The organism is Arenibacter arenosicollis, assembly GCF_014397245.1.
GTDB lineage: Bacteria > Bacteroidota > Bacteroidia > Flavobacteriales > Flavobacteriaceae > Arenibacter > Arenibacter arenosicollis.
This window is the reverse complement of record NZ_JACLHY010000017.1, coordinates 1-57671: the sequence shown is the minus strand read 5'-3', so window position 1 is coordinate 57671 and position 57671 is coordinate 1. Positions and strand designations below refer to the sequence as shown.

The 57671-nt window shown below is 36.1% G+C and carries 38 protein-coding genes; 17 read left to right on the top strand and 21 right to left on the bottom strand.

Translation table 11 applies throughout. The features are described from left to right. Window positions 1-245 precede the first annotated feature (245 nt). The 7 genes from H4O18_RS15400 to H4O18_RS15370 form a co-directional block, all read right to left on the bottom strand. Entirely contained in the window at window positions 246-1133 is an 888-nt protein-coding gene (locus H4O18_RS15400; protein ID WP_187586152.1) for a PorP/SprF family type IX secretion system membrane protein, read from the bottom strand. 33 nt (window positions 1134-1166) lie between these two features. Continuing rightward, a complete protein-coding gene (locus H4O18_RS15395; protein WP_187586150.1) occupies window positions 1167-6419 on the bottom strand; it encodes a T9SS type B sorting domain-containing protein in 5253 nt (1750 codons plus the stop codon). A gap of 20 nt (window positions 6420-6439) precedes the next feature. Continuing rightward, on the bottom strand, window positions 6440-6751 hold the full coding sequence (locus H4O18_RS15390) for a hypothetical protein (RefSeq protein WP_187586148.1): 312 nt from the start codon (window positions 6749-6751) through the stop codon (window positions 6440-6442). 1063 nt (window positions 6752-7814) lie between these two features. Then, complete coding sequence (locus H4O18_RS15385) at window positions 7815-12143, bottom strand: hypothetical protein (RefSeq protein ID WP_187586146.1); 4329 nt, start codon at window positions 12141-12143, stop codon at window positions 7815-7817. A 22-nt stretch (window positions 12144-12165) separates the two neighbouring features. After that, complete coding sequence (locus H4O18_RS15380; RefSeq protein ID WP_187586144.1) at window positions 12166-12636, bottom strand: DUF4402 domain-containing protein; 471 nt, start codon at window positions 12634-12636, stop codon at window positions 12166-12168. 14 nt (window positions 12637-12650) lie between these two features. Continuing rightward, complete coding sequence (locus tag H4O18_RS15375; RefSeq protein WP_187586142.1) at window positions 12651-13508, bottom strand: fimbrial biogenesis chaperone; 858 nt, start codon at window positions 13506-13508, stop codon at window positions 12651-12653. 62 nt (window positions 13509-13570) lie between these two features. Continuing rightward, window positions 13571-14083, bottom strand: coding sequence for a DUF4402 domain-containing protein (locus H4O18_RS15370; RefSeq protein ID WP_187586140.1), 513 nt, complete (start codon window positions 14081-14083; stop codon window positions 13571-13573). A gap of 977 nt (window positions 14084-15060) precedes the next feature. Between H4O18_RS15370 and H4O18_RS15365 the strand changes: the two genes are divergently transcribed. Next, window positions 15061-19236, top strand: coding sequence for a PAS domain S-box protein (locus tag H4O18_RS15365; RefSeq protein WP_187586138.1), 4176 nt, complete (start codon window positions 15061-15063; stop codon window positions 19234-19236). Between the two features lie 264 nt (window positions 19237-19500). Here the strand turns inward: H4O18_RS15365 and H4O18_RS15360 are convergent, their stop codons facing one another. The 13 genes from H4O18_RS15360 to H4O18_RS15300 all read right to left on the bottom strand — a co-directional run bounded on the left by H4O18_RS15360 (window position 19501) and on the right by H4O18_RS15300 (window position 41690). Then, the gene (locus H4O18_RS15360) at window positions 19501-22188 is read right to left on the bottom strand and encodes a PAS domain-containing sensor histidine kinase (protein ID WP_187586136.1); all 2688 of its coding nucleotides are present in this window, start codon (window positions 22186-22188) and stop codon (window positions 19501-19503) included. Window positions 22189-22387: 199 nt separating this feature from the next. Further along, window positions 22388-22783, bottom strand: a complete 396-nt coding sequence (locus H4O18_RS15355; RefSeq protein ID WP_187586134.1) for a response regulator — start codon at window positions 22781-22783, stop codon at window positions 22388-22390. Between the two features lie 42 nt (window positions 22784-22825). Further along, window positions 22826-23581 (bottom strand): LytR/AlgR family response regulator transcription factor, encoded by a 756-nt coding sequence (locus tag H4O18_RS15350; RefSeq protein WP_187586132.1) that lies wholly within the window; start codon window positions 23579-23581, stop codon window positions 22826-22828. A gap of 708 nt (window positions 23582-24289) precedes the next feature. Continuing rightward, complete coding sequence (locus H4O18_RS15345) at window positions 24290-24841, bottom strand: adenylyltransferase/cytidyltransferase family protein (protein ID WP_187586129.1); 552 nt, start codon at window positions 24839-24841, stop codon at window positions 24290-24292. 582 nt (window positions 24842-25423) lie between these two features. Continuing rightward, entirely contained in the window at window positions 25424-25849 is a 426-nt protein-coding gene (locus H4O18_RS15340; protein WP_187586127.1) for a response regulator, read from the bottom strand. Between the two features lie 273 nt (window positions 25850-26122). Next, entirely contained in the window at window positions 26123-31081 is a 4959-nt protein-coding gene (locus tag H4O18_RS15335; protein WP_187586125.1) for a PAS domain S-box protein, read from the bottom strand. A 336-nt stretch (window positions 31082-31417) separates the two neighbouring features. Beyond that, window positions 31418-31831 (bottom strand): response regulator, encoded by a 414-nt coding sequence (locus H4O18_RS15330; protein ID WP_187586123.1) that lies wholly within the window; start codon window positions 31829-31831, stop codon window positions 31418-31420. A 58-nt stretch (window positions 31832-31889) separates the two neighbouring features. Further along, on the bottom strand, window positions 31890-32315 hold the full coding sequence (locus H4O18_RS15325; protein ID WP_187586121.1) for a response regulator: 426 nt from the start codon (window positions 32313-32315) through the stop codon (window positions 31890-31892). Continuing rightward, window positions 32312-33331 carry a response regulator gene (locus tag H4O18_RS15320; protein ID WP_187586120.1) on the bottom strand — a complete coding sequence of 340 codons (1020 nt, stop codon included), beginning with the start codon at window positions 33329-33331 and terminating at the stop codon, window positions 32312-32314. Before H4O18_RS15320 ends, H4O18_RS15325 begins: the two co-directional genes overlap by 4 nt. Window positions 33332-33643: 312 nt before the next feature. Continuing rightward, a complete protein-coding gene (locus H4O18_RS15315) occupies window positions 33644-38764 on the bottom strand; it encodes a PAS domain-containing protein (protein WP_187586118.1) in 5121 nt (1706 codons plus the stop codon). 1068 nt (window positions 38765-39832) lie between these two features. Next, on the bottom strand, window positions 39833-40096 hold the full coding sequence (locus H4O18_RS15310) for a hypothetical protein (RefSeq protein ID WP_187586116.1): 264 nt from the start codon (window positions 40094-40096) through the stop codon (window positions 39833-39835). 2 nt (window positions 40097-40098) lie between these two features. Continuing rightward, a complete protein-coding gene (locus H4O18_RS15305) occupies window positions 40099-40368 on the bottom strand; it encodes a helix-turn-helix domain-containing protein (protein ID WP_187586114.1) in 270 nt (89 codons plus the stop codon). A 128-nt stretch (window positions 40369-40496) separates the two neighbouring features. Further along, the gene (locus H4O18_RS15300; RefSeq protein WP_246474331.1) at window positions 40497-41690 is read right to left on the bottom strand and encodes a tyrosine-type recombinase/integrase; all 1194 of its coding nucleotides are present in this window, start codon (window positions 41688-41690) and stop codon (window positions 40497-40499) included. A gap of 291 nt (window positions 41691-41981) precedes the next feature. Here H4O18_RS15300 and H4O18_RS15295 point away from each other — a divergent pair, with 291 nt between their 5' ends. The 3 genes from H4O18_RS15295 to H4O18_RS15285 all read left to right on the top strand — a co-directional run bounded on the left by H4O18_RS15295 (window position 41982) and on the right by H4O18_RS15285 (window position 44597). Then, window positions 41982-43298 carry a tyrosine-type recombinase/integrase gene (locus tag H4O18_RS15295; protein WP_187586110.1) on the top strand — a complete coding sequence of 439 codons (1317 nt, stop codon included), beginning with the start codon at window positions 41982-41984 and terminating at the stop codon, window positions 43296-43298. A gap of 64 nt (window positions 43299-43362) precedes the next feature. After that, complete coding sequence (locus H4O18_RS15290; protein ID WP_187586108.1) at window positions 43363-44043, top strand: hypothetical protein; 681 nt, start codon at window positions 43363-43365, stop codon at window positions 44041-44043. Between the two features lie 122 nt (window positions 44044-44165). After that, window positions 44166-44597 carry a hypothetical protein gene (locus H4O18_RS15285; RefSeq protein WP_187586106.1) on the top strand — a complete coding sequence of 144 codons (432 nt, stop codon included), beginning with the start codon at window positions 44166-44168 and terminating at the stop codon, window positions 44595-44597. Window positions 44598-44648: 51 nt separating this feature from the next. Here the strand turns inward: H4O18_RS15285 and H4O18_RS15280 are convergent, their stop codons facing one another. After that, window positions 44649-45035: a hypothetical protein gene (locus H4O18_RS15280; protein ID WP_187586104.1), complete on the bottom strand. Its 387-nt coding sequence runs from the start codon at window positions 45033-45035 to the stop codon at window positions 44649-44651. 64 nt (window positions 45036-45099) lie between these two features. Here H4O18_RS15280 and xerA point away from each other — a divergent pair, with 64 nt between their 5' ends. From xerA to H4O18_RS22240, 13 genes are all read left to right on the top strand, one after another. After that, a complete protein-coding gene (gene xerA, locus H4O18_RS15275) occupies window positions 45100-46227 on the top strand; it encodes a site-specific tyrosine recombinase/integron integrase (RefSeq protein ID WP_246474329.1) in 1128 nt (375 codons plus the stop codon). Window positions 46228-46294: 67 nt separating this feature from the next. Further along, window positions 46295-46897, top strand: coding sequence for a hypothetical protein (locus H4O18_RS15270; protein ID WP_187586100.1), 603 nt, complete (start codon window positions 46295-46297; stop codon window positions 46895-46897). A gap of 379 nt (window positions 46898-47276) precedes the next feature. Next, window positions 47277-48173: a hypothetical protein gene (locus H4O18_RS15265; protein ID WP_187586102.1), complete on the top strand. Its 897-nt coding sequence runs from the start codon at window positions 47277-47279 to the stop codon at window positions 48171-48173. 159 nt (window positions 48174-48332) lie between these two features. Next, window positions 48333-48809, top strand: a complete 477-nt coding sequence (locus tag H4O18_RS15260) for a hypothetical protein (RefSeq protein ID WP_246474327.1) — start codon at window positions 48333-48335, stop codon at window positions 48807-48809. Window positions 48810-48959: 150 nt separating this feature from the next. Next, the gene (locus H4O18_RS15255; protein WP_187586100.1) at window positions 48960-49562 is read left to right on the top strand and encodes a hypothetical protein; all 603 of its coding nucleotides are present in this window, start codon (window positions 48960-48962) and stop codon (window positions 49560-49562) included. 179 nt (window positions 49563-49741) lie between these two features. Continuing rightward, the gene (locus H4O18_RS22500; RefSeq protein WP_187586098.1) at window positions 49742-51514 is read left to right on the top strand and encodes a helix-turn-helix domain-containing protein; all 1773 of its coding nucleotides are present in this window, start codon (window positions 49742-49744) and stop codon (window positions 51512-51514) included. 115 nt (window positions 51515-51629) lie between these two features. Further along, entirely contained in the window at window positions 51630-52604 is a 975-nt protein-coding gene (locus tag H4O18_RS15245; protein ID WP_187586222.1) for an NAD(P)-dependent alcohol dehydrogenase, read from the top strand. A gap of 121 nt (window positions 52605-52725) precedes the next feature. Next, entirely contained in the window at window positions 52726-53385 is a 660-nt protein-coding gene (locus tag H4O18_RS15240) for a hypothetical protein (protein ID WP_187586096.1), read from the top strand. 74 nt (window positions 53386-53459) lie between these two features. Further along, on the top strand, window positions 53460-54326 hold the full coding sequence (locus H4O18_RS15235) for an alpha/beta fold hydrolase (protein ID WP_187586094.1): 867 nt from the start codon (window positions 53460-53462) through the stop codon (window positions 54324-54326). A gap of 56 nt (window positions 54327-54382) precedes the next feature. Then, the gene (locus tag H4O18_RS15230) at window positions 54383-54577 is read left to right on the top strand and encodes a glycine zipper domain-containing protein (protein WP_187586230.1); all 195 of its coding nucleotides are present in this window, start codon (window positions 54383-54385) and stop codon (window positions 54575-54577) included. A 192-nt stretch (window positions 54578-54769) separates the two neighbouring features. Further along, complete coding sequence (locus H4O18_RS15225; RefSeq protein ID WP_187586092.1) at window positions 54770-56248, top strand: serine hydrolase; 1479 nt, start codon at window positions 54770-54772, stop codon at window positions 56246-56248. Window positions 56249-56420: 172 nt separating this feature from the next. Continuing rightward, complete coding sequence (locus H4O18_RS22245) at window positions 56421-56744, top strand: hypothetical protein (protein ID WP_246474325.1); 324 nt, start codon at window positions 56421-56423, stop codon at window positions 56742-56744. After that, on the top strand, window positions 56716-56910 hold the full coding sequence (locus H4O18_RS22240; protein ID WP_246474323.1) for a hypothetical protein: 195 nt from the start codon (window positions 56716-56718) through the stop codon (window positions 56908-56910). Before H4O18_RS22245 ends, H4O18_RS22240 begins: the two co-directional genes overlap by 29 nt. Window positions 56911-57671 lie beyond the last annotated feature (761 nt).

The window sequence follows — 57671 nt, the reverse complement described above, 5'->3', positions numbered from 1 at the left end:
TGAAGAACCTCGACTTTCAAAATTTATGGCTTGCCCCTTTTATATCAAATCCACATTCAATAATTTATGAGCTCCTCATTTAATTAGACTCTCTAATACAAGGGTCAATTCACACCAAAATCATAATGTAAATGATGCTATTTGAATCTTTTTATACTGTTATGGAGTAAAACAACAAAAAAAGGCTGGGATTGACATTCATCCCAGCCTTCCAACCACAACTTACTACTAAACCACTGGTTCACTCAAAAAAGGAACCTCAACAAAAACTCATTGGTATTTTTGGCACTGGCCAATTCGCTGCGTGTACTTATCTCATAGGCATATCCGATCAACATTCTTTTTTTGATGTTGAAATTTACTAGTCCGGCAAAGGCCCCGTCGGTCCTGTAACTGCCGCCAAGCTCAAAGTTGTTATCGAAAGAAAGCATAGTATTGAAATCTACGGATACCGGTGCCCCGCTCACATAACGCCCCATGGCCGACGGCCTTAGCATTAGGTTGGATCCAGGGTTCAATAGCAACTCATACCCCGCCGTGGCATAAACATGTGGCTTGGCCATCGCGGCCATTGCCACTCCGTTGCTGTTATCTGCCCGTTCCGTGGACAGTAGTCTCGGCACCGCTATGGAAGCATACCATTGGCCGTTCTTTAACAAGGCCCCCACACCAACATTGGGATTAAAACGAGAGATGGACGAGATACTGGGATCCGTATTTATATTATAGGTCTCCAAGCCTGAGGTGTTTACGCCATAGGAGTTGCCACCGGCCTTTAAACCCAGATATAGATCCGTCCCTTGGGACAATTGCAGCCTATAGGAAAAATCGATGCCCGTAAAGGTCTGGCTCTCCACGAAGGTATTGCTGTTATATACAGATATCCCTATACCCAGGTTTTTGCCCAAAGTAGTCCCAAAGGAGACCGCCTCTGCACTGGGGGCATCCAGGACTCCCGTCCATTGTTGCCTGAAGCTGGCTACCACCATAGTTTCCCCGTCCACACCCACAAAAGCAGGGTTGTATGAATTCATATGGTAAAAATAATTGGTGATTACTCCTTCCTGTTGGGCAAACAAGGTACCGCCCACTAAGAAAAAAGCGCTGAAAATAATTTTATGTAATATTCGCATGTTACTTTTTTTTTGCTTTCATTATTGGTTTGGTTAACGTGAGGTGATAAATAGCCAACCGTCCTGGTCCACTTTCCCATCGCCCTCAAAATCGATTTGGAAATAATATGATCCGGCAGACGGCAGTTTGGCACTCAAATCTTTGTAACGTCCATCCCAATCGTTCTGATAGTTCTTGGCCGAGAACACCTCTTTCCCCCAGGAATTGAATACCCTAACAAGGGAGTTGGGATAATTCTCAATGTTGTATATCATCCAAGAATCATTTATTCCGTCTCCATTGGGGGTAAATGATTGGGAAACGTTCAGTTCCACGGTATCGCACACATCGCCGAACCCATCATTGTCCCGGTCCTCTTGTCCAGGATTAAATGAAGAAGGGCAATTATCCATTGAGTCCTGTACTCCATCTCCGTCTTCATCCTTCTGGGAGGCACTACAACCATTGACATCTACAGCCTCATCCTCAGGGGAATTCGGACATTGGTCTTTTGCATCATCCACCCCATCAAAATCCGTATCCTTTTGGGTAGTAGAACAGCCATTGGCATCACTATCTTCTCCTATCGGGGTGTTTGGACATTCGTCCATTTCGTTGGTTACACCATCCGCATCTGCGTCCTTTTGGGAATCTGAGCAGCCATTTATATCCACAGACTCTCCTGATGGGCTTTCCGGACATGTATCATCCGCATCGTTTATGCCATCATCATCACTGTCTTTTTGGGCAGGGGAACATCCACTGGCATCCACGGTCTGTCCTATAATGGTATTTGGACACGTATCATCTGCATCGTTTACACCATCTGCGTCTCCATCTTTTTGAGAATCCGAACATCCATTGGTATCCACACTCTCACCATTCGGGGTTTGTAGACATTGGTCCAAGGCATCATTTACTCCATCATTGTCATCATCCCTTTGTGTAGCTGAACAGCCATTGGTGTCGGTCGCCTCTCCAACTGGAGTATTTCGACATTTATCCTTATCGTTGGTCACGCCGTCACCATCACAGTCGGCTGTAGAAGTTACCGTAACACTGATGCTTGCCGTTAGATATGAACAATCATCCAGGGGATTTGTTAAATCGGCCATTTCCTGTCCGTTTGTAACGCCATCGCCGTCGCAATCTTCGGTATCCCAGGCCGTACTCGGGGCCACTGAAACACTTTCCAACGCATAACTACAATGGTCCTGGCCATCTGTTCCGTCCGTTGCCTCATCCGCGTTGGTCACCCCGTCACTGTCACAGTCGGCTGTGGATGTCACCGTAACACTAATACTCGCAGTTACATAGGAACAATCATCCTTAGGATCGGTCCCATCCGACATTTCCTGTCCGTTGGTAACACCATCGCCATCACAATCTTCGGTATCCCAGGCCATACTCGGGGCCACTGAAACACTTTCCAACGCATAAGTACAATTGTCCCGGCCATCAGTTCCGTCCGTTGCCTCATCCGCGTTGGTCACCCCGTCACCGTCACAATCGGCTGTGGATGTCACCGTAACACTGATGCTTGCCGTTAGATATGAACAATCATCCTTAGGATCGGTCCCATCCGACATTTCCTGTCCGTTGGTAACACCATCGCCATCACAATCTTCAGTATCCCAGGCCGTACTCGGGGCCACTGTAACACTTTCCAATTCAAAACTACAAGTATCCCAGCCATCTGTTCTGTCCGTTGCCTCATCCGCGTTGGTCACCCCGTCACCGTCACAATCGGCTGTGGACGTCACCGTAACACTGATACTTGCCGTTAGATATGAACAGTCATCTTTAGGATCGGTCCCATCCGACATTTCCTGTTCGTTGGTAACGCCATCGCCATCACAATCCTCTCCGTCCCAAGCTGTGTTCTGGGCCACTGAAACACTTTCCATTACATAACTACAGAGCTCCTGGCCATCTGTTCCGTCCGTTGCCTCGTCAGCGTTGGTAACCCCGTCACCGTCACAGTCGGCTGTGGAAGTCACTGTAACACTGATGCTTGCCGTTAGATATGAACAATCATCCTTAGGATCGGTCCCATCTGACATTTCCTGTCCGTTGGTAACACCATCGCCGTCACAATCTTCGTTTTCCCATGCCGTACTTGGGGCTTCGGAAACACTATCCAACTCAAAACTACATGTGTCTTGGCCATCTGTTCCGTCAGTCGCTTCATCCACGTTCGTCACGCCGTCGCCGTCGCAGTCGGAAGTGGAAGTCACCGTAACACTTATGCTTGATGTTAAATATGAGCAATCATCCTGTGGATTGGTCCCATCGGTCATTTCCTGTCCGTTGGTAACACCATCGCCATCACAGTCTTCAGTGTTCCAGGCTGTGCTTGGGGCCGCTGAAACACTTTCCATTACATAACTACAGGGGTCTTGGCTATCCGAACCGTCCGTTGTCTCGTCCGCATTTGTCACACCGTCACCGTCACAGTCAGCCGTATTCCAACCAGTACTTGGTTCCAAAGTGGCATTCGCAGGAATATAGCTGCAAATATCTAACGGATCTGTTTCATCGGTAACTTCTTGTCCATCAGTCACCCCATCACCGTCAGAATCTACGGATCTGTTTATGAACACTTCTACATTTACAGTGGAAGCTGAACAAGGAGCTGTTCCATTGACAGTGTATGTATAGATTCCTGATATATTAGTAAGTGGATTAAAAGTTCCTTCATAACCACCGGATAATGTACTTGGCCCTGACCAGGATCCTCCAGAATCTGGAGTTCCATCAATTATAGTAAACAAATCCGTAGGCGTATCGTGTACATAAAATGAAACAAAATCATTTAGACCAGCTTGAGATTTGGGCTGTGATGTTACTTGAACAACATCTTCAAATAAACAGCCAACCCCGTTATCTGCAACAATTCTAAACCATGTAGTTTCGTTTATTGGGAAATCTGGTGTTAGATTAGCATTTTCAAAAGGTCCGGACCATGGGCCAGTGGCACTATTTGTACTATATGACCATTCATAGCCTCCCATACTCCCGATGCCTACTCCGTTATTCAATGCTATCGAGCTGTTTGAATTTTGCACAGGAGGATTAAAAGGCACAATAAATTTTGAAGCCGAAGCGGGATTACAAGAATTATCATTAATGGGTGAACTAATAGCACCACTACTATATGTTACTGATCCATCTGCACCATTGTCGAAACTAATAATGGCTCCTGTTAAACTTCCCACATCCGCACCAACACAATCATAAATTTGGACAGCCCAACCACCGTCCCTTGCATTCATTCCGTACAGAGGAGACCAATCTATGGTAATGGTGGTGGTTCCATCAAAGTACTGATTATAAAGCCCGGTTAGTGGTGCTGGTTGACTGCAATAATTGAAGACATCCGCAGCTTGATTTGTAAACCTTAAATTGGTTACATTATCTCCACCATTACATGTATTGCCTTGATTTACTCCCAATTCTATGGTAGTCGAACCGTCAGGAGAGACCATATAAAACCCTAAATCTGAAACATAAGTATGAGTGGCATCAAAAGTTACCGTTATTTGGGTTGATGAGTCAATTATTAGCGGTACAACAACAGGATCATAATAGGTAAATGTAGGGTTGCTAACTGTACCTGAACCATTCAAGGTTACAGTTTGTCCTTCACATATAGTTTGAGGTGTTCCTGCCTCTAGAATTAAATTAGAATTCCAAACCCATGCACGTCCTTCTTCAATCGTACCGCCATCATTTCTAACTACTAAATATCCTCCATCCCCTAATCCTGATTGAGTTGGAGTTGAATTCAATGCATAGGTGTCATATGAGTTTGTCGTGGGATTGTATTTATACCAATCAAATATTGTTCCTGCCGCTCCTAATTCAGCGGATAATTCCCCAGAACCTCCAGAAAAGATAAAAATTGGATCATCGGAATTTGATGAGTATAGCGAATTGGTATATTCAGTCATTACTTGTCCACAAGACGTATTTGAAGATATTGGAACCTCTGAGCTATTAATTTTTATAACAACGACAGTAGCAAAGGCATTACTACATGGTCCATTACCTACTACATCATATCTAAATGTGCTACCACCTAATGGCAATGCAGACACATTAATTGTACTTGGGTTTATTAATGCTCCAGTTTCATCCACATCGACCCACGTTCCTCCAGTGTTTTGAGAACCATCCAAAGTGGTGAACAAATCAAAATTTGGATCACCAGTAAAAACATATTTTGGACTTATTGGTAATCCAGCGTTGGCACCTTCGGTTAAAGTTAAAAATGCTGATGCAGATGCTGATATATTTCCTTCAGTATCGGTATAAGTTATTTGAACTTCTCTTACCTCCTCAGTATTAGGAGATAGCGATGTGTTCTTATAGAATAAATCATTTACAGCACTTACAAAAGGCGCGTTTAGGCTGCCAGATGTATTTGTCATAATTAAACTTGTTGATCCGTTGCCTGACACCGATAGACCAGAAAAACCTCCTGACATTGATAAAGATTCTTGACCAATATCTTGAGGATTAAGAAGAGTAACAGTCATAGAGGCCATACCTCTTCCACCAACATAGTTTGCAGAAATACCTGTATTTACCACTTCCAAAAATTCATATCCTGTAGTACAGGCCGGAACATTAATATTTGTTCTTCCCGCACCAGTTGAATCGGTAGGGTCCAATAATATAAAGGGCAAAGGATCTAGTGTTATAGTGAAAGGCTCATTACCTGCTATGTCAGAAGCATCAGTTGTATAATACTCTACACTTAAATTTGTTACTGGAATTGATGTTGTAGCCAACCAATAGGTTCCAGTTGTTGTGTTGTTTAAACCAATTGAACCTAAATGCACATTTGCAGATTCATTTCCTTGTAAAAAGTGATTGGCCAAAGGGTTTACTAAACTTGCTTTAATGGTAGCTCCGGGAGTAGTCGTATTTAGTTTTATGTTCTCAGTCCTCATTAAGGCACTATGTGCCTGTGAGCTTAATGTAACATAAACTGGCTCACTAAAAGTGTAGGTATAGGTATTACCGGAATAACCTATTGCCGCTCTTTCATTATTAAAATTATAACTATTTCCTACAGAACTAGGGGCTACCGCGTTGACTGCACCACCTGTAGTAGAAGAACCGGATTGGGTAATATTAACAGTTACCAAGGATGCACCGTCAGCGGCTACTGCTGAGTAACTACTTGTTACATAGCCTGCCTCTGGCATATTTCCTGACAAGCTGGACCAGTCAATTTCTTGTGAAAAGAACAGTAAAGTATTGAAAAGGAATAGGATTAAGAGTATATATTTTTTCATTTTGAAATAATTTTAAATTGTTATCTAACCATTGTCTTTAGCCATTCCTCATACAAAATTTCGAAATCTTGAGTAGATAACTTGGCTCTTATTTTTTCGTGCACATTTTTTGCTATTTGGAGATTAGCATTATCCTCTGAAACATTATCTCCGCCGTTATTATAGTAGTAGATAAGCAAAGTTTCTATGTATTGGTATTGATCGTCCGTTACGTTAATTATTCGCTTAATTTCAATGAGGTCTTTTTTTGATTTTTCCATTGCACTTAGTTCTTGTCCCATACTAATATTAGCAAGAAGAAAAGCGGCGATTACAATAATAATTTTGTTCATAATTTAAATGTTAGATTGGGTTGAATTCACGATTTGGTATGTAAGTTAATCTCTAGAAAGATTGCTTCTTGGGCACCTAAATATTATCCCAAATAGGCAAGGTTACCTTATTAATATAAAGACCAAGGATGATGACAAGCGCTCCAGATAATTATTTTGACTATTCTATTTCTTTGATAATATTTGTTAATAACCTGGGAGATATTTTTAGATCTCCCCGGCGGTAATGATTAGTTGTTTATATCATTTTCGAGTACTTATTTAGTATGGTTGATGATTGAAATTAAAACGGTGAAATTATTTATTTATTAACCTAGAATCCGAATTGAAATGGCATATTTAATAGTCGTATTCACTTTGGAATAAACGTAGCAATTTGGGTAATACCTGGAAGCAAATTCTGAGTTTGGGATGCCAAGTATTAAGTTATTCAGCATGTAGAAAGGACCATAAGAGCTCTATAAATACCCACCATTGGATATTTAAAACTGGAAACCTAAAGTCTCCCGAAATAAAGGAAAGTAAATTAAGCCTTTCGAATATGTAAAAAACAAGAAGGAAAATCAGTGCTTCGTTCAAGAGGAAATTCTGATCATGCGATCGAAACCCTAAGTAGTGGATGACACTACATATGCCAAATTACTATATAACCATTCTGGCCAGTTATAAAGGAAGAACGATATTTTTAATAAAGTTTTGGGCAATTAATCACAGGCAAAAGGAGACAGAAGTTGGTAAGATTTCTTTCAAAACTAAATTTTTCCAAACAATGCTAAATTGCCAATACTAAATCAGTTGTTTACGTCCCATTGTTTTTCGATCAGGCGAGCAAGTAAAAAGGGTCGGAGTAAAGATAAGAGTCCAACCCATTTATATTTTTAAAATACTCTGTTTAAGGGATGGTGAGCATATATATTGCACCAGCATGATGACACTTACCAATACGGTTCTTGTAATTCCACCATGTTGATATCCCATCTGTAAGCCTTTTATTGAAACCTTATATAATGAGTAGCCTAAAAGAGGAATACTTCTATGTTTAATTTTGACCTAGCGTTAAATATTAAGGTAGAGGGCTAACTTCAAATATTAATGGCTTCACCTGGGAGCCCTTACCATCCAAGGTAATTTCAAAATCCTTTTCAGGGTATACTGAAACCAAACCGAGCTTTCGAAGTTGTTCACTATCAATTTTCGCTTTATACTTCCCAGGTTTTAAGCCCAGAAAATTAAAATGCCCTTCCCTACCGGATACTAATGTTGTAACCGACTTAAGATTGTCCTTTTGGTATATATGTATTTTCATACCTATCATTCCTTCCCTAACACTATCCTGTTCAATTAATATACAACCTGCCAACTCTAACATATCAAGTCTTTTCTCATTGTAAAAGCTTACTATAAAAGCGTCAGGAAATCCATTATTCTTGAGTTCCAGTTTTAAATCCCTGGCTTCTTCCAGAGTTTTTAGGTCCCCAACAGCATATTTATACACCCCTTTATGTTGATATGTATAAATACCCTTTAGCCCCTTAAAAAGGTTGTGGTATTGAGGGAGCATCATATTGGAAGCCAGAATCTGTACTTTGAAGACCAAGCCGTTACCCGAATTATTTTTAAATTTATATAAATCTTCTCCTTTGTCAGGTATTGGTTTCAATATAAAATTCAAGTCCTGCGGGCTTATTTCGGTATTGTCCTTAATGGAAAGCAGAAAAGAATTTGTCGGGGTTCTCATTTTATAAGACCTTACTAAACTAGTATCCAAAACCACCTTATAATTTCCATGAGGCAGTCCTCTGATTTGAAATTTGCCGTCAGCTTCGGACAAATATGTTTCCACTTTTTCATCATAAACGTTATAAATTTTTATGGGAATTCCCGCCATTCCAGTCAGCTGTATTAAATCCTGATACAACACTTTACCTTCTGCCTGCAAAGGATTCAATATTCCCAAATTATCAAACGGAACAATTATGGCCTTGTCAAAACCGAGCTCAATCAAGGTCTTTCTAATCTCAACCGCATGATTAAGATTTTTACTACCCTCTAAAAAGTATTTATATTTTGGACCCTCTCTGTAATGTTTTAGAGTTGGAAGCCAATCAAAAATAGGCGATCCGCTTTCCAATTGCTCAGGGGTCTCCATTAACTGAACATTAAATACCAAGGGCTGGTGAACTTCCTTAGGTGTTGGTTTAGCTACCACTTCGAAATTATATGACGATGTATTACGGTCTTTCCCTTTAAAATCATTAACGATAGAGTTCCTAAGTTCATTTGAGCTGTTTTTTGTTAAATCAAATAGCTCTTTTTGTAAACTCTTTAGAATCTTTAACTTCTCATGTGAGATTCGCTCTCCATTGTAATGATAAATTACAAAAGAATCCTTATGGCCTTTCTGTACAGCAATTCTTCTAAGTTCTAAAGCTTCATTATAATTGGTGGTTTCCCTCCAAGTATAAGAATAATTACCATCATTTATATAGTATGAAATGTCCGATATATCTTTAAAAATAGGATTGGTTGGAGACAATTTTTTCTTGGAAGTACGAATTTGGACACTATAAATTAAACCTGGCAGCTTGACCTTAGGATCTATTGTCTTTTGGAAGTTATTGGTGTCAGAAATTTCCAGTAGGGATTCCTTTTCAGTATACGTGGACTCTGGCAAAGGTTGGTTGCCAGTAGTGCCCATAGCATACTTATTTATACTTTTTCTTTCAAAAGTGTCGATATCTGAATGTGTGGGAAGTGACAGTCCATTTAAAATTAAATTTTTCTCGCTTTCTTTTTTTGGAGATAAGCCATCTTCAGGAACATCTAATTTAGCAATGTCCTCATAACGATTTAAATCCACAAGCTTTAAAAGAATATTATCAACATAATCCCCCTCTTCACCATTTTGAATTTTAAAGTGAGTTTCTTGATGTGGCCTTAATCCAAGCTTGCCCTGTTGAAGGGTGTCCGGTTGAATGCTATATTCCCCGGATGGCAAGCCGAAAAAACTAAAAAATCCATCACTTTCAGAAGTAATATGTGCTAATTTTTCCCCAAACTTATCCTTGATAGTCATTCTAACTGAACCTATACCCTCTTGTTCGTATTTAACGTAGCCACTCACCTCCCCCATTACATTGATAGGTATTTTTACCAATTTTATCTGGTTCGGGTTCAAGGTTAAGTTCATACTGTTATAATCCATGGTCCAAGCAATATTTTGAAACTGATCGGAGTTAAAGGTGAAGTAATGCGGAACATATGGTTCCATGCCAGTGAAGATAATGGAACCCGTATCCAGATACTTTTTGAGCCCACCGCGCTTGCAATAAACCTCCAAACCTTTTATTTCTGGTTCCGCACCATCTTTTTTTCCGTTACCATTGACATCTAGGAATGGTAAGAATTTTACACTGGCCTGACCTAAGGCCGTTCTTTCGTCAAAGACCATATAGTCTGCCTCATGGGAATAGGAAGCCCCTCCAGTAAGTATCTGAGAGAAGGAACTATGGTCGGTATTTATATTACTTGAAAGGCCCAGGCGTGAAAATCCTAAGCCTATAGTAACGCCAAAGTTTAAATAGAACTTATCATACTTAAAATTGTGTTCAATATTAGATCGGAAGTAGGTATCCTTAAATAGATGTTTAGAGATTTCACCTCGTACCGAGGTGATTTTATTGTCAATATAGTTAAATTCTATTTGCGGTGACAATGTCAATTTGTAGGGCAGTCCCATTGAGAATGTAAATCGGGAAAAAAAATCGGGCTTGGTCAAATCATTATAAAATGCCCTTGTATGAATATTGGTGTTGATACCTAAAACATTGCCACTTAGTAGCCACTCAAGGTTGGAAAAATTATTATTACCTAGAACTGTCTGTCGAAGGGCCAATCTCGAAGAAACAGCAAATTCACCAAAGCTGATTGGGGTCGTTAGAATTGCCGAACGCTGTTCATTGTAGTTATAAAGAATAGCCGTTTGATCCTTCTGATACTTGGTATAAAAGAGGTCTAAATGATAATTTTTGCGATGGCGATAATTCAATGTAGCCCTATATCCCACATTGGGCATATACTCCGCGGAAATAATCGTTTGTCCACCAATTAGCATATTTCCATTCACATAAGGAATCACTTGATTTTTTTCGAGGGAAGACAAATACTCCAATCCCCCACCCAAAGATAAATTTTGTGACACCCCATAATTTATTTCCGATTGAAGAAAAAGTGCTCCGGTATCTTCCACTACTCCAAAGTTTACGTCGTATTCATAATTTCCACTCTGTTGCAAATTAAAAGGTATGGTTATTTGTTGGTTGGAATGTTCCTCTTCCCCATAAGGTCCATAATAACGTAGGTTTATGGATGTATTTCCATAAACCAATGGTATTTCAAAACTAAAAAACCCGAAATTATCGGCCTTCGCAAAATCTACGAGGGCATTATTGATGAACAATTCTACCATCCAGCCGGGTTTAGTATAGTTGCTCAGGATATAGGTGCCAAAAGAACGCTTTCGATATGTTGGTGCATTTGTCATTTGTACACCAACAATTGGACTAAAAATTGAAGATCTTGTTTGGGTACTAATTTTACCTATCGTTAATTGACGAATCAAAGTATTTTCGTTATTCACCAAACGCCAACGGTAAAACTGGTTTCGGATGTCAAGAGGTTGGTCGGTAACCGCATTTAGCCTACCACTAAGTTCTCCGCCCATAAGTACCCCTCCTAGTCCAAGACCCAGGCGACTATAGTTCATTCCGTCCGATCTTTGAGTTGAGAATATATTCCACCTAGCGGTGCCAAAATCAAATAATGGCTTCTCCTTATAAATTGTGGTATCTGCTATCGGAATCTGTAGGTCATTGGGTATTTTTTGGCGTAACTTATTACGTATTGCCTCCTTAAGATAGGGGAGTTCTATTTCCACTTCCATAAGCACCGATAGGTTTCTGAAGTTGAAAGTACTTTTTAGGCCAAAAATTTCGTAAATAATTTGTTCCCTTAAATATACGCCTGAAGTATATTTGCGTATGTCTGTTTGTGATAGTTCGTAAACATTACCTTTATAAGTAATAACTTTTCGCTCGACATCAATTTTATAAATATCATCCTGGTCCTGTAAATAACCCTCCAGTAGATTCAATTGAGGATCCGATTCAATTTTTATTTTCAGAAAATCAAATAACTCATTAATTGACAGAAATAATTCTTTTTCACAAACCAGGGACTGCAGTTCAATTTCTCCAATAAGTTCTACTCGCAAAGATACCGGGACTTCATCACAAGCTTGACTTTGGATTGCCAACGAATTCCATGGTAACAAAAAAAAAATAATTGGACAAACTATTTTCTTTACGAAAAGATACAATATGTCCGAGTTCATTTTAAGAAATTTTTTATCTATTTCAATCAGTTAAGAAAGGGAGTATAGTAGCCCTAACACTAACATTTCCTTGATATGTCCCCCAACTTTTGCCACTACTAGATTCTAAACGTAATATACCTCCTACGGATATTCTTAAAGGTGAATCATGACTTACTATGTGATATTGAATGTTTTCGTCATTATCAACCCTATGTCCAGTTAGATTTGCAGTATTAGTGAGCTGACTATTGAAAATTTCGACTTTAACTTTTATGGGTTTCAAACTCTCCGTCCAAATATTAAAAATAGCAGCGCGAGGAAATAATCCGATATGTCTCACATTATTTTCTGCGTACCAGGTACCGTCGTTGCGAACGATGATATTTCCATAACCATTCCCAGTAACATAAAATTTACCAAAATCAAGATCTTGAATGGCCGTTACATGTACATCCTGAGCAAGAGAAATTGAAAAGGAAAGGGAAAGTAAAAAACAGGTCCAATATTTCATTTCCCAAAATGCCGTTATAGATTTAATGTTTCCTGTGCATAAATTCGTTCATTACCTTCTTCTTTATAGGTTGCTCTAATTTTTCCATTGTTTAGATCTAGTCCATCCAATGTATTGAGTCCAAAATGTGCCTGCCTTAAATTTCCAGGAGCATAGACGGCAAAACCTTTAATAGTTTTTAAATGAATTATTTTTCCATTAGGCGAGATATACTCAAATTCAATGTTGCCATAAGAGGAAAAATTACCATTGCGTTCAAGGCTCATTGAAACTGAAATATACTGCTCTTTGATATTTTCCACTTTGAAGGATTCTATGTTTACTTGAATATTTGGATTTCCAACCCTTATAATATTGGCTATAGAAATTCCATAGACATAATTCAATTTAATACTGATATTGTCGTCAGATGCCTTCCCACTTCCCCTTTCTTCGGGATTTTTTGGATTTGGCACGGATCTAAAATATAGATGTGACCTATATTCTCCTTCCGCTATGTTCCTTTCATTGATCAATTGAACTTTGACTACCTGGGATTCACCGGGCAATAAAGTAATGTGGCGAGGGTATATTCGTAATTTTTTTGAGGCGATATTTTGGTTGGCATAAATTGTGTCGAGTTCAACCAATTTACCTTCCTTATCCATATCTAATTCGATATAGGAAATTTTATAGGTAGTAGTTTCAATACCATTATTTGTGACATAGACTTTCTTTACCTTTTGATGATTTCCATCGAATACAATACGTTTTGGAAAAATTAATAAATCGCCCTGTGCATATCCACTTAATGATGTTGAAATAATCATTACTGCGCATATCCAATCTTTGGACAGGTTCACCAAAAAAGGCATAAGATTTCTTTTGTACATAATCGTATAAATAAGAGGTGCCTACTAAAAATCAGTAGACACCCTTTTAATCAAACTTCTATTTAATTGTAATTCACAGTTACGGTAAGGTCTGAAGTGCTACTATAGACACCTGCGGCTTGAGCCGCACTTAGATTTAATGTGGCACCCACATTTACAGTTTCAGCCCCACCTGTTAATGTTCCAGTTGCACTCGGATCACTTGTAAAGGTGCCTATGGTCATAGAGTTTGCCCCAGCATTGGCCTCCAAAGTTATTGCACCACTAGGCAAAGTAATTGCATAGGTATAGCCGCTTTCACCAGTAATAGCAAAAGAGGCAGCACTAACAGTTCCCGATGTAGCAGGTGTAGTAGCGTCTCCTGTAGTAGTTCTGGTTCCTCCAGGCGCAAGTACTACTGTACCAGAATTTAATGAACTTACGGCAACATTCCCGAAGTTCATATCAGTAGTTTTTGAAATGGCTATCGGTGCAACAACAGTTGCCGTGGCACTTGCATTGGCTGATTCCTGAGCCTTGGAATTGGTAATTGACAACAACATTAAAATTGCAATTAAATAGGTGATTTTTTTCATGGCAAATTTTGATTTAGGGTTAATAATTTATCTGGGACAAACCTATAATCATTCCTATGAATAATCGCTGTGATATAAAAAATATTCGATGAAATGCACGTATCTCATTTTATTAAGAATACCATATAGTACCTTTTAAGATTAAAATTTGAGATTCATTGCACTGAATAAATGTTTAAGTTCAAAAAGGAATTTTCAAACCCATAATCAAGTAATGAAGCAACTTATTCTAGGCTTTTTAATGATCACTTCAAATTTTGACAAAGGCGATTAAAGTGTAAACTTATTTAATGTGTAGTAAAACCTCCTTACACCATGATTTGACTTTCTTGAATAGTTCTTGAGGTTATGTCTATTAGTCACTGTCCAGGACACGGTTCCTGGTTTTTTTTTGTAAAACTTATCCAAAATCTAAGCATCTACCTTACAATTCCACTTCATCGAGTAATTTTTGCTTTAAATAATTTAACACATAAATTTGATTGGTAACAGAGCATATATCTAAGATTTTCAACCTTGTTTTACCACACTTATTAGATTTGCCAGAACCATTGCTGTCAATAGTTCAAATTTCATTTAAAACTAGGAAAACACCAAGACCATTTTCTCGTGCGCTGTTTGAGCAGAGTCATTTAGTAAAACTCACTACGTCTTTTAAGATTTACACAAAGTATTGATTATTAGCGGTATACCTTCACCAACTTTGTTGTGCTATGTTTAATTCTCTATTATTGCTATACTTGCGACATAGGCGTTCAGCTAGTTATAAATTTTCATTATTTTTAACAAATAATGCGATAAAACCAATTATTTACAGTTATACACAAGTCTGAACAATAAATTACCTTCAGATACCTATATAGCAATGAACTCCTTAGTCAATATTCTCTGGCTTAGAAAGTTTTTTTTTAAATAAATATTTAATTTTCATTATTTTTTCTTGTATTGGCATAATCCCTGAATAATTAATTCTTTTTATGAGACAATCTCAGTTGATAAATATCTTTATAGATCAAAACAAAGATCTTCTTTGGATGATCGACCTTGACTTTAAATTGATTTATGCCAACAAAGCCTATCTAAATGTAACAAAAGAATTGAATAGTGTTGAAAGTACACTGAACGAGTCAATATTTGCTGATGTCGTAAATGAAATTGAAATTGAAAAATGGAAAACCTATTATATCAGAGCGTTTAAAGGAGAATCTTTTGAAATAGAGGAGCATTACTTCAATCCAAAGTCAAATGAAACTGAATTTATTCAAGTAACTTTTGAACCTTTTACCGGAGACAATGACAAAATTATTGGTGCAGCCTGCCGTTCAAAAGATATAAAAAAAATTGTAAAGAAAAGATCTGAAGCAAATCAATTAATGGATGCTTCCTTAGATGTTTTCTGTACAATTAATGAAGATCGGAAATTTGTGTTTGTAAGTGCAGCTTCTCTAAAGCTTTGGGGGTATCCATCTGAAGAATTAATCGGTACATCCTATTTGGATTTGATTTTGGAAGAAGATTTGGCCAAAACCAATGAAATAGCTACTTCTGTGCTTTATGGTAATAATGTAAAATCCTTCGTTAATCGTTATAAAAAAAAGAAAGGCGGTATTGCCTATAATTCTTGGTCGGTAAGGTGGGATGGCGAAACCAAACTCGTGTATTGCGTTGCCAGGGATATCGAGGAAAAAATCAAGCAAGAAGAAAAAATTCAACATAGCGAACAACGATTTAAAGCTTTGGTTCAAGAGGGGTCTGATGTTATAGGAATACTAAATGAAGAAGGTGTTTATGTTTATGTTAGCCCAACTAGTTTGGCCGTTTTCGGTATACCACCGGAAGAATATATTGGAAAAAGTGCCTTTGATTTTATCCATCCTGAAGATTTAGAAAGGACATTAGGAAGTTTGCAAAGAATAGCTGTCGAAAATACGGTAACTGTAGAACCCTTCCGATTTAAAAACTATAAAGAACAATGGAGGTGGGTTGAAACGGTGCTAACGAATATGTTAGCCAACCCAGCGGTGAAAGGTATTGTAGCCAATTCAAGGGACGTTACAGATAAAATTGAGGAAAAACAAAAACTGAAACTCCTTGAAAGTGTTGTCACCAATACAAAAGATGCCATTTTAATTACCGAAGCGGAGCCACAAGATGAACCAGGGCCCAAAATAATCTATGTTAATGAAGCTTTTACCAAAATGACGGGTTACGAGGCGGACGAAGTTATCGGTAAAACCCCTAGAATTCTACAGGGACCCAATTCCAATGCAGAGGATTTAGCAAAACTTGGTCGCGCACTTAGAAATTGGGAACCCTATGAAATAACCACTATCAACTACAAAAAAAACGGAGAAGAATTCTGGATAAACTTTAATGTCACTCCAGTAGCTAATGGAGAAGGCTGGTACACGCATTGGATAGCCATAGAGAGAGATGTTACTGAGCAAAAGATCAAAGAATTCGAAACGGAACTGGTAAACAAAATTAGTGATATTTTCCATGGAAGTATTGAGAATGACTTAAAAGTATGCATAACAAACCTATGTGAACATATTGCTAAGTATGGAGATTTTGATTTCGCAGAAATGTGGTTACCCTCCCTTGACGATAAAAAGATTAATCGTATAACAGCTTATATTCAAGGTGATAGGGGAAGTGCTTTTCAAAATGCAACCAAAAATATTACATCTTATTCATTTGGAGAGGGGATGCCTGGTTATGTTTGGCAAATGAAATCGATAGAGATTTGGGAAAATATAGACGAAAGATGGCTTAAGAAAATAAAAGAGGATGTGAGCAAGTCGGGTATTGTAACGATGATGGGAGTACCATTAAAGCATAAAGAAGAGGTTATCGGTATCCTGTTGTTAGGTACAAATAAAACTGAATCTGCCCTATCATTTAATTCGGCGCTATTTCAAAAATTAGAGTCTACGATTGGTGCAGAACTTAATCGAAAAAAGATAGAAATTGAACTAGCTCAAATTTTCAACTTTACACCAGATATGATTTGTGTGGCCGGATTTGATGGCTACCTTAAACGCATAAATCCAGCAGGATTAGAGTTGCTTGGGTACTCATTAGAAGAAATGCTCTCGCAACCAATAAAATCTTTTGTACATGAGAAGGATAGATCGCTAACTGTTGAGAAACAAACAGCTCTTTATAATGGAGGCAATATGCGGCATTTTGAAAATCGTTACATAACAAAACAAGGTAAAATAGTATGGTTGAGTTGGTCTGCTACTTCTTCGCCAGAACAAGGTATTGTGTATGCCGTAGCTAAAAACATTACAGAAGAAAAGAAACTTAGAGAATTATATCAACATACAGGGAGATTGGCCAAAATAGGCAGTTGGGAAGTTGATTTAGTGAATCAAAGTGTATTTTGGTCGAGCCAAGTTCACCGAATACATGAAACAGATCCAAATTCATTTGTTCCAGATTTGGAAAGAGTAATTGATTTTTACCGAACAGATTTTCGTGAAACGGTACGGTCCTGTATAAAAAGGTGTATATCTTCAGGTGAGTCATTTGATTTTGAAGCAGTTGTGATTACGGCTAATAAAAAGGAACGTTGGATACGTGCTATTGGGAATAGCCAATTTATTAACGGTGAGTGCAAAAGTATTTTCGGTAGTCTGCAAGATATTAACGACCGTAAAAAAGCCGAATTTAGGCTCCAATCATTGGCGGATAACTTACCAGGAGTAGTCTTTGAATACCTAATCTATCCCGATGGAACCGACATCATCAATTATGTAACAAATGGTTCAAAAACAGTATGGGGATATTCTTCAGAAGATGTAATTGAAAATAACCATTTGGTTTGGGACAGAATAAAGGCCAGTGGCGACTTTGAAAAAGTTCAAAAAAGTTTTGCCCAATCTATTGAATCTAGAACAAAATGGACAGCACGGTGGAAATATGATTTGCCCAATGGTGAAATAAAAACACATTTGGGTTATGGTTCACCACGTTTTATGGCTGATGGATCTATAGTATTTAATTCGGTGATATTGGATGTCACAGAGGAGGCCAAGAATGAAGAGCTTTTGGAACAGGTTACAAAACTAGCGAAGATTGGTAGTTGGGAGATAGACTTGGCAGAAAATAAGGTTATTTTGTCCAGTATAATGTCTAATATCCTAGAAATAGAACTGAAATCATATACTCCTGATTTGGAAAGTTGGATGAATTTTTACAGGGAGGATTTTCGCTCTTTGGCACAATCAAAGATGACGGATTGTTTTGAAAAGGGCATTTCGGTTGATTATGAAGCCGTAATTGTCACTCCCAATAAAACTGAAAAATGGGTTCGTATAATAGGCAGTGCGGAAATGGTTGATGGTAGACCTAAAAGAGTCTTTGGTAGTCTACAGGATATACACTCACTTAAACAAATGGAATTAAAGTTAATTGATCTGAACCAGGAGCTACAACAGTATACGCTTGAGCTTGAACGTTCCAATGAAGATCTGGAGCAATTTGCGTTTATTACATCCCATGACTTACAGGAACCACTAAGAATGGTTTCCAGCTTCATGGATCAATTGAAGCGAAATTACAAAGATCAACTTGATGAAAAGGCACACCGATATATTGATTTTGCGACAGATGGCGCAAAAAGGATGAAGCAAATCATACTTGACCTGTTAGAGTATTCCAGATCAAAGAGCCCATCGGAAGGTAAAGAAGCAGTAGATATAAACGAGTTACTTTCTGAATTTAAGAAGTTAAGAAGAAAACTAATCTCTGAAAAAGGAGCTACAATCAAATCTAACGATTTACCAACATTGCATACCTATAAAGCTGCTATCACCCAGATATTTCATTGTATTATAGACAATGCAATCAAGTACTCTAGGGAATGCACTCCGCCAATTGTTGAGATATATGTTGAGGAAAAGGACCAAGATTGGCAATTTTCAATCCAAGATAACGGAATAGGAATAGAGCCTCAGTTCTATGAGAAAATATTTATTATTTTTCAAAGACTTCACAGCAAGGACGAGTATACTGGTTCTGGAATAGGGCTTTCTATTGCCAAAAGACACATTGAATTTTTAGGTGGGCGGATTTGGCTGGAATCAGCACCGGGAGGTGGCACTATATTTTATTTCACAATTCCAAAAATTATAGCAGAGCAATAATCAAAAAACGTAATTTGTACATGTACATTATGGGTAAGGTGTTAAGGAGATATTTTACTTGTTTTGACACTTATTTCAATAAAAATTATCAACAGGATATTTAACTTTTGTTATCCTGAGGACATAATTTTCTTAGAGAAAAGGTTTCTACCCAGAGTGATTATTTCTTAGGTCCTCTCCTTATAAAAATGCGGCATAAAGGTAAATTGAATAGTTCTCCCATCAATTCAAATTTATTTATTAAGTAATCAATCTACAGAAAAACTAATTCTTTTTAATGGTAAAATAAAATGTACTTCCTTGGCCAACGCGAGAATCCACCCAGATTTCCCCTCCCTGATTTTCAATAATTTTTTTTACGATGGCCAATCCTATACCTGTTCCCGAATATTTCTCTTTCCCATGTAGGCGTTGAAAAATAATGAAAATCCTCTCAAAATATTCTGGTTCAATTCCAATCCCGTTATCAACAACAGAGAATTGCCAATAAAGCCCAAATGACTTAACTGAGATTTTAATTTCCAGGGGAGATTCACTTTTACTATACTTAACAGAATTGGATATAAGATTACTGAATAATTGATAAATTCCACTTTTAGAGGCTCTAATTATAGGCAAATTATCAACTAGGAATGAAATGCTTTTTCCTTTAAAATTGGCAATTTCGTTTTCTTTGATTTGTTCAACAACTTGATTGATATCGACGTCTTCAATTATATCTTCAGTATTCCCTATTTTGGACAACTCCAACAAATCTATAATTAACTGCCGCATACGTAGGCTTCCTTCTATTGCAAAATTTAAATATTTCTCACCCTTTTCATCAAAGACGTCCTTATATTGGGATTTCAGCACAGTTAAAAATGTAGAAATGGCTCTTAGGGGTTCCTGTAAGTCATGGGAGGCCACATACGCAAACTGTTCCAATTCCATATTAGATTTCAAAAGCTTTTCATTATAATTCTCCAATTCCTCATTCAACTTCTCTAGTTGGTGTTGTGCCAATTTTTGAAGGGTAATGTTTCTACCTATACCCAATAGTCCCGTAACTTCACCATATTCATTTTTTAATGGAATTTTGGTGGTAGCAATCCATTTGGAAATATCCGATTTTTCAAAATATTCTTCATAATCATAGATACCCTTGCCAGTCTGCAAGACTTTTTGGTCCTGGTCGTACCAAGATCTCCCCAAAGCTTCCCCATATATCTCCAAGTCCGTTTTACCTAAAACTTCATACTCAGTGGAGGCCCCCGAAAATAAGTAGTCCATTTTGTTTCCAATCACTTTCTTAGCATTACTATCTTTAAAGTATATCGTATCGGGTAGGTTGTCAATTAATGTTCTAAGAAGATTCCTCTCGGATTTAACCTTTTCTTTGATTACTTCTCTTTCTGTTACATCGTTAATTTGAATAATAACCACTTCTATTCCATTCAAATTCATTAATCGCCCATTTATTTGGGAATAGAAAATTTCCCCACTTTTCCTAAGGTGAATACAATCCACATTATGAATTTCCTGATACTCCCTAAGGGTATCCAATACACTTTGAAGTTTTGCCTCCTGGTCGGATGGTCGAATAGCTTTTATCCCTAGGTTTAAAAATTCAATTTTTTTATAACCGAAAATAGACAAAGCCATTTCGTTACAGTCTAATATATCAAGAGTGTTAAAATCCCAAATCAACATGGCCCCAGGATTATTCTCAAAAAGAAACTTATATTTTTTTTCAGACTCAAGTAAAGATTTTTTGTTTAGCAAGCTTTCGGTTCCATCCCGTGCTATACAATACATAATCCTACTTTTAAAATCCCATTTGGCAGACCATGTAACAGGTATCAAATGCCCTTTTTTATGTATATATCTATTTTGGAAATCAGTTGTATCAATTCCACTTATGATTTTTAGGCTAATTGCATGTGTAATTTCTTTATCCTCCTCACATACCAAATTGGTATATGGTGTACCTATCAATTCGCTGGGGTGATAGCCCCATTGTTTAAAGGATGCGCTACTGACATCTACAAAAAGTCCATTTTCATCAATTGTACAGATGACATCTAAGGATAGATTTAATATTTTATTGATCTTTGCCAAATTATTATGCAAGGCTGTTTTGGACTTTACGATATCTGTAATATCCTTTGCAATACCGTAAACTCCAACAATTGAACCGTTCACAATGATTGGCATATTAATTATATGAAGAGTTCTGTGGTTTCCTTTGACAGTAAGTAAACCAGTATAATATTTGACAATCTCCCCTTGGCAGGCCTTTAAAAAATTTTTATAAACTCGCTCCCTATCCTCCTCGGTTACAAGCCGAACAAATGTTATCCTTAGAAGATATTCTATGGTGGTTTCGCAAAGTTCGGCTGTGGCTTCGTTTGCTTCTAAAAAATTACCTGCCAGATCAAAGGAGTATACGGCATCCGGATTATTCAGAAAAAGAGACTTGTAACGCTGTTGACTGTCTATTTGTGAAATTTCAAACTCCTTAGGTTTAATAGAATCAAAACAGCTTTCCGTTATATCCTTTACACTAAGAAGGATATGTGTAATTTTATTCTTGTCGTTTAAGATGGGGGTGTTTGACAGCTCCAAAAAACGCCCTTTAAAATATTCGCTATTCCCCGTCGAAATATCCATTCGAACTACATCCATCTTTTGAAGATTTCCACTGGTTTTCACTGCCTCTATGGATTTACGGAGAAGTTCAACTACCTTAAAACTATTCCGAATTGGTACTACAGAAAATACTTCAAAGAGATTTGCTCCGACAACATCGGATTCGTTTTTGCCGGTTATGGCCACAAATGCTTTGTTTGAATGTACAATTGTGTATGATGGATCATCAATCAACAAAACAACTTTTGCGTCCGGAGAAGAGTTAAAAATATTACGGGCTAGATTATTGTCTAAAATTGATTTTTCTTGGCTTATTAACATGCTTAAAAAAGTTCGGTGATTACAATTAAAATTGGGGGTTTAAAATCTCTGAACTGCCTCATAAAACAATCGAAATATTGAATCTAGGAAAGACTAGTTTCTTTGGGAATACTTACAAAGTTAATCCATGATTGTACTCCTCACACAAGAATGGTTCGGTCTATATCCTTAGTTAAAATTGCACAGGATTCTTGATTGTTTATTCGATTAGGCTTGTAATGAAATCTTTAGTTATAGGCTTACTTGTAAAAAGGGGTATACCCTTTTCAATTTTAACTTTGTGAATGTCATAGTGGCTAACTGTACTGGATACCACGCAAATTGTACAATGGTCCTTAATTATACCATCTAATTCATTTATCTTGTCAATAAACTCGAAACCATCCATTCGGGGCATGTAAATATCCAGAAAGATTAAATTTGGTAAATTTTCAGGTTGATCCTTGTTCCCTATTAAATATTCAAGGGCTTCTTCTGCCGAAGTATACTCCAATACTTCTTCGGCCAAATAATTATTGGTAACTAATTTATTTGTGATGTAAATATCAAGTTGATTATCATCGATAATCATTACCCTTTTGTATTTTGCAGTCATAATAGTGATTTTAAATTATTTATTTCAAGGATTATTTATGGATTATAATCTTATATATTTTGCAAAGTCATCCAATCTTCTTTTGGCAACAGGTAATAATTCCCCATTGGAAAATTCGCAGCTATACCCATTTTTTTTATTAATCTTTACGATATGATTTATATTTATTAAATATGAATGGTGAATTCTAAAAAAATTATTTTGATTTAGTATATTCACATGTTCTCCTAAATTCTTCGTGGATAAAATTTTAACATTATTGGATAAAATAAATTCGGTGTATTTTCCATCGGCTTTGCAATAAAGGATATCATCAGTTTTCACAAGTTCTATTTTATCCAACGATGAGATAGCAATGAATTCTTTATTGCTTTGTGATCCATTAATCGAGTCAATTTCCTGTAGTTGAATTTTTTGAAAACTTAATTCCATTTCACACACCTTCAGTACCTTATATACAGAGAGTATAATATCATTAAAATGTAATGGTTTTAGCAGAAACTCCAGCGCATTTAATTTAAAGGCCTGATAAGCACTACTGGTTTCATTGGACATAAAAATGAACTTCGGAGCAACGAAATCTATATTTTTTATAAGCTGAAAAAGCTTTAAATTCTTATCGCAGGCGTGGATAAACACTAGTTCTGGACGGTGTTGCCTAATAAGCTCCATGCCCGCCTCAAAGCCATTCTCTACACCACAGATTGTTATTAACATTGAATTTTCATCGGCAAATTTATTCAATAGTTGCACAGTTTCATTTTCATGTTCTATTATAACAGCTTTTATTGATTTCATAGGAGGTAAAACTTAATGTGTAAATTTCAGTGGCGATTTCGACCTAGACTTATAAAATTATATATATTATCCAAGGGGTTATCCTTGGTTTAAAATTGCGATTTTTAAAGGAGATTATAAAATAGCTAATTTCGCTAATTGCTCCGTTCATAGAGTATTTAGGTTTTGTTAAGTTGGCGTTGTAAAGTATTGATTATTCTTTTGCAACAAATCATCTCCAATCCACTTTCTTCCACATAAAATTCGACAGGTATTAATAGAAAACAAAGTATAACGGCAGATAAAAACCTTGCCTTAAGCCACACAAAGAAAATATCTACCCACGAAATTAGTATATACCATTTGAATAATAATTGCTGTTAAGTATTTGAATATCGATTCAAAGTTAAGCTTTTGATAAAGAAAGGCGATAGCTTCATTTTATAATTTAGCATCCGTTATTATCCGGTTATAAGTGGTCAATTAAAGAGCATAAGTGTTATAAAAACTAACCCAGATCTTTGCGCAAAACGATAAATATGGATAATACTTAAGCTTTATGACTGAATACTATAAGAAAAACTAACTTAAACAGTAAATTCCTTGGCACAATTTGGCCAAGGAACTACATGTTACGGTCAAATTAATTTATGGAAACTTCTTTTCAATAAGTAATGTTACTACGGGGGAAGCAATTCCTAACAAAATTAATCCAGACCGGCAATCGCACTAGTAGGTATTCAGTATATTTTGATAATTTAATTTACTCCAATTCGCCTTTCCTCGTGTTGGCCAGAACTTTTCAACAGTTTTATACTTCACATTAGTATTATATAAGAATTTGAAGTTTAAACTTTTGGACGTCTTAGACGCTACGTTTTTTTCATAATAACTGTCAGCAAAATATGAGGTCAACTTGTTTGTCCTAGTGCTGTAATAGATATCGATCCCTGCTTCGTGACAGTACAATTTACCGGTGAAGTCCTGGCCCCTGTACTCTTCGCCAATGAATCTTATGTTAATATTTCCATTATGCAAAATTTCCTCAAGTTCACTTTCTGTCGAATAGATTAAGACTTCATCAACCAGATGACTATCTAATAATTCGGAATACCGTTCATATAAGGATTGTATTGGTTCATCTTTCTCTGGTCTTTCAACGGAAGAATCGGTATGAAGTCCTACTACTAAATAGTCACAATGCGACTTAGCTTCTTTAAGCATATCAATATAACCTGAATACAAGAGATCAAAGGTTCCGAAAGTAATACCTGTTATCATAGTCTATAATATCAAAGGATTAAATAGTTTATTGATCCATATAACTAATATTTTTTAGGGAATGAGGGTTAACAAACCAAATATAGCCCACCACCTCAATGTCCATGGATTAGTCAAAAGTATATTAATATTGTAGTATTAAATAATGTATAGGGTACCACTTCCTAAGTGTTTTTTTTACTGGATAACTGTTGTTAAATTGGACATAAGTGTTTCACTTATTTTACGGCCAAATGGGGAATAAAAAAAACTGATTTAGAAGTTATGGGTAATAGTTGTATGAAACAATGTGGAATTATGAGCTTTGAGAACAAAAATGCCCAATTGAACAATCATGATATGATTTTGGTTTTAGCTTGTTTAAGCAGCATCCAATACTATGAATGTCTGTAGATTGTTTACTAAAGAGCTAGGGCCAGTCTTTATCTTTAATTTGAAATATATTTGATTAAAAACTCCAATTTTATAGTTTTACTTATCCATAAGAAGCGTAAAATCCAGTATTGATATAAATTCTATATAAAAAAATTATTCCAACTAACACAAATGTCCTAGATGGACTACAGCCATTACCCATAGGTTTTATTTCGGCAATTTAGAAAGCTGAAACCAAAATTCCTGAATTTTCAATATAGCTTTAATGAAATCATTCATATCAATTGGTTTGGATACATAACTGTTGGTATGATTCTCGAAGGCCAAATTTATATCTTTATTATTAGAAGAGGTAGTTAGAATGATTACCGGTATTTTTTTTAATGATTTATCCCCCTTAATCTGTTTTAAAACAAAATGTCCATCATATTTAGGGATATTAATATCCAGTAAAATTAGGTCCGGTCTCCGGGCTTCCAAAAATGATTCTCTTTGAAATAAAAAATCAAGGGCTTCTGCCCCGTTTTTCACTACACTAATATCCACTACAATTTTGCTTTCTTCAAAAGCTTCTTTGGTGAGTAAAATGTCTCCTTCATTATCCTCTACCAAAAGAATGTGTACTCGCTCCATAATTCTATTTGTATATAGTTAGATTAAAATGACAGGCTATCCCATTTTATTATCAATTCTCAAAATATGCCTTAAAAAAATTAGTTAAATAATATCCCCTATAATTATTATCGATAATGTTTTTACGTGGAAACTATACATATAAAGCATAACTACTGACATTTTCTTCATAAATTGTGGTAATTTACGATTATAAGTAGATTTATTTCATTCTGAAGGATAATTTTACAAGCGCATGAGGGAATCAAGGGTACTGTAAACTAATTGATAATCTTATGCTATTAGTATTTTTTTAAGAGTGAAATAAAAAGTACTTCCTTCATTTAGAATCGAATCCATCCAAATTTTTCCGCCCCAAGTGTCCACATTTTTCTTTGCAATGGATAGCCCAATTCCAGTACCTTCATAGTCTTCACGATTATGCAAGCGTTGAAAGGCAATGAATATTTTCTCATAGAATTGAGGCTCTACCCCTATTCCATTATCACTAATAGTGAACAGCCAGTGATCTGGTTTTTCGGTTACAGTAATTTCGATTATAGGAGGAACATCCTTTTTCGAATATTTGATGGCATTATCCAGTATACAGTGTAAAGTTTGAGTCAATGGGGTCTTGTTGGCCAGAACATTAGGTAAATTATTTGTTTTAACTATAGCAGATTTTTCCGAGATAATCCTTTTCCTTAATATGGTATATTCATCAATAAGGTCGTTTAGATTTAAAGTTTCCAGAGAGTTCTCCAATTTACCTGCACTATAGAACTTTAAAAGATCTAAGATTATCTGCTTCATCCTTTTGGCCCCGTCTGTCGCGAAAAAAATATACTGTTGTGCTTTTTGGTCCAGTTGATCGCCATATTTTCTTTCCAGTTGATTTAGGAAACTTGTAATCATTCTAAGGGGTTCTTGCAGGTCATGGGAAGCTATAAATGCAAATTGTTCCAATTGTTCATTGGTAGATTCTAGTTCGCGGGTATAATTATTAAGTACTTTGTTCAATTTTATTAGTTGGTACTCATTCTGCTTACGATTGGTAATATCAGTCTTGGCTCCAACCAATCGAATTGCTTTTCCTTTATTATTTCTTATAATGACACCCCTGTCGATTATATGTAGAGACTTCTTGTCCTTATTTATTATTCTGTATTCAAGTTCCCAACGGTCACAATGAGGATCGGCTATGGCATCCAATAGGCTATTCTTTACTTTGGATACGTCCTCCAAATGGATAAAGTCTTTCCATATACTTTCCTTATTGATTAATTTTAGTGTATCCTCTCCAAAAAGGCGTTCAATAGCCTTAGAATAGTAAAATGTTTCGTTCACTATATCCCAATCCCAAATGGCGTCATTAGTAGCTTCTGTTACTTTTTGGAATCGTTCGTTCGCTAAAAGGATACTTTGTTCAGCATTTTTACGCTCTGTAATATCAAGTATAATTGCTAGGAATCTTTTATTGTTGCCTTCCCCATCTAACTGTAGATGAACTTCTACAGGATAAAGGCTTCCGTCTTTGCGTTTGTGTTTTGTTAAAAATACAATTTTTTGCTTTTCTTTTTCTACTAAGGGGGTAATGAGCTGTTTAAAAGAACTAACCGTAAAGTCTGGTTTTAAATCAAGTGGTGTTAATGTATTAATTTCTTGTTTTGAATAGCCTAGGTTAAGTAGCGCTCCTTTATTGACATAACTAAATTGGAGTGTTTCTGAATCGAATATATAAATCTCGTTTAGACTGTTTTCCAAGGTTGATAGTAGGTTATTTCTTTCCTGTTCAGCCTCTTTTTGAGAGGTAATATCCTGAATACTACCATAGATTAGTCGGCATTTACCGTCATACATTTCTGAATCAGCTACTACTCTAACCCATTTCTCATTATTCTTCAAGGTAATTATGACGGCTTCATAATCAACAGGTTCTCCATTTTCCTTTAAATCCTCTAATTTCGACTTGACCATGTCTCGAAAATCCGTTCTATAAATAGAGATAAAGCTCTCAAAATCCGGAGCAATTTGTAAGGGATCGGCTGCTAAAATTGTATGTGCCATACTAGATAGACGAACTTTATTTTTAGCAATATCAACTTCCCAGCTACCTACTTTTGCTAACCAGGAGACCTGCTCCAAAAGCTCTTTATTCTTGGCCTCCTCTGTGGTATCCAATATAACGGAATTAAATACTATAGATCCATCCGCCATAAAACTCGGTGATCCATAGCCCATATGTGTTTTTATCTCACCATTGGGCATGACATATTTCCATTGTGCCGTCCACCTAGATTTGGTTGTAACCGAATCGGATATACTTTTCTGTACATTCTCAAAATCACCACCCCAAAGTATTCGATCCCAAACTAACTGGTTATCTTGAATAACCTCATCAGCAGCAAAACCCCAAATTTCTGAAGAACCCTTGGTTACAGAAAGCAAACTGTCTGTACCATCAGCGTAGATGTGGTATTGAAACACTACGCCCGGCAGATTATCGCCAAGCGATTGTAGTCGTAATTCAGCTTCTTTTAGCTCCTGTATATCTTGAAAACTTCCAAAGATACGGGTGCAAGTACCATCAATAAACTCAGTATTCCCCATAACCCGTACCCAAAGTTCCTTTTTATTGACAGTAACTAATACTGCTTCAAAATCAAAAGACGCCCCGGTGGATATACATTTTTCTATAATTAAGTTAACTGATTCTCTAAAATCTTCTCTGTAAAAATTGATGGCAGTTGCCAAATTAGGCACAAAGGAGTTGGGATCTGTTTCATGCATTTGATGTACTTCATCTGTCCAATAGAGTGTTTGAACGACCATGTCTATTTCCCAGCTTCCAATCTTGGCAAGCTCCCTCGTGTGACGATTCAACTCTCTCAAATACTTTTCTTCGGTAATATTTTTGGCTGTACAATAGATAAGCCCTTCATTGATGTTGGAGTTGCAGAACCAACTAAGCCAAATTATAGCACCAGTCTTACTGATGAAACGAACTTCAAAACTGAACGTAGTTTCTGCTATTTCTAAACGACTGAGTTGCTTCAGTGCCATTTCTATGTCCGCAGGATGAATAAACTTTTCAAAAGTTTGATGAAGTATCTCGTTTTCGTTATAGCCCAACAGCTTACATCCTGCATTATTGATTTTTAAAAATCTTCTCCGAAAATCTACTACACCGATAATATCTGGAATGGCATCGAATAAATGACTTAAGTCAATCTCCAACATTTTCCTTTTGAGCTCAGAACCTATAAATCCTTCTAATCTCCGAAATATTCGTGAGTATTTGTTTAGGTAGCTGCCATCCTGTTTTATCCCAATTACTAAAACACCCAATATTTCATTATTAGAAACTAATGGGATGCCCAACACAGATTTTAATCCTATTTTTTTTGCCGCATCCCTTCTTACAAAATCTTTAGATTTTTCAATCTCATTGCATTGAATTTGTACACCTTTAGACCATACTTTTCCTATCAAGTCCACGGATTTTTGAAATGCCTGAACCTCTGAACTCAATAAATAAAACTCTTCGTCTACTGGATCTGCCACATAATGGTTGATCAGCTGAATCTGGCTTTTATCCAAATTGGAAGTCCATAATTCTACCAAATCAAATCTTCCAAAATTGCCAATTGCCTTGCACAATTCATTTGATGACTTTAAATAGTCGTTTTCAATGCTGAAATTTGAACTGATTTGGCTTATTAGCTCGCTTTCTCGGTCTTTGTTTTTTTGCTCGGTTACGTCTCTCTCTATGGCTATCCAGTGGGTGTACCTACCAGTTTGATTAGCAACGGGCATTACGGTGAAGTTTATCCAGAATTCATCTCCATTTTTTTTGTAGTTGATAGTGGTTATTTCATAAGGTTCCCAATTTCTAAGTGCGCGACTAAGTTTTGCTAAATCCTCTGTATTGGAATTAGGTCCCTGTAGAATTCTAGGGGTTTTACCGATAACTTCGTCCGCCTCGTAACCCGTCATTTTGGTAAAAGCTTCATTAACATAGATTATTTTGGGCCCTGGTTCATCTTGTGGTTCTGCTTCTGTAATTAAAATGGCATCTTTTGTATGGGTTATAACACTTTCAAGAAGTTTTAATCGGTGTTCCTCCAGTTTTCTTTCCGTAATATCCCTAAAATTATCTACAATACCGTTTATGTAAGGGTCATTTAACATGTTGGTCATGGTAGCTTCCAACCATCGCCAGCTACCATTCTTATGCTTTATTCTGGCGGTATAACCCGGAATTGTAGTATTCGGTTTATGTATGGCTTCTTGGAATTTATTAGCTACATCATTTAAATCCTCTGGATGTACCAAATCAAAAAGATTAAAATTAACCGCCTCCTTTTCATTGTAGCCTAGGATATTTTTAATGGAAGGAGAAACATAGCTTGCCTTGCCATCTAATCCGATAATTGCAATCGCATCGAAACCATTTTCGACCAAGGCCCTGAACCTTTTTTCATTCAGGATTAATTCATTTTCCGTATTTTTTTGTTTGGTGATATCTTGAACCGTGCCTTCGAACGCTATTGGATTTCCCTCTTCGTCTCTCTCCAGTTTACCTAGCTCGTGAACCCATCGAACACTTCCATCGGGCAACAGTATCCTATGAATAAAATCGTGTTCTTGCTCGCCCTTAAAGGATGCCGTCTGTTCTTTTTGAAAAAGATCTTTATCCTTTGGATGAATCGTTTCAAAAAAATTTTTATAATTAAGTTCGAAGTTAGCTCTGTTTAACCCCCATATTTTATAGACTTCATCAGACCAGTATAAGGTTTGCGAATCCATCTCCAATTTCCAATAGCCCAAAAGGGCAATGGACGCAGCATTTTTTAATTTCCGTTCGGATTCCTCTAGTTCGAGTAACCGATTTTCTTTTTCGGTAACATCCTGACAAACCACAAGGACACAACTACGGTCATTTAAATTCAACTTATGACCACTAATATCCATACGGATTAGTTCTCCATTTTTCTTGTGATGTGTAAATATGCCAAAGTGCACTCTTCCGATTTTTGTTTCCCATTTGGAAAGGGCATTGAACAAAGTGGGAATTTCACTATTCGGTCTTAGTTGTTTAATGGTCATTGTCAAAAACTCCTCACGACTGTAGCCATATATTTCCATTGCGGCGAGATTTATGTCAACGATCTGCAATGATTCTGAGTCGTATACTAACTTTGCCAATGGACTATACTGGAAGAGGATGCTGTAATCATTGGTTTCTATCATATACAAGAATCGTTCAAATTGTTAAATTCAATGGACTTCAGGAGTATTCTACAGTCTTTCTAATCAAAAATAAACTAATAGTATAAAGTATAAGAAGTCATGGATAATTTTAATGCTTTCTTTCGATTGAGCAATTATTAATAATGTAAAAGTACTAGCCCTTAAAATCTAAGTATTAATAATTTCCAGATTCTTCAAATAAAATCACAGTGAAGTCATTTAAATGTTTAGTAAATGATTTCAAATCAAGTTGGTATAATTTCAAAATAATTGGTCAACTCCATAAAAGGTTAAGTGGCTGCTTTTTATTCTCTATTATCTATGAGTAAATGCGATTTATGCTTCGGACAGCTTTAGTGAGAATTCTATCCAAAATTTAATGCATTTACTAAGGGTATCCTGAAAATCATCAAAATTATCCTGCTTTGTTAAAAAACATGAAGCCTCATTTTTGTATGCCAACATCACATCCTTCATGGAACTAGAAGTTGAAAATATGACCACGGGAATATTCTCTAGCGTATTATTACTTTTTATGAATTCCAAAACTTCAAATCCATTTACCTTAGGGAGGTTGATGTCTAAAAATATAAGGTTTGGAATTTTCGATGTATTTAACAAGAATTCCATAGCTGCTTTCCCATCCTTTTTAATAAAAATGTTAGTTATTCCCATCATCTGAATTACTTCTCTCATCAAGAAAATATCACCTTCATTATCCTCAACCAATAGTAGGTTCATATTATCCATAGATGGGCGTAATTTATTTTAATAATGGTAATTTTAGTTAATTATTATGTGATAGTTGTTAAAATACGGGCTCAAGTTTTGTTTCAAAATAAAAAAATGGTTTTAATAGAGGTAATTCAGAAAATTTAACCACATCCTCTAATTTCACTGGCCTTACCAAGAAATCAAATATACAATCAAATTCATTGGCTTTTTTCCTGTTATTTTGATCAATTGAAGAAGTGATGATGGAAACATGGACCTTTGCGTTTAGAGTCTGTGAATTTAATGCCGTTAAAAATTCCCAGCCATTCATTAAGGGCATGTTTATATCCAAAAAAACTAGAAAGTTTTGATTCGAGGTGTTTCTTTCCGTAATATACTCCAATGCCGAATTGGCCTTGTTAAATATGTGGGCACTTGGCAAATTGGAGCTTTCTATTACCTTATTTAATACCAGGCATAATATTTTATCGTCATCAATTACTAAAACTTCGTATTTCATTTATAATTTTTTATTTCCACTTCATCGGTTCTTGACGAAATGTCTTTTATTATATCATCAAGTTCATTAGCAGAATTTATAATTTCCTTAAACAGGAACAATTGTTCTTCCTGCAGTGTTGTTTCACTGTCATTCAGTAAATTAACAATAGCCATAAGTCTTGCCAATGGCGCCCGAACGATGTGTGATTGTATCCACGCTATTTCCTTTAATTTAGTATTCTGATTTTCAATAGCTTTTATATACAAATTCCTTTCAGTTACATTATTGGCTAGGGCTACTTTGGATTTTTTATCATTATAACTTAGCTCATTGCTGGATATTTGAACATCTATAACGCTACCATTTTTTAATTTATGAAATTCAAATGATTTCTCTATTTCTTGTTTTTCGTTGATAGAATTCAATTCCATTGAATTCCCTTTGGATTGCAGCTCGACTTTTATGTCGTCAATCTTCATCAAAAGGAATTCCTCATAATCAAAACCGTACTCCTTGAGTGCCGCGTCATTTACGTCTAAAAATCTAAGTGTTTCTGAATCATATACCCACATGGGCTGGGGACTTAAATGGAATAAGTCATTGTATCGTTTTTCAGATTGCTCAAGGGCTAATATGAACTTATTTTGATCAATATTATACACAATACTTTTATATAGACTGAATGGAGTCAATGTATCTTTTAGCAGATAATCGGAAATGCCCATTTCTAAGGACTTGATGCTAAAGGGCATATCTGTATATCCCGTCAAAATTACCACTGGAATATCTTTGGATAAATTCAAAATCTCACGTACCAAAAGTTCACCACTCTTATCTGGTAAGGAAAGATCCAAAAATATGATATCGTAACTGGTTTCATTCTCCGACAAAAAAATATTTGCCTGTTTAAAGTTGAGCGCACTTGTAACACATGCCTCTAAAATATGTTCATCCAGGTACTCCTTTACCAGCATTAGATCACCAGGGTTATCCTCAATTATCAGTATGTTATATAATTTATTGTCCTTTTCCATATTTGTTTTATTTTCAGATATTTCAAGTGATGAAACCGTAAACCGTTCATTCTTTTTAATTTTATACTTAAAAAACCTATCTTCAACTTGGTTTATAGCAGAGTAATCAGGATGACCACAATTATTTATTGGTTTGTTACATTTTGAGGACTATTTTTTATAAAAACGAAAGGTCTTGTCCTTAAGGTTTTAACTGCAATTCTTATTTTTTCGTGACGGTGGATTTGTTTATAATAAATCCTTCATGTTAATCATTTTTGGATTTTGAAATATGTCCTTCATTATATTAAACCATTAATTTATAATACGTCTTTATTTCTTGAACTTCTTGATGGTAAAAGTAAAGGTACTTCCCTCGCCTTCTTTGGATTCTACCCAAATCGTCCCTCCCAAGGTCTCTACAATTTTCTTAGTGATAGCCAATCCCATGCCGGTTCCGGAATATTCCCCACGGGCGTGCAATCTTTTAAAAATGATGAATATTTTTTCATAATAGGCTGGATCAATCCCAATTCCATTGTCCTTTACAGAAAATTTCCATAATTTTTTTTCCTCAGAAACGGATATGGATATTTTCGGAGTAACGTCATTGTCACAATATTTAATACTATTGCTGATAAGATTTAAAAATATTTGTCTTACAGGGGATTTAAACCCAAATATTTTTGGCAATTTATCAGTAATTATTTGTGCTCCACTTTCCTGAATCTGCTTTTTGTGTAGTACAGTGACCTCTTCGATAATAGATTGGATATCTACTAGTTCCAATTTTTCAGAAATACGTCCCACTCGCGAATAATCTAATAGTTCCAATATAATCTCCCTCATTCTTGCTGCGCCGTCAACTGCCCAATAAATATACTGTTTCCCTTTTTCATCAATAGTATCTGAATATTTTTTTTCAAGTAGCGTTAGGAAGCTAGTAATCATTCTTAAAGGTTCTTGAAGGTCATGCGAGGCTACATATGCGAATTGCTCTAATTCTTCGTTGGTAGATTCCAATAATTTAGCCTTGGATGCCAGTTTATTATTTAATTTCTTTAATGAGGCTTCATATAATTTTCTATCGGTTATATCCTGAATAGCACCAACTAACCTTATCGGTTCTCCTTTGTCGCCTCTTATAATATAAACACTGTCTATTACATAAGCGTACTTTCTGCTCTTTTTTTGAAGACGATATTCATTTTTAAAAAATTCAATTTTAGGGTCTCTCAAAGAATCCGTTATCTTACAAAAAAAGGATGGGCGATCTTTGGGATGTACCAATGAAGACCATTTTTCAAGGTTTATATTATTTTCTATTACTTCATGTCCGAAACGTTCCTTAAAACCAATTCCCCAAAAAAGTGTTTTGTTCAAAACATCCCAATCCCAAATGGCATCTTGGGTTGCCCTGGCAATTTTCAAAAACCTTTCATTGGAATATTTAATCTGATCTAAAGCCTCTTTTCGGGTAGTAACGTCTTTGAAATATACTGTTAGTCCATTGGATTCCTTTGAAGGAAAAGCACTGACATCCAGCCATATATCTAAAGGTTCATACCGCGCCTCAAAATGAACGGGCTCATTTTCTTGTATAGCTAAGTGATATTGTTGATGAAATTCAGAACCTATTGCATCACTATAAATTTCCCACAAATTTTTTCCTAGTATCTCACTCTTTGGAGTTCCCAAAATGGACTCTGCTTTTTGATTCCAATAATTTACTGTCCAATTTCTATCTACGGCAAAAAATCCATCCCCAATGCTTTCCAAAATTAGAATCCTCTCTAATTCTGCAACTTTTCTGTGATCAATATCCTCAATTGTACCGTAAATTTTAATTACTTTTCCATTTACAATTTCTGGATTCCCAATAGATTTGATCCATTTTACTTTACCCTTAGCTGTAATAATTTGGGATTCATGAGATAGTATATTATGACTTTTGGTTACATTCTCAATCCAATCGAGAATCATATTTTTGTCTCTTTCCTCTTTATAAAAATCAATGGCTGTTTCTATATTAGGTTCATAGTCAGAAGGCACTTCATGTATATTTTTCGTTACTTGCGACCAGTAAATTTCTTTCTCAATCAAATCTACCTCCCAAATTCCAATTTTAGCCAATTCAGTTGCCTTATCCAGTAATTGCTCCAATTCTTTCTTTTCACTGATATCCATTCCTACTCCGTAAGAAATACCCAGGTCGGACACCGGGGAAAAATTCCAGGACAACCACAATGTTTTATTACCAAAGGTATGACTCCTTAGTTCTAATGACTCTATTGGAACCCCTCGCTCAAAGCTATCCATAATAATATCCACCTTAGATTTGTCCAAAGGATGTACAATATCCCTGAAATTAATTTGAGACAAATCTCTATTATTCAGTTCTATAATGGTGTCAAATATTGGGTTTATCTGTTTAAAATGACCTTTGTGGTCTAAACTACAGATATAACCTGGAGCAAAGGCTATCAGTTGGTTCAGTTCAACTTCAAGTTGCTTCCTCGCCAATTCAGTCCCCAACATTACCCCTAATTCCAGACAGTTTTCCTTATTGAAAGTGTTAAAATCTATTTTATCGTTGCCTGCCTGGATAATTACCCCCAATACCTCTCCCATGTATAAAATTGGGACGCCATATGCCCTTGTTAATCCCGTCGTTTTTGCTAATTCATGCCGAATAAACTCCTTATTATTATCAATATCTATCCAATACTCAATACCATTTTTTTTCCAGACTACCCCAGGTAAACCATCACCTTTATCCAGACCTTTGTAATCGAAGGCCTCTTTGGAAAAACCACTATATAAGAGATCGGTCTCGCTATGTGCCATTATATAAATTTTACTCTTATCCGAATTAACCAGCCAAATCTCCAATACATTGGATTTGTAATTATCCAATAGGATTTTAGATGTTTCAATAAGAGCATCCTTTAAATTAATTTGTTGGTTAAAAACGTTGGAAATCCTATTCAATACATTTTCAAAAATAAGTTTATTCTTTTTCTCTGTAATATCCTTTTGTATGGAAATCCAATGCGTATACAAGCCCTTTTCATTGGCAACCGGAGCAATGGACAGGTTAACCCAAAATTCTTTACCCTCCTTGGTATAGTTTAAGATATCTGTATCTATCTCTTTCCAATTTCTTAAATCCGAACCCATTTGTCGCAGGGTATTTTGGTCAGAAGAAGGTCCTTGCAATATACGCGGAGTTTTTCCTAGTACTTCCTCTTCAGTATAGCCTGTTGACTTTTTAAATGCTTCATTCACATATACTATTGTTGGGCCATTTGGATAATCCAATGGCTCCGCTTCCGTTATAATTATGGCATCAGCCGTATTACTAAGTACAGATTCAAATATTTTTAATTGATGTTCCCTTTGTTTTCGTGAGGTAATATCCTGCATGGCTCCGACCATTCTTACCCCATCCCCGTTGCTATCCCTAACTACAAATCCTTTATCCAATATTTCCAGATAATCGCCACCTTTTTTTTGGAATCTATATTCACATGTCCAATTGGTTTCAGAACCATTTATTACTTTTTCTATACTGTCAATAACCCTTTGTCTGTCCTTTGGGTGTATTTGTTTATCCCATCTTGAGAAATTTTTGGTTAGATCTATGTGAGCTTTATGTCCAAAGTTCAATTCATAATTCTCTCCCCAATGAAGTTCCCCACTTACTAAATCATAATCCCATATAACATCAGAGGTTGCCCGTGTGGCATATTTAAAACGATTGTTCGTATCTAAGAGCTTATTTCTACTTGAATAAAGTTCTGTTTGATCAAGAACAGTGGATATCATCAGGTTTTGACCATATAATGGAATGTTTTTGGCATCAATGATTTTAACCTCTCCATTTTTCCTACGTATAAGTTTTCCCTTCCAGTCCATTCTATGGTCCTCTCCACTTTGGATATCTCTATTGAATCTCCGCTTAATCTCCTTTCCTTCCATTTCACCCGGAAAAACCTTTTCAAAAAAAGTGTCTACATCCAAAAGTTCTTCTTTAGGCCATCCGTAAATTACTGAAAACCTATCATTTATCAGTGTCGCCTTTCCGCTAACCATGTCATTAACCGCAATACCAATAGGTAAATTTTCCAAAATTGTTTCAATAAATTCATTTCGTTCCAGTAGTTGCTCAGAGTTTTTCTTTTCTTCCGTAATGTCTAAAATCAAGGAATCCCAGTATACGCTTCCATTTGGTTCTTTGGTAGGACGTCCTATTCCTTTATGCCATTTGGTGGTCCCATCTGGTTGTTTAACACGCCATTCACAATCCCAATTGGTCATATGTGAGGCAGAATGTTCTATGGATTTTTTAACTTCGGGCAAATCATCTTTATAAACTAAATCCCAAATGGCTAAATTATCTTTTATTGCTTCATCGGAAGGAATCCCCCATAAATCCATAAAACCATTACTAACGTAGGCCAGTTTATCGGTGCCATTTTTATCGATTTCATATCTAAAAACAGCTCCAGGTATACTATCAGCAATTGTCAAAAATTGTTTTTCCTGTACTTTCTCTTTATTAATATTTAAATGAATACCAAACATTCTTGTCGGCTCCCCATCTTCAGAATAATTTATAACCTTTGCTCTATTTTCCACCCAAATCCATTCTTCCTGAAAATTTCGTATTCTATACTTTAGATACAACTTTTCGGAATCCCCAGACATACAATCGCTTAGACCTTTCTCAAAAAGTTTCAAATCATCTGGATAAACCATTTCTTTCCATTTATCCAACGTAAATTCTTCAATAGTCTCGGAGGAATACCCTAAGATTTCAAACCATTTATCGTTGAGGAAAATATTCCCGGATTGTATTTCCAATTCCCATGTTCCAGCATCGGTACCTTCAATTATATTTTCTAGGGTCTTATTTTTTAAACTGATGGCAGTATTTCTAGTCTCCAAATCAAATTTAATCCTTCGTAATTCTAGCAGTTTCTCAACTTGAAAGGAAAGAGATCTTAATGCTTCTTTTTGATTATCTGAAAGTTCTTTAGTCTTATGGTCAATAACGCAGAGAACAGCAAAAGGATCTCCCTCCCTATTATTTATTGGGTATCCTGCATAAAAAATTATACCAGGTTCAGTTTTCACCCAAGGGTTATCTTTAAATAGTTCATTCTGTTTCGTATTACTTACAATCATAAGTTCATCCGAATTGTTAACTACATGTCTACAGAAGGAATCCTCTATTGGAGTTTCCGAAATTTCTACCCCATAATGGGATTTAAAAAACTGATTGTTTTCATCAAAAAATGTAATCAGGGATATAGGCGTATCACAGATAATGGAAGCCAATTTTGTGATTTCATCAAATTCTTTTTCAGCGGGTGTATACAATATTTGATAAGGCTCGGACAATTTGGAAAAATTACTTTTTCTATCGCTATTTTTGTACTTCTTATTCATATTTATTTAGGGAACTGTGTATTAATTACGTTTTTTTAATTCAAGCACTTTAGTATCAGTGTAAGAATGGTGAATTAAATTTTACAGAAAAGGATTGCAATTATAATAATAATAGTACTGCAAATAATTTTTTAATTAATCCATTTTAAATTAATACCTAATAATAATGACCTTTCCTTATTATTATTGACTTGTAAGGATTTAAAATTGATTTAAAAAAATATTTTTGAGTTTTTATATTGCAAAGATTTATGGTCAATTGCCCAATTTAATTCAGGATTTGTACTCTTTGCAAATTCAAATTAACAAATCTGAACACGGTAAATACTATGTAAAAGGGATGTCGGAGAACATTATATTTATATGTAAAAAAAAATTGTAGTCGCACTAAAGTGATGACCAATGTCCTGAATTATGTGCTTTTTAAAATTACGACATAATGCACGGCACTGTTATTCCCGTAGTCAATTTGCTGATTTTTGAATGAAAGATTATTGGCTTAGCCATGAACTCCATAGCTTCCAGCAATATTGTAATATATTTTCCGCTTTGGACTAAAGTGATTGGCTTTTCTTTTATTGGGAATTACAGATTTTGATGGTATATTACCACGCTTTTGAGCCTAAAAAATTATACTATTCCTATACCAAGCTTATCCTTTTTGAGTCCTTGTGCTGAATGTTTGCATTTTAAATCATGCGTATTGATTTAGCTCCTATTATTTTAATGCCTTTTGATAATTTTTGAATAATATTTCAAAGTGATAGGAGAATTGGAGTTGTATAGTGCTAAATGACCAACCGAATCATCCACAAAGGACCAATCTAACAAATTTCCCTCCTATATGACCAAGTTTTGCCTAGGTGAAAGATGCCAATTTGATATTATGAACTTGATAAGGGTTAAGTTATAGGCAAATACGGTTATTGAAAATCGGAGTTCTACCGTATTGTATACTAAATAGAAAGTCATAAATGCTCAATAAAAGACCCTTTAAAAAATACTGTTATAATCCTAATTTGGGTATTTCAATGCGGTATATAAGGGAATAGAATAATACAATACCGCTTACATGGAGAGTTCATTCCCTTTTTCTTCTTCACTACTTTTAAGTTCTTCTGAAATAATATCACGACCATCTAGTGAAAGGTTTTTATGCGTTGTAATTTCTTTACTATATTCTTCCATTCCTGTCTGAATTGCGTGCACACGGCTATTTCCCAATTCAATATTTTTAAACATTGGAGACTTTAACTTCAATTCTTTGGCCAGCTCATAGCCTAGATTGAAGGCTTCTATGTAATCCTTATCAACTTTTAAATGTTCTTCCATAATTAAAAAGTATCACGTACGTATCTCTCAATATATTCATTAATTGAATCTCGATCGTAAAGAATTATTTTCTTTTGCGGTTGAGAAAATCGAATCTTTCCCTCATCCCTCAATTTCTGCAAGGTGGTTGTAGATTTTATATTAAGCAATAACATTGCTTCTTCCCCATCGATCCATTTAGCCGGCTTATCTCTGCGTTTAGATTCTAAATGATCCACCACCTTATCAAATAGCGCATAAAAAGCTTCTTCTTGTAGACATACCACCTGCATCGATTTAATTTTTAAAAGTTAAATGTATCGTCAACTTCATGATTTTTCATCCTAAAATATACGTATTATGTCCATGTTATACCAATTAATTAGGTTAATTGTCTATCAAATAGTCTAACGTCGTCATCTCAATCAAAGTTTATAACCTTTTCTAAAGCATCATCCGTTTCTTTGTGCATGAAATTTGATTGATAATTAACGGTGGTTGTAATGGAAGAATGCCTATATAATTTCTGAAGCATCTGAATTGGGATTTTATCCCCTGAAATATTACCGAAGCTGTGACGTGCAATATGCATACTAAGCCTTTTTTCGATTCCTAGTTTTTCCGCCACAATTTCTAATCGTCTGTTTAAATTTCTGGTTATTGTCTTAACACTTATGGCAACCTGCTTTTCGTCTCTTAGATTAATCCCTTTCAAATAAGGAAAGACCAAATCACTTTTATAATTTTTGACTGATGTGTAGGGGTTTAGGATTCTCTTTGCCTTGTCAGGTACAGCGAGAGAAACAAGTTTATTGTTCTTACCCATACGATAATAAAGTCTATCATCCTTAAAATCCGAACATTTTAATTTTAAGATATCTCCTACCCTAATCCCGGCAAAATAAAAACTCGTTAGCCATGTATTTACTGCATTTTGTTGAGCCAGTGTTAGGTTCTGTGCCATTTCTAGCAACTGGACCTCATATACATTCAATCCTATTTTTTCAGTTTCGGGAAACTTGATTTGGATCTTGCCCTTGCCGAATGGGTAGTTTCTATCATCAACTTGATATTCTTTACGAGCAAAATTATAAATAGTTCGAATGAGCATTAAATAGTTTATAACTGTTCTTGGTGCAACCTTTCTTTCATAAAGTAGAAACGTTTCGAACCCTCTTAATAAACGGACATCCAAATCAATAAAAGATAATTTCTTCCGTCTTAAAAAAGTATTGAATATTTTCAGTCTTTTTTCTTGATTGTAATGTTGGTCGAATTTTTTCCGTTTTAAAAGGTTTGCAAGGAAGATTTCGCTCACTTTGAAAAAATCAAATTTGTCCTCGCCCAGAATCTTTTTTGCCAAAGTCGAGACGGACTGTTTTTCTTCGCTAGCCTCCATTTCCAAAGCCATTTCATGAGCTTCCGAAACCTTTTTTAATAGCATATTATTAAGTCGTGAGGAATTGAGGCAACTCTTTTTTGCCAACCCTTTAGTTTCATCCCAATCCTTTTCTAGGATATACTCACCAGTAAACAAAAATTTTGACTTTCTGTATTGGGTCAATCGCAAAGCAATCGGAAATGTTCCGTCTTTCTTCCGATAATTCTTACGCAATACTATCTTTACGGTGGCCATAATAAATTGTGTTATATACATAAAGATATAAAATCTATGTACAACATATGTACAACATTTGGCGGTTTTATATGGTTTTTTATGGTTTTCCCAATTAATTGGAATCACAAAAATACACTATAACCATCTGATTATCAGTGCATTTAAAGCCATATTGACACAGGTCTCTTAGAATTCATAACCCGGAGGTCGGGGGATCGTGCCCCCCTCTCGCTACAGTATAGAAATCACCCAAAACAAGCGGTTTAGTTCACTCTAAACCGTTTTTTTATGGCTACGTTTTACGAAATAGTTACATTTGAACACAAAAGTGAACACGTTTTAGAACACAATTTGTCCAACAAGAAGAATTTCTCCTTACCAAAAATCTACACCGCCAAGGGTGACCTTTCCAAACGTTGGTATGTCTATTTTACCTTTCGCAACCCCAAGACCCAAAAGTTGGAAAGGATGAAAAATGTTTACGGGAAAGCCAATTTGTACAAGACCAAAGAGGACCGTCTTGCAGTTCTGACCGTGTATAGAAGAAACTTATTGAAACTTTTAAGGGAGGGCTATGATCCCTTTAAGAATAACAATGATCTCCATAACACCAAAAAAGATCAGATTAGTCCTGAAAACCAATCCGTTTCCCAAGTTTCGACTGTACCCACGCAATCCATAGCTAACCAGCTCAAAAAAGTTGCTGAAAAGTCGTTAAAAGAGGCCTTTGACTATGGCCTAAATCTAAAGAAACATCAAGTTAATGATAGGACGTTCCAGGATTATGGTTATAAGATCAATAGGTTTTTATTATTTATAGCCAAACATAATCCCCAGATCAAGACCATTGACCAATTGAACAAAAAAATGGTGCTGGATTTTTTGAACGATATCCTCGTAACATCCAGTCCAAGGAACAGGAACAATTTTAGGCTCATCCTTGGAAGTATAATGCAAACTTTGGAAGAAAACGAAGTAATGCCAATAAACCATATAAAAAATATTAAGGTCCTCAAATCCATCCCTGAGCGGAACAAGACCTATTCTTTGGAGATGGAAAGTAAAATCTTTGATTATCTAGAAAAGGAAGACCCTATGCTCCTACTCTACATAAAGTTTATTTCATACAATTATTTAAGGCCCATAGAGGTGTGTAGGCTCACCATTGGTGATATTGACTTGGAAAACAACACACTAAGGTTCAAGGCAAAAAATAGCCTATCAAAAACCAAGATAATACCGGAAATCTTGTTAGAAGACCTACCGGATCTTTCACAAATGGACAAGTCGCATCTTTTATTTACCCCTGATAGGATCGGAGGGGAATGGGAGACCACGGAAACCAATAGACGGGATTATTTTTCCAAGCGTTTTAAAAAGATGGTGAAATCCCATTTCAATTTAAACATGGATTATGGCCTTTATAGTTTTAGACATACCTCTATTACCAAACTGTATAGAATGTTGCTGAAAAATGCGTCGCCTTTTGAGGCAAAAAGCAAATTAATGCTCATTACAGGACATAATTCTATGGTGGCCTTACAGAAGTATTTACGAGATATTGATGCGGAACTACCTGAAGACTATTCGAATCTATTAAAATAGCACGATTATGTTAACTGTAAAAAACCTAACTATTTATTAACTTGGCATTCCATAAAAAATAGACATGGCCCTAGAAGACGCTTTTAATGATTTAAGGAACAATTTGTATAGGCCGCTTCTGTTTTTTATCCCCAAGAGTCTCGTCCCAGAAAGTAAAAAAGAGTTCTTGGATTCACCAGAATTTGCCCGATTTTTTAATACCCCGGCCATAATTGAAAAGTCCGGTGAATCCTTTGAATTAAAATCTAACCCCAATCATGTTCAAATCTTGGAAAAGCCTTCCATTCTAGTTGGGAATAATTTCCTGTTGAGCGATCAAAAAGCGGCTTTAAATTCGTTTCAATTCAGTGTGCTCTTGGAGAAGTATTTGGAGCAGCTCAAATTCTATAATACTATCGCAAGTTGGATGGCACTCCACATTAAGGAACATTGCGAAATAGAGGAAAATATTCTAGAATATTTTGAATTGCAAGATACCTTCTTTCAACACCACCTTGGCGAAATCAATGCAATATTCAATGTAAATGTTATTCCCAATACGGACCCCAAGGATGCTTTGGAGTACATTGAAAAAGACCTTCCCGCTTTTAAAAAGTTGTTTCAAACTAAAGAAAGTAACCATCCAGAACAAAATTTGGACAACCTTCCAAAGCAAAAGAATAAAAGAAAGCCTAGACCTGTATTGGTTACTGAAGAAGAGGCCAGAAACTTTCTTTTAAAATCTGTTTTTAATGTTACCGCTTAGCATTATCCTCTACTCTATTGATACAATAGTTTTAATTAACCCTACGAATTTCACCTAAATAACCCTAAAAATAGCATAAAACCACTCAGTTATACGTCAAACAAACGTATATTTGACGTAAGATGGATGGTAAACACTATATATGCAAATATTGTTATCAGGAATTTGTTCCGACCAGGCGACATGTCCAAAAGTATTGTAGCAACAGCTGTAGATCAAAGGCCCACCATATTAAAAACAGGAACAGTGTTACCCAGTCCATTGAACAATCCCCTACTTTAGAAGTGAACAAGGGAGATAAAATGAGCATGGCAGGAATAGGCAATGCAACTGCCGGTACCTTGGCCGCAGATGCTATAAAAACAATCTTCACAGGCCATGAAAACAGGCCGGCGACCAAAGGGGACATAAACATCTTAATAAATAGAATAAAACGGTTTCATAGAGTGCTCAATATGGCATTGGGCGAGAACAGCTCCGTGCCCCATTTTGATATGGAAACTAAAAAGATTGTGTATCTTGAAAACACACTTCTTGCCAAAATGGGGAAATAAGTACTATAGTCATTTCGATGAAATATATGGTCTTTCTTAAATATCACGTAATCATGGTCTAGGTCCTGCCATATATTCTTGCCAAATCACCAAAACATACTTGTCCCTTCCTTTATCGGCTTTGAACAAAAAACCATATTCATAAACAAAGAGATATACATCTCCCTTTTGGTTTTTCCAATAATGGGTGAAGAATTTAGGGTTGAACCCATTTTCGATCAGTACCGTTTTTCTTATGGTGGTATACCCCGACCTATTATATTTCTTTAGCAGTTTCCTGTTTATTTTCAATTGCCGATCTACCTTCAGATAAAATGCTTCCGTTTCCTGACGATTCTCATATTGGTTAATGGACCTACATTTTATGGAACAGAACTTTTTATCCGATCTTCCTTTTACAGTTGTACCACATACAGGGCATGTTCTAACCTTATTCATATGTAAGCGTATATTATGAGTATAATATACGGATTAAAATCAAAATCTTGATTAAACTTGTTATATGAACCCTGTAAAATGCATTACGCTTTACCACCTAATGATCAATGATCAAAAGATGATAGGCATAAAATTTTCGCCCGACAGACTTATACAAGGTTTGATCAAAAGTCTTCCTGGCCCCAAATGGAGCGAAAGATATAATATGGCCTATATCCCCAATACCAAGGGCAATTTGGGTATAATTTTCAATACCTTCAAGGGTATGGTCTGGATCAATTACAATAGGTTCCTAACGAACAGACCCATAAATACGGATAATGAATGCGTTGATGTAGAATGGTTCAGAAAAAGAAAATCCGTCGTGGAATACAGGGTCTGTCCAGAAGAATACCTTTTAAAACTTGAACTTAAAAGGTATGCCAATAGTACTGTGCGCACTTATGTTTCCTTTTTTGAAATGTTCATCAACCATTATAAAGAAAGGGAACTGAATGCTATTAACGAAAGTGACATTAGGGCCTTTCTTCAAAAACTTATCCATAGGGGCGTATCCAATTCCTATCTCAATCAAGCGATCAATGCCATAAAATTCTATTATGAAGTGGTATTAGGCATGCCCAATCGATTTTACGAGATAGAACGACCTAGAAAGGAATCCAAACTTCCAAAAGTGATCTCGAAGGAAGAGGTATTGGCGATTATCGAGAACACAAATAATATAAAACATAAATGTATCATTGAACTGCTCTATGGCTCCGGCCTTAGACGGGGTGAATTATTGAACCTGAAAATTGAGGATATTGACAGTAAGAGAATGTTGGTACGCGTGCAAGGAGGCAAAGGCAACAAGGATCGTTATACCCTTTTATCCCAAACAGCCTTGGAAGATCTTCGCGTATATTTCAAGGAATGGAAACCCCAAATATATTTGTTCGAAGGACGGAAGGCCAGCAAATATGGTGCTGAAAGTGTATTACAAATAGTTAAGGGAGCAGCCCAAAAAGCAAAGATAGGACAAAACGTTACCCCGCACGTACTCCGGCATAGTTTTGCCACCCATCTTTTGGAATCGGGTGTGGACCTTAGACAGATCCAGGTGCTTTTAGGACATGGATCCAGCAAAACGACGGAAATATATACCCATGTGGCAACAAATACTTTTAATACTATTAAAAATCCCTTAGATTAGTAATCCTAAAATAGATATATAGTAACTTGTTACTATATCCATACGTTGTAAGTAATACTCAAAACCAATGTTTAAAACCGTTTTACTGATTTTAATAGTGATTTTTATTTCGTGTAAATCAGAAAATAAAAAAAACATAGAATATACCGGTAGAATTGGAATTGAGACCTTTAGACTTCCTGGCGAAAAACATATTGACAGTATTGTTGAATATCTGAAAATTGATGGAAAAGAGTACGCCAATCAAATTTGGTTAGTTGACAAAGATAAAGATACAGTCGGAGGTAACTATTTTGATTTTTTCATTGACGATACGACCAAATTGGGAAATGCAACTCGATTATCATTTACTTTGACAAAACCTGCCATCAAATGGGATTCAGATATTTTTGTGGTTTTACCTTTTAATGATCGCGAATTAAATGATGACTTTTCAAATCTCTTAGATATAAAACTTGACACAATATATAGCTTAAAAGATGACAATATTCCACATCCGGAATTGTCAGAATTAAATTTACCGCTCAACCGAATAGCAGAGTTCGAAATAGAATATGGAAGTATTGGAAAAAAAATAATTAGAGGCTTAATTGTAGAAAGAGGAACTTTAGATGGAAAAAAATATGAACGTAGATTATTTTTTAATGATTCACTTCATGTAACCGATTAATTTTATTGGGATAAATACTACTTACAACAACACCTATAATTAATTGCGGACGGATTTCCCTTCGGAAAATCCATGCATATTTAGTATGTTTAGTCTGCGGGGCGAAATCCTGTCGGATTTCACACTGCAACTAATCATAGCTTAACCGTTGGCATTAATATTTACTCACATTTCTTAACAAAACTGAATCCACCTGAAAAACTATAAAAACCATATAAAAGAATCCATTCCTTTAGATAAGAATCCAACATTTGATATTATCATAAAAGATTGGTCTCATCAAAAAGAAAAATTATCCTTAATCGCAAGAATAAAAAACTGGTTTAAATTAAAAAAAGAAAGTGACAACGGCATAAAATATGAGAACACCGTAGAATTAATGAGTATTGACTTTGAAAAATGGGAGAAATTATGTGAGTACAATCAAGCCATGAAGTTATACAACGAATTTGACATAAGTTGGTGTTTACTAATTGACAATCTTAATGAACTTCAATTGTTCATAAACAAACATATATCAAGAAAAAAGATTTCAACTGACTTTAAAAAAGAAGGCTACTTAAGACATTTGAATTATAAATTAATAAACGCCATTTCTTCTGTTTATATATTTTACAATAATGTAATTGGACTTGTTGAAAGGAACTTTGACGACGAAACTGTTAATGAGATTGATGCAATTTTTAAAAAAATGTACGATGACTCAAAAGTTTATCGGTTCAGTTATCAATTAAGAGGATATGTAAACCATAAAAATTTGCCCATAAATGTATTGGACTCCGATCTTTCATCGGATGAATTAATTCTAACATTAAATACATACAAACTTTTTAATTCTAGTTATAGTTGGAATGCCAAGGTTAAAAAAGAATTTGAAGACGCTCAGGAAATTTCAATAAAGACTATCATCATTAATCTATTCGCTGTCTATTTTGAGTACTATCCAATGATATTAAAGGCAATAAAGGACAAACTTCAACCTTACAACAAAATAATTGACGAACTGGAATTAAAATTTAATCCTAACCAAACACACACACTGCGAGTAATGTGGGATTTAGATAAAAGAGTTGAAGAAATCATAAAACAAATGAAACCATTTAGTCAAGAGGAGTTAATAAGAATAATTCAAAAGGAAAATTTGAATAATCTTTTAGAAGTTAATCTGAATTTAACAGCTAATGAAGTATTCGAGCAAAGATTAGGTTATACATTGGCACCAGACCATTTTCATATGTATCATTCTGGATTAAGAAATAAGTTTAATGAAAAATAAAATACTAATGCCAACACAGTGTATAATTAATTGCGGTTGGATTTTCCCTGCGGAAAATCCACGCATATTTAATATGTTTATTGTGCGGGCCGAAATCCTGTTGGATTTCACTCCGCAACTAATCATAGCTAAACGTTGCCATTAATTTTGACCAAACAGATGAACAAAGTTTTACTTTTTATATTTCTGACTTTTTTAACTCTAAGTTGCACCCACATAAATAGCGGAGAAAATACCATTGCGAAATTGGAAAGTCTGGGCGCAGAAAATGATAGCTTGAAAAAAATTATTGCGGAAATAAATGAAAAATATGTGTTCGACAGTATTTCAGTTCGAGATATTCCTTCTTACAAAAACAAATATGAACTGAATTCAAAAATTACTGGTGAAATAGTTTTTGTTGGATATAACTTAAATGATAAATCTTGGGCGATTAAGTTTGATAGCACTAATTACGACAATGGACGAAAATTAATTAATCCAGACACTTTGAAAAATATAAAAGGTGGTTACCGATATGAACAAATTTTAGATTCTGATTTCAATATCATAAGAGCGGACTTGAAAACAGAAAATGAATATGGAAAACCTTTCAATATAGTTTACCATACCGCAATACGAACGAAAAAAAACTAATGGCAACAATGTATAACCGCAATTACGGCGGATTCGACTACGTCCGAATCCACTCGGAATTGCTAACGTCAGTTCTAAACTGAAAATAATCGCTAATTTAATCCGTAACTGACGGTTATACGAGACCGTTGTAAGTAATACTCAAAACCAATGTTTAAAACCGTTTTACTGATTTTAATAGTGATTTTTATTTCGTGTAAATCAGAAAATAAAAAAAACATAGAATATACCGGTAGAATTGGAATTGAGACCTTTAGACTTCCTGGCGAAAAACATATTGACAGTATTGTTGAATATCTGAAAATTGATGGAAAAGAGTACGCCAATCAAATTTGGTTAGTTGACAAAGATAAAGATACAGTCGGAGGTAACTATTTTGATTTTTTCATTGACGATACGACCAAATTGGGAAATGCAACTCGATTATCATTTACTTTGACAAAACCTGCCATCAAATGGGATTCAGATATTTTTGTGGTTTTACCTTTTAATGATCGCGAATTAAATGATGACTTTTCAAATCTCTTAGATATAAAACTTGACACAATATATAGCTTAAAAGATGACAATATTCCACATCCGGAATTGTCAGAATTAAATTTACCGCTCAACCGAATAGCAGAGTTCGAAATAGAATATGGAAGTATTGGAAAAAAAATAATTAGAGGCTTAATTGTAGAAAGAGGAACTTTAGATGGAAAAAAATATGAACGTAGATTATTTTTTAATGATTCACTTCATGTAACCGATTAATTTTATTGGGATAAATACTACTTACAACAACACCTATAATTAATTGCGGACGGATTTCCCTTCGGAAAATCCATGCATATTTAGTATGTTTAGTCTGCGGGGCGAAATCCTGTCGGATTTCACACTGCAACTAATCATAGCTTAACCGTTAGAGGCAATAAACCACACCCCAATTGTAAGTGAATTCAAGAAAATCCATAGCAGTCCTCCCTTTTACTGACCTCAGTCTTGATGGAAGCAATGAATTCATCTGCAATGGTATCTCGGAGGAGATCATCAATGCACTGGCCAAAATCGATGGTTTGAAAGTCATCTCGCGCACATCCAGCTTCTTTTTCAAAAACCACAAAGCCTCTCTTGACGAAATTGCCACAAAGCTAGGTGTAGCAATCCTTTTAGAGGGTAGTGCACAGATTCATGATGGTAAAATTCGAGTTCGTGCCAAGCTGATAGATGTAGAAGAGGATACACATTTCTGGTCAGAGACCTGGGATCGAAAGCTGGAAAATCTTTTTGAAACTCAAGATGAAATCAGCTTGCTTATTGCTGATAAAATTCGAGAGCAATATGGTCATTTAAACATATCCAGCCGGCTGGTGAACAGCCCTACAAAGAGTGTTTCATCGTACGAGCATCTATTAAGAGGGCGCCATCATTTCTACAAGTGGAATCCTGAGGATACTCACCTGGCCATTGAGCACTTTGAAAAATCCATAGCACTGGATGAAGAACTCGTTGAGGGTTACCTCGGGATAGCCGACAGCTATAGCTTTATGGCAGTTGCGGGTTTTGCCCCACGTGAAGAAGCATGGCAAAAAAGTATAGCAGCAATCGCCTCAGCGAAAAATCTCGACCCTGACCATGCTGGACTCAATTACATGCTGGGTATGCAGTACTTCTTCACTGAGGCAGATTTTGCCAGAGCTATGCAATATGGCATGAGGTCTCTGGCGGCCAAGCCTACATACTCAGAAGCCCATCAGTTTGTTTCCTTTCTTCATTCTATTAATGGGGACTTTAAAAAGGCTTGGGAGCATATTCATTTTGCCAAATCAATAGACCCACTGAATCCGGAGACCAGATTCTATGAAGCTAATTATTACTATCGGGTGGGTGAAAATGACAAAGCCAAAGAGATTCTAAACGAATTACTGGAAGCCAATGACAAAAACCTTCCAGCAATTCTCGTCAATATCTATATCCTTATTCAGGAACTTCAACTCGAATTAGCTTGCCAGACACTAGATAAAATTCCAGAGCAAGCCCTTACCCCAGATGAAAAACTAGGCCTCTTTGCTTTGATCGAAGCAAAGGATGGAAAAAGCACTACTCATTTGCAAAAGTTGGAAAAGCATGCTCAGGAGCCAGAAGCCCATCATGCTCATGCTTACCTTTTTCTTACGTATGCCAATCTGGGTCGATATGACGAAGCGTTTAGTATTTTAGAGAAACTTTTTGAAAGCACCTCTTCAATCCTCCTACTTGCCTTTAGTGATCCGTTGGGAGTACCGATTCATTCAGAGTCAAGATATTTAGAATTTCACGCCAGGGTTTATCCTAAAATTGGAGAAAAAACAAAGGTTAAAAAAGCCAGACAATTAGATCACACTATCACAAAAGAACAGGTGGAGAAAATACAAACGTATGTGGAATCAGAGCGACCGTACCTCAACCCTTCACTTACGCTGCGTTCGCTAGCTGAGCAAGTAGAGATTCATCCTAATCAGCTTTCATGGTTATTGAATGAATCTATTGGCAAAAACTTTAACGAGTTTATTAATCATAAGCGCATTGAACACTTCAAAAAACTCGTCCTTGATCCAGACAATTCACATATTTCGTTTATCGGGCTGGCCTATGAGAGTGGCTTTAACTCTAAGACCGTTTTCAATACAGCATTCAAAAAAGAAGTAGGTATGACACCTAAAGAATTCCAGAAAAGTCAGGCATAAACAGCTTTTGAGTTCCGAATTATAATTCCGAACCTCTTCTTAATATTCCGAACTTATTCTCCTTCACTTCTCTCTTTCTTTGTCCTGAATAAAACACAAAACCATGACTCAGACAATGAAAGCAATAGTAGCATCAGGATATGGTTCACCTGGGGTACTCCATTTACAAGAAGTAATCAAGCCCATTCCCAAAGCCAATGAAGTTTTGGTGAGGGTTATGACCGCCTCTGCTACCACCGCTGATGCCATGATGCGCACAGGAAAACCCTATATAGCCAGACTGTTTGTAGGGATAACCAAACCCAAGAAGGCCATTCCCGGAACCGGTTTTGCTGGAGTCGTTGAGCAAGTTGGCCAAGGAGTCACTGAATTTGAAATTGGTGATCGAGTATTTGGAGAAACTACTTTTGGTTTCAGCTCCAATGCAGAATACCTGACCATATCGCAGAATGGTGTCATTCTGCCTATGCCGGAAAATCTGGATTTTTCTGAGGCTGCTAACTTCTGCGATGGACATTTGACTTCCTATAATTTCCTGAAAGAAATTGCTAAAGTGAAGCCCAGACAGAGAGTATTGATCAATGGGGCCTCAGGTGCGCTGGGGACTTCCGCCATTCAAATAGCCAGGGCTATGGGAGCACATGTAACAGCTGTGTGTAGTGGTAGAAATGTTGGATTGGTGCGGTCCTTGGGTGCTGATGAGGTGATTGACTATTTACAGAAAGATTTCACCAAGAGTGACAGAAAATACGACTATGTATATGACACGATTGGGAAAAGCTCCTTTTCAGCGTGCAAAAATATCCTCTCAGAAAAGGGTCTCTACTTATCCCCTGTTCTGAAATTTTCTTTGCTCCTCCAAATGATTAAAACGTCACTTTTTGGTCAGAAGAAAGCAAAGTTTGAAGCAACAGGTGCCAACAAAGAAGAAAAGCTCCGCTACCTGCTTTCAGAAGTGTTAGATATCTACAAAGAGGGAAGGCTAAAGACAGTCATTGATCGCCAGTTTCCATTAGAAAAAGTGGCAGAAGCACATCGATACATTGATGCTGGTCATAAAAGAGGCAATGTGGTCATTGTAACCTCTTAAAGCCGAAGAAGTCAAAAAGCTTTCGGTATCGCCATTGGTTTTCTAATGGAAATACCAGTAGACGAAGAAGTTGACAAAATTTAAACAATCTGAATTTTTAAAAATTAAAACCATTAGTACCATGAAAAATCTATTTACAATTCTTCTATTTTCTTGCACGTTTAGTGCTTTTGCTCAAACTAGCTCACCGGAGAGTGTAGAAACAGAAGTAGCCCATAAGTGGAGGGTAAGTTTACCTTATTTTATTATTACAGATCGCATTGGACGGAACTTTGGGGACTGGGACTCCCCCACAAGTACACAAATGATAGAGCTACATGTAAAACGCAACCTGGATAATAAGAACATCATAGGATTGAAGTTTGCCTCCTGGCGATTGTTTCAACCAATGGGAATCCAGTGGTGGGATGGTCTTTTGGATAAGTTAGAAACAGAAAGTGAATTTTATCCAGGACATGTGCGAGAAACAGGAATAGGCTTAACGTATCAACGCATGTTATGGAAAGGACTATTCGCAACTGTTGAAGTCTTACCGCAATTCCAAACCTATCTGGATATTGAGGGCAACAAAGTTGGAAATGGCTTTAAAGTGTATAATTCGTATCACTTAGGCTACCATATCGCATTTGGTAAGAAAAAAAGAATTTTTATCGAACCTCAGGTTCATTGTCAACACTGGATGTTTGATAACAATGCTCCTGCTGGATTTAAGAAATTGGACGATAAATGGAGAAACTACTTTCTTTTTGAGCCCAATATATACGTAGGGTTTAATTTCTAAAGTTTAGCTGCCTTTAAGAAGCAGTGGGAAACACTAAAAAAAAGTACTACTAAGAAGGCCCATAACCTGATACTATGTTTAAATCAACAAAAGGAAAGAACGAAATACTTCGTCTCTACGATAAAAAACTGGCAAGCCTCAATATCGACTATGAATATTTAACATTAGAAACCGATTTTGGAAAGACCAACATCATAGCTACAGGAGATCCAGCCAATCCTCCGATTATTATTGTTCATGGATCGAACGGCTGTGCTCCTATTGCTCTCGAGACGTATGCTAATCTGCATAAGAAGTTCATAATTTTTGCGGTTGATGTTTTGGCTCAGCCCAATAAAAGTGCTGAGAATCGCCTGAGCATGAAAGATGACTCCTATGGAAAATGGATGAATGAAATCATAGATGAGCTAAAGATTGACTCAGTAACTATGGCTGGATTCTCTTTTGGCGGATTGATCATCTTGAAAACACTGGAACATGATGAAGCAAAAATCAGGGAGGTGTACTTATCTGCACCTGCTTATATCGTAAATGGAAATCCATTTAAGGCTTTGTTCAAGGTCTTCATCCCAATGAAAAGGTACATGAAGACCAAAAAAGTAAAGTATGTTGAGAGGTTTTTATCACATCTATTTACCGATCGGGATGAGTTTGCCATCAAATTACTCTCTAAAGTGTTTTTAGAATTTGACATGGACTTTTCTCCGGTTCCGGTTATTGATGCTAACAAAGCAGGGAAAATCACAACACCGATTCATCTTTTTGCGGCGCAAGACGACATCCTGTTCCCAGGAAAGAAAATGATAAAGCGGGCAGTTAAGATATTCCCCTCACTGAAAACAAGTTCGCTTTTGGAACACTCAAAACATGTGCAAAACAAAGAACAAAATGAACAGATTGAACGCGAGATCATGAGGTTAGGAGCACAGGATACAACATGAAGCATCCGGGATGGCTGCTTAGGTTACTCTTATCTGATTCAAGAAAAATGAAAAATATGAAAGCGATTAAAAAAATTATGAAAGAGAAGTTGAAAGATATAACCGGAATGATGCTAGGTATCCTTTTGGGAGTAATCATAGGAATCGCTCAGGACAACATTGGATTATGGATAAGCCTGGGATTGGCCAACGGTGTGGCCATCGACTACACAAGAAAAAATGAATCAAAACATAAAAAACACAGAGAATGATTATCGGATGCTCATTCCTCTCTCCTTTTCTAAATGACTATAAATAACTGAATGGAATTTGTAGCAATCGCAATTTTAAAAAATCAACTACATGTATTATGAAAAATCTATTTACAATTCTTTTATTGTCTTGCACGCTTAGTGCTTTGGCGGAAAATAAATGACATGTTGGCAATAATTTAAACGAGATATATGAAATTTAATATACTAATTGCTTTTAGCATCGTGTTCTTACTCTATTCCTGCATCCAGGAACAAGAGGACGCAGATTTAATTACTGTTACCAAACATATTGACGATTACTTAACCCAAAGTGCTTCGAACGGCTTTTCCGGATCTGTTTTAGTTGCTAAAAAAGGAGGAATCATTTTATCGAAAGGATATGGATGGGCAGATAGGGAAAATAAGATACCCAACTCACCTTCAACGGTTTTTAATATTGGTTCTGTAACTAAACAATTTACTGCATCAGCTATTTTGAAACTTGTAGAGCAAGGAAAGATCAAAACATCAGATAAAATCGGTTCTTATTTTGACCAGGAACTTATCGACAAAAGGGATATAACGATTCATCAATTATTAACTCATACATCAGGGATATCTAATATAACTGGAGGTTTTAGATACGAAGAAGCAAGCAAAGAACAGTTTTTAACAGACTTTTTTGAATCAGAATTACAATCTAAACCTGGAACAAAGTACCAATATGCAAATGCCAACTACATCTTGCTCACTGCTATATTAGAGTCTGTTTCAAATCAAACGTATGGTTCTTTTCTGCAGGACTATTTATTCGAACCTTCTCAAATGAAAAGCACGGGATATAAAAGCATCAATTTTCATACCGAAAGACTGGCACATGGTTACTACTACAACAGAACCGATGAGCAGTGGGCAGACTGGGGAACCACCCAGCAACACCTTCCTTACAATGATAATCATTGGTATAGCATAGGTAAAGGAGATATTCATTCTACCGTTGAGGATCTCTATAAATGGCATGTGGCGTTAGAAGACAACCTCGTTTTAACATCCAAATCAAGGGCAGTCCAGGAAACACCACATGTTGCCGAGAATGATGAAATGACATCCTTTTATGGGTATGGTTGGGCAATCTCTAAAACCAATAGAGAAACCAAGATGGTTGCCCACAATGGTAGTAATGGATTGTATTTTGCAGATTTTGTAAGATTTGTAGAGGATGATGCAGTTGTCATATACATCACAAATGCGTTTTTAGGAAGTGAGTCAGAAAACGTTGGCAGAGAGATAGGCAAAATGATTTTTGATACTGATTATAAGGCTACACCCATTCCTAAAAACATCTATGAATTGATTCATGGGTTTATGAAAACAAATCCATCTGAAAATGCAGAAAGATTACCGGATTTCGTACGTACAGAACTTAAAGGAGAATTCATTAACCCTTCAATACTCAATATACTGGGGTATAGCAGGCTGAAAAAAGAAGACAATCCTGGTTGGGCACTAGCCTTATTTAAACTCAATGTGAAACTATTTCCAAAAGATGGTAATTTATGGGATTCGTTGGGTGAAGCTTACCTAAAATACAACAATAAAGAAGAAGCTATAAAAAGTTATACAAAGGCGGTTGAATTGGGTAGTGAAGAGTCAATGGAAACATTGAATGAATTATTAGAAAACGAGTAGAGGCAAAACGATTTCTTCGCCCATCAGAGTCTCCCACTTTGAACCATATCAAAACATTTTTTTTTGAAACCGAATAATTAAAAAATGGAAATAAGAAAGATTATTGGAATAGTATTCTAGATTGAACAAAAGCATTTGATAAGAAATAATAACAGCCAAAAATCAACCTACTTTGAAAATTAGAACCGTTATGTTTATTTCAATCTTGACTCTTACTGCTTGTAGTAGCCAGCCTGAGGTCACCAAACAATCAATGCTGGCCGACTATCAAGTTGGTGAAAAGTGGGTTTGGAAGTACAAAGGCGTAACCACTGCCGGAAAAGTTCGCTCGGACGAAACAAATACTCGGGAGATTATCAGTATTGATGGCGCCTTAGCCAAGAAAATGAGCCACGACACTGTTCTCGTCTCAGACATCGTGAAACCGGAAGAAAGCGAAACGCCCAAGTATGCCTGGCCTTTGGAGGTTGGCAAAAAAATGGAAATACGAAAATAACTGGACAAGTGAAGACGGCACAACTGGAAACCAAAGTCAGGATGCGGAGGTATTATTTTATCAGAAGGAAACGGTGAAAGCAGGAACATTTATGGCCTATACTATTAAATACACGGGTAAGATTTCTAATTCTAGAGGATATAGCGCAGATGAAGAAGAGATCTGATTGTATGCTCCAGAAGTGAAAACCTTTATTAAACTGACTCAGTCTCAGGGTGATTTTTTGTATGTCGAGGAACTAATCGAGTATTCAAGACCCGAATAAATAGCAAAAAAAGCCTCTAACAAATGATATAGCACATGCCTCTACTGATTTACTTGGAACTGAAATGCAAAACCGATACTTTAGTGAATATTAAAAAAGTTCAGAGACACGTGCCATATCTGGCCGTTGCCAAACATTTTGGTACAAGTAGAAAAGTCCATTCTTTATCCCAAATTCTGTTTATTAAAACTCGAACGTACCCTGGATGTAATACTCAGACGTAAATGGATTTTAGCTTGATTCGGAGGGCTACGGAGGGGTTCGCAAGGCCTTCTTACTCGGACGCACTCAAAACGCAAGCAGAACGCCAGCTTTTACTCGGACGGAAAATAAAAACGATTTGGCAACAAAACCTATAAGTAATGCGGGCCCTGGTGTCCGATCCCAAGTTTTGTCTATATTTATGAGGGCGCAAAATCTTTTCGATTTTGCTCTGATAATAAAAGATAAACCAAAACTAAAAGCTTTTGCTAGGTGAATGACGGAAGTTAAGCGCATGTTTGCTCCCGCACTACTCATAGCTCGGGCGTTGTACGCAAGCAGGTACGTTAAAGGGACATCCTTTACAAAGTTAAAGTCACATAGTTTACACTTTTTTAGGTTATAATTTGAGATCAAAATCAAATTATCATGCCTTGGAAAGAAACAACAACTATGGAACA

What these genes read in the sequence shown, in the direction of transcription:
- H4O18_RS15385 (WP_187586146.1), bottom strand. Translation starts at nt 12,143, where the DNA reads ATGAACTCGGACATATTGTATCTTTTCGTAAAGAAAATAGTTTGTCCA.
- H4O18_RS15345 (WP_187586129.1), bottom strand. Translation starts at nt 24,841, where the DNA reads ATGATAACAGGTATTACTTTCGGAACCTTTGATCTCTTGTATTCAGGT.
- H4O18_RS15245 (WP_187586222.1), top strand. Translation starts at nt 51,630, where the DNA reads ATGAAAGCAATAGTAGCATCAGGATATGGTTCACCTGGGGTACTCCAT.
- H4O18_RS15225 (WP_187586092.1), top strand. Translation starts at nt 54,770, where the DNA reads ATGAAATTTAATATACTAATTGCTTTTAGCATCGTGTTCTTACTCTAT.
- H4O18_RS15360 (WP_187586136.1), bottom strand. Translation starts at nt 22,188, where the DNA reads ATGTTAATAAGCCAAGAAAAATCAATTTTAGACAATAATCTAGCCCGT.
- H4O18_RS15365 (WP_187586138.1), top strand. Translation starts at nt 15,061, where the DNA reads ATGAGACAATCTCAGTTGATAAATATCTTTATAGATCAAAACAAAGAT.
- H4O18_RS15370 (WP_187586140.1), bottom strand. Translation starts at nt 14,083, where the DNA reads ATGAAAAAAATCACCTATTTAATTGCAATTTTAATGTTGTTGTCAATT.
- H4O18_RS15285 (WP_187586106.1), top strand. Translation starts at nt 44,166, where the DNA reads ATGGATGGTAAACACTATATATGCAAATATTGTTATCAGGAATTTGTT.
- H4O18_RS15400 (WP_187586152.1), bottom strand. Translation starts at nt 1,133, where the DNA reads ATGCGAATATTACATAAAATTATTTTCAGCGCTTTTTTCTTAGTGGGC.
- H4O18_RS15230 (WP_187586230.1), top strand. Translation starts at nt 54,383, where the DNA reads ATGAAAGCGATTAAAAAAATTATGAAAGAGAAGTTGAAAGATATAACC.
- H4O18_RS15315 (WP_187586118.1), bottom strand. Translation starts at nt 38,764, where the DNA reads ATGAATAAGAAGTACAAAAATAGCGATAGAAAAAGTAATTTTTCCAAA.
- H4O18_RS15265 (WP_187586102.1), top strand. Translation starts at nt 47,277, where the DNA reads ATGAGTATTGACTTTGAAAAATGGGAGAAATTATGTGAGTACAATCAA.
- H4O18_RS15295 (WP_187586110.1), top strand. Translation starts at nt 41,982, where the DNA reads ATGGCTACGTTTTACGAAATAGTTACATTTGAACACAAAAGTGAACAC.
- H4O18_RS15310 (WP_187586116.1), bottom strand. Translation starts at nt 40,096, where the DNA reads ATGGAAGAACATTTAAAAGTTGATAAGGATTACATAGAAGCCTTCAAT.
- H4O18_RS15290 (WP_187586108.1), top strand. Translation starts at nt 43,363, where the DNA reads ATGGCCCTAGAAGACGCTTTTAATGATTTAAGGAACAATTTGTATAGG.
- H4O18_RS15390 (WP_187586148.1), bottom strand. Translation starts at nt 6,751, where the DNA reads ATGAACAAAATTATTATTGTAATCGCCGCTTTTCTTCTTGCTAATATT.
- H4O18_RS15235 (WP_187586094.1), top strand. Translation starts at nt 53,460, where the DNA reads ATGTTTAAATCAACAAAAGGAAAGAACGAAATACTTCGTCTCTACGAT.
- H4O18_RS15355 (WP_187586134.1), bottom strand. Translation starts at nt 22,783, where the DNA reads ATGACTGCAAAATACAAAAGGGTAATGATTATCGATGATAATCAACTT.
- H4O18_RS15320 (WP_187586120.1), bottom strand. Translation starts at nt 33,331, where the DNA reads ATGGAAAAGGACAATAAATTATATAACATACTGATAATTGAGGATAAC.
- H4O18_RS15260 (WP_246474327.1), top strand. Translation starts at nt 48,333, where the DNA reads ATGAACAAAGTTTTACTTTTTATATTTCTGACTTTTTTAACTCTAAGT.
- xerA (WP_246474329.1), top strand. Translation starts at nt 45,100, where the DNA reads ATGAACCCTGTAAAATGCATTACGCTTTACCACCTAATGATCAATGAT.
- H4O18_RS15280 (WP_187586104.1), bottom strand. Translation starts at nt 45,035, where the DNA reads ATGAATAAGGTTAGAACATGCCCTGTATGTGGTACAACTGTAAAAGGA.
- H4O18_RS15350 (WP_187586132.1), bottom strand. Translation starts at nt 23,581, where the DNA reads ATGAAATCAATAAAAGCTGTTATAATAGAACATGAAAATGAAACTGTG.
- H4O18_RS15340 (WP_187586127.1), bottom strand. Translation starts at nt 25,849, where the DNA reads ATGGAGCGAGTACACATTCTTTTGGTAGAGGATAATGAAGGAGACATT.
- H4O18_RS15305 (WP_187586114.1), bottom strand. Translation starts at nt 40,368, where the DNA reads ATGCAGGTGGTATGTCTACAAGAAGAAGCTTTTTATGCGCTATTTGAT.
- H4O18_RS15330 (WP_187586123.1), bottom strand. Translation starts at nt 31,831, where the DNA reads ATGGATAATATGAACCTACTATTGGTTGAGGATAATGAAGGTGATATT.
- H4O18_RS15270 (WP_187586100.1), top strand. Translation starts at nt 46,295, where the DNA reads ATGTTTAAAACCGTTTTACTGATTTTAATAGTGATTTTTATTTCGTGT.
- H4O18_RS15395 (WP_187586150.1), bottom strand. Translation starts at nt 6,419, where the DNA reads ATGAAAAAATATATACTCTTAATCCTATTCCTTTTCAATACTTTACTG.
- H4O18_RS15335 (WP_187586125.1), bottom strand. Translation starts at nt 31,081, where the DNA reads ATGATAGAAACCAATGATTACAGCATCCTCTTCCAGTATAGTCCATTG.
- H4O18_RS15325 (WP_187586121.1), bottom strand. Translation starts at nt 32,315, where the DNA reads ATGAAATACGAAGTTTTAGTAATTGATGACGATAAAATATTATGCCTG.
- H4O18_RS15240 (WP_187586096.1), top strand. Translation starts at nt 52,726, where the DNA reads ATGAAAAATCTATTTACAATTCTTCTATTTTCTTGCACGTTTAGTGCT.
- H4O18_RS15380 (WP_187586144.1), bottom strand. Translation starts at nt 12,636, where the DNA reads ATGAAATATTGGACCTGTTTTTTACTTTCCCTTTCCTTTTCAATTTCT.
- H4O18_RS15375 (WP_187586142.1), bottom strand. Translation starts at nt 13,508, where the DNA reads ATGTACAAAAGAAATCTTATGCCTTTTTTGGTGAACCTGTCCAAAGAT.
- H4O18_RS15255 (WP_187586100.1), top strand. Translation starts at nt 48,960, where the DNA reads ATGTTTAAAACCGTTTTACTGATTTTAATAGTGATTTTTATTTCGTGT.